At 66.7% G+C, this 56409-nt stretch carries 49 protein-coding genes (2 of these 49 only partly in view); 25 read left to right on the top strand and 24 right to left on the bottom strand.

Annotated elements, in window-relative coordinates; translation table 11 throughout:
- From AC1VV3_RS04475 to AC1VV3_RS04460, 4 genes are all read left to right on the top strand, one after another.
- A protein-coding gene (locus AC1VV3_RS04475; RefSeq protein WP_431566924.1) for a gluconate 2-dehydrogenase subunit 3 family protein crosses the window boundary here: on the top strand, nucleotides 1-564 show its 3' portion. The gene continues 69 nt to the left of window position 1, outside the view; 564 of the gene's 633 nt are visible here — the last part of the coding sequence; its start codon lies off the left edge, out of view; its stop codon occupies nucleotides 562-564.
- Nucleotides 565-566: 2 nt separating this feature from the next.
- A complete protein-coding gene (locus AC1VV3_RS04470) occupies nucleotides 567-2291 on the top strand; it encodes a GMC oxidoreductase (RefSeq protein WP_431566923.1) in 1725 nt (574 codons plus the stop codon).
- The gene (locus tag AC1VV3_RS04465) at nucleotides 2288-3715 is read left to right on the top strand and encodes an MFS transporter (RefSeq protein WP_431566922.1); all 1428 of its coding nucleotides are present in this window, start codon (nucleotides 2288-2290) and stop codon (nucleotides 3713-3715) included. The genes AC1VV3_RS04470 and AC1VV3_RS04465 overlap by 4 nt, the downstream gene beginning before the upstream one ends.
- A gap of 212 nt (nucleotides 3716-3927) precedes the next feature.
- On the top strand, nucleotides 3928-4959 hold the full coding sequence (locus AC1VV3_RS04460; protein ID WP_431566921.1) for a Rieske 2Fe-2S domain-containing protein: 1032 nt from the start codon (nucleotides 3928-3930) through the stop codon (nucleotides 4957-4959).
- A gap of 48 nt (nucleotides 4960-5007) precedes the next feature.
- Here the strand turns inward: AC1VV3_RS04460 and AC1VV3_RS04455 are convergent, their stop codons facing one another.
- The 7 genes from AC1VV3_RS04455 to modA form a co-directional block, all read right to left on the bottom strand.
- Nucleotides 5008-6015, bottom strand: coding sequence for a nucleoside hydrolase (locus tag AC1VV3_RS04455; protein WP_465128117.1), 1008 nt, complete (start codon nucleotides 6013-6015; stop codon nucleotides 5008-5010).
- A gap of 3 nt (nucleotides 6016-6018) precedes the next feature.
- A complete protein-coding gene (locus AC1VV3_RS04450; protein ID WP_431566919.1) occupies nucleotides 6019-7680 on the bottom strand; it encodes a family 43 glycosylhydrolase in 1662 nt (553 codons plus the stop codon).
- Entirely contained in the window at nucleotides 7677-8069 is a 393-nt protein-coding gene (locus AC1VV3_RS04445; protein ID WP_134093134.1) for a C-glycoside deglycosidase beta subunit domain-containing protein, read from the bottom strand. Before AC1VV3_RS04445 ends, AC1VV3_RS04450 begins: the two co-directional genes overlap by 4 nt.
- The gene (locus AC1VV3_RS04440; protein ID WP_431566918.1) at nucleotides 8069-9073 is read right to left on the bottom strand and encodes a sugar phosphate isomerase/epimerase family protein; all 1005 of its coding nucleotides are present in this window, start codon (nucleotides 9071-9073) and stop codon (nucleotides 8069-8071) included. Before AC1VV3_RS04440 ends, AC1VV3_RS04445 begins: the two co-directional genes overlap by 1 nt.
- A gap of 181 nt (nucleotides 9074-9254) precedes the next feature.
- Entirely contained in the window at nucleotides 9255-9890 is a 636-nt protein-coding gene (locus tag AC1VV3_RS04435; protein WP_431566917.1) for a molybdenum ABC transporter ATP-binding protein, read from the bottom strand.
- On the bottom strand, nucleotides 9880-10596 hold the full coding sequence (gene modB / locus AC1VV3_RS04430) for a molybdate ABC transporter permease subunit (protein ID WP_134093131.1): 717 nt from the start codon (nucleotides 10594-10596) through the stop codon (nucleotides 9880-9882). Before modB ends, AC1VV3_RS04435 begins: the two co-directional genes overlap by 11 nt.
- Nucleotides 10597-10615: 19 nt before the next feature.
- Nucleotides 10616-11386 carry a molybdate ABC transporter substrate-binding protein gene (gene modA / locus AC1VV3_RS04425; protein ID WP_431566916.1) on the bottom strand — a complete coding sequence of 257 codons (771 nt, stop codon included), beginning with the start codon at nucleotides 11384-11386 and terminating at the stop codon, nucleotides 10616-10618.
- 254 nt (nucleotides 11387-11640) lie between these two features.
- On the opposite strand from modA, the gene AC1VV3_RS04420 reads away from it, so the two are divergent.
- Nucleotides 11641-11847 (top strand): hypothetical protein, encoded by a 207-nt coding sequence (locus AC1VV3_RS04420; protein WP_132263366.1) that lies wholly within the window; start codon nucleotides 11641-11643, stop codon nucleotides 11845-11847.
- 28 nt (nucleotides 11848-11875) lie between these two features.
- On the opposite strand, the gene AC1VV3_RS04415 is transcribed toward AC1VV3_RS04420, so the two are convergent.
- Entirely contained in the window at nucleotides 11876-12754 is an 879-nt protein-coding gene (locus AC1VV3_RS04415) for an alpha/beta fold hydrolase (RefSeq protein ID WP_134093129.1), read from the bottom strand.
- Nucleotides 12755-12948: 194 nt separating this feature from the next.
- Between AC1VV3_RS04415 and trxB the strand changes: the two genes are divergently transcribed.
- Nucleotides 12949-13917 carry a thioredoxin-disulfide reductase gene (trxB, locus tag AC1VV3_RS04410; protein ID WP_132263362.1) on the top strand — a complete coding sequence of 323 codons (969 nt, stop codon included), beginning with the start codon at nucleotides 12949-12951 and terminating at the stop codon, nucleotides 13915-13917.
- A gap of 44 nt (nucleotides 13918-13961) precedes the next feature.
- Here the strand turns inward: trxB and AC1VV3_RS04405 are convergent, their stop codons facing one another.
- The 4 genes from AC1VV3_RS04405 to AC1VV3_RS04390 are packed head-to-tail and all read right to left on the bottom strand — an operon-like array spanning nucleotide 13962 to nucleotide 16763.
- The gene (locus tag AC1VV3_RS04405; protein ID WP_431566915.1) at nucleotides 13962-14741 is read right to left on the bottom strand and encodes a hydrolase 1, exosortase A system-associated; all 780 of its coding nucleotides are present in this window, start codon (nucleotides 14739-14741) and stop codon (nucleotides 13962-13964) included.
- On the bottom strand, nucleotides 14738-15409 hold the full coding sequence (locus tag AC1VV3_RS04400; RefSeq protein ID WP_431566914.1) for a hypothetical protein: 672 nt from the start codon (nucleotides 15407-15409) through the stop codon (nucleotides 14738-14740). The genes AC1VV3_RS04405 and AC1VV3_RS04400 overlap by 4 nt, the downstream gene beginning before the upstream one ends.
- Nucleotides 15410-15431: 22 nt before the next feature.
- Nucleotides 15432-15695, bottom strand: coding sequence for a phosphopantetheine-binding protein (locus AC1VV3_RS04395; protein WP_132263357.1), 264 nt, complete (start codon nucleotides 15693-15695; stop codon nucleotides 15432-15434).
- Nucleotides 15696-15734: 39 nt separating this feature from the next.
- On the bottom strand, nucleotides 15735-16763 hold the full coding sequence (locus tag AC1VV3_RS04390; protein WP_431566913.1) for a GNAT family N-acetyltransferase: 1029 nt from the start codon (nucleotides 16761-16763) through the stop codon (nucleotides 15735-15737).
- Nucleotides 16764-16798: 35 nt separating this feature from the next.
- Here AC1VV3_RS04390 and AC1VV3_RS04385 point away from each other — a divergent pair, with 35 nt between their 5' ends.
- The 13 genes from AC1VV3_RS04385 to AC1VV3_RS04325 all read left to right on the top strand — a co-directional run bounded on the left by AC1VV3_RS04385 (nucleotide 16799) and on the right by AC1VV3_RS04325 (nucleotide 35286).
- Complete coding sequence (locus tag AC1VV3_RS04385; protein WP_465128116.1) at nucleotides 16799-18337, top strand: acyl-CoA ligase (AMP-forming), exosortase A system-associated; 1539 nt, start codon at nucleotides 16799-16801, stop codon at nucleotides 18335-18337.
- On the top strand, nucleotides 18334-19560 hold the full coding sequence (locus AC1VV3_RS04380) for a pyridoxal-dependent decarboxylase, exosortase A system-associated (protein ID WP_431566911.1): 1227 nt from the start codon (nucleotides 18334-18336) through the stop codon (nucleotides 19558-19560). Before AC1VV3_RS04385 ends, AC1VV3_RS04380 begins: the two co-directional genes overlap by 4 nt.
- Nucleotides 19561-19729: 169 nt before the next feature.
- Nucleotides 19730-20389, top strand: a complete 660-nt coding sequence (locus AC1VV3_RS04375; RefSeq protein ID WP_132263350.1) for an XrtA/PEP-CTERM system exopolysaccharide export protein — start codon at nucleotides 19730-19732, stop codon at nucleotides 20387-20389.
- Between the two features lie 31 nt (nucleotides 20390-20420).
- Nucleotides 20421-21941: an XrtA system polysaccharide chain length determinant gene (locus AC1VV3_RS04370; protein WP_132263349.1), complete on the top strand. Its 1521-nt coding sequence runs from the start codon at nucleotides 20421-20423 to the stop codon at nucleotides 21939-21941.
- Between the two features lie 9 nt (nucleotides 21942-21950).
- Nucleotides 21951-23060, top strand: a complete 1110-nt coding sequence (locus AC1VV3_RS04365; RefSeq protein WP_431566910.1) for a P-loop NTPase family protein — start codon at nucleotides 21951-21953, stop codon at nucleotides 23058-23060.
- The gene (locus AC1VV3_RS04360; protein WP_431566909.1) at nucleotides 23057-24775 is read left to right on the top strand and encodes a preprotein translocase subunit YajC; all 1719 of its coding nucleotides are present in this window, start codon (nucleotides 23057-23059) and stop codon (nucleotides 24773-24775) included. Before AC1VV3_RS04365 ends, AC1VV3_RS04360 begins: the two co-directional genes overlap by 4 nt.
- Nucleotides 24776-24793: 18 nt before the next feature.
- Nucleotides 24794-26008 carry an XrtA/PEP-CTERM system-associated ATPase gene (locus AC1VV3_RS04355; protein WP_431566908.1) on the top strand — a complete coding sequence of 405 codons (1215 nt, stop codon included), beginning with the start codon at nucleotides 24794-24796 and terminating at the stop codon, nucleotides 26006-26008.
- Between the two features lie 31 nt (nucleotides 26009-26039).
- Nucleotides 26040-26963 (top strand): XrtA system polysaccharide deacetylase, encoded by a 924-nt coding sequence (locus AC1VV3_RS04350; RefSeq protein WP_431566907.1) that lies wholly within the window; start codon nucleotides 26040-26042, stop codon nucleotides 26961-26963.
- The gene (locus tag AC1VV3_RS04345) at nucleotides 26960-28036 is read left to right on the top strand and encodes a FemAB family XrtA/PEP-CTERM system-associated protein (protein ID WP_482961968.1); all 1077 of its coding nucleotides are present in this window, start codon (nucleotides 26960-26962) and stop codon (nucleotides 28034-28036) included. Before AC1VV3_RS04350 ends, AC1VV3_RS04345 begins: the two co-directional genes overlap by 4 nt.
- Entirely contained in the window at nucleotides 28036-29286 is a 1251-nt protein-coding gene (locus AC1VV3_RS04340; RefSeq protein ID WP_431566905.1) for a TIGR03087 family PEP-CTERM/XrtA system glycosyltransferase, read from the top strand. Before AC1VV3_RS04345 ends, AC1VV3_RS04340 begins: the two co-directional genes overlap by 1 nt.
- Complete coding sequence (xrtA, locus tag AC1VV3_RS04335; protein ID WP_482961967.1) at nucleotides 29276-30838, top strand: exosortase A; 1563 nt, start codon at nucleotides 29276-29278, stop codon at nucleotides 30836-30838. The genes AC1VV3_RS04340 and xrtA overlap by 11 nt, the downstream gene beginning before the upstream one ends.
- An 11-nt stretch (nucleotides 30839-30849) precedes the next feature.
- Nucleotides 30850-32745 (top strand): XrtA/PEP-CTERM system amidotransferase, encoded by a 1896-nt coding sequence (locus tag AC1VV3_RS04330; RefSeq protein WP_482961966.1) that lies wholly within the window; start codon nucleotides 30850-30852, stop codon nucleotides 32743-32745.
- Between the two features lie 240 nt (nucleotides 32746-32985).
- On the top strand, nucleotides 32986-35286 hold the full coding sequence (locus tag AC1VV3_RS04325; RefSeq protein ID WP_431566902.1) for an EAL domain-containing protein: 2301 nt from the start codon (nucleotides 32986-32988) through the stop codon (nucleotides 35284-35286).
- Between the two features lie 381 nt (nucleotides 35287-35667).
- Here the strand turns inward: AC1VV3_RS04325 and zapE are convergent, their stop codons facing one another.
- Genes zapE through AC1VV3_RS04310 form a run of 3 tightly spaced genes read right to left on the bottom strand, consistent with a single transcriptional unit; the run spans nucleotide 35668 to nucleotide 38051 of the window.
- Complete coding sequence (gene zapE / locus AC1VV3_RS04320; protein ID WP_431566901.1) at nucleotides 35668-36783, bottom strand: cell division protein ZapE; 1116 nt, start codon at nucleotides 36781-36783, stop codon at nucleotides 35668-35670.
- Nucleotides 36780-37238 carry a PaaI family thioesterase gene (locus tag AC1VV3_RS04315; protein WP_134093116.1) on the bottom strand — a complete coding sequence of 153 codons (459 nt, stop codon included), beginning with the start codon at nucleotides 37236-37238 and terminating at the stop codon, nucleotides 36780-36782. The genes zapE and AC1VV3_RS04315 overlap by 4 nt, the downstream gene beginning before the upstream one ends.
- A 30-nt stretch (nucleotides 37239-37268) precedes the next feature.
- Entirely contained in the window at nucleotides 37269-38051 is a 783-nt protein-coding gene (locus AC1VV3_RS04310) for a succinate dehydrogenase iron-sulfur subunit (protein WP_132263331.1), read from the bottom strand.
- Between the two features lie 307 nt (nucleotides 38052-38358).
- Between AC1VV3_RS04310 and AC1VV3_RS04305 the strand changes: the two genes are divergently transcribed.
- Nucleotides 38359-38643, top strand: coding sequence for a DUF4242 domain-containing protein (locus AC1VV3_RS04305; RefSeq protein ID WP_431566900.1), 285 nt, complete (start codon nucleotides 38359-38361; stop codon nucleotides 38641-38643).
- Between the two features lie 99 nt (nucleotides 38644-38742).
- On the opposite strand, the gene AC1VV3_RS04300 is transcribed toward AC1VV3_RS04305, so the two are convergent.
- Nucleotides 38743-41592: an Rne/Rng family ribonuclease gene (locus AC1VV3_RS04300; protein ID WP_431566899.1), complete on the bottom strand. Its 2850-nt coding sequence runs from the start codon at nucleotides 41590-41592 to the stop codon at nucleotides 38743-38745.
- Between the two features lie 646 nt (nucleotides 41593-42238).
- On the opposite strand from AC1VV3_RS04300, the gene AC1VV3_RS04295 reads away from it, so the two are divergent.
- From AC1VV3_RS04295 to AC1VV3_RS04285, 3 genes are all read left to right on the top strand, one after another.
- Nucleotides 42239-43108, top strand: coding sequence for an N-acetylmuramoyl-L-alanine amidase family protein (locus tag AC1VV3_RS04295; RefSeq protein WP_431566898.1), 870 nt, complete (start codon nucleotides 42239-42241; stop codon nucleotides 43106-43108).
- Between the two features lie 208 nt (nucleotides 43109-43316).
- Nucleotides 43317-45863 (top strand): penicillin-binding protein 1A, encoded by a 2547-nt coding sequence (locus tag AC1VV3_RS04290; RefSeq protein WP_431566897.1) that lies wholly within the window; start codon nucleotides 43317-43319, stop codon nucleotides 45861-45863.
- Between the two features lie 145 nt (nucleotides 45864-46008).
- Nucleotides 46009-47055 carry an alpha/beta hydrolase gene (locus AC1VV3_RS04285; protein ID WP_431566896.1) on the top strand — a complete coding sequence of 349 codons (1047 nt, stop codon included), beginning with the start codon at nucleotides 46009-46011 and terminating at the stop codon, nucleotides 47053-47055.
- A 93-nt stretch (nucleotides 47056-47148) separates the two neighbouring features.
- Here AC1VV3_RS04285 and AC1VV3_RS04280 read toward each other — a convergent pair whose 3' ends face one another.
- On the bottom strand, nucleotides 47149-47952 hold the full coding sequence (locus AC1VV3_RS04280; RefSeq protein ID WP_132263324.1) for a helix-turn-helix domain-containing protein: 804 nt from the start codon (nucleotides 47950-47952) through the stop codon (nucleotides 47149-47151).
- Nucleotides 47953-48329: 377 nt separating this feature from the next.
- On the opposite strand from AC1VV3_RS04280, the gene AC1VV3_RS04275 reads away from it, so the two are divergent.
- Nucleotides 48330-49217, top strand: a complete 888-nt coding sequence (locus AC1VV3_RS04275; protein ID WP_431566895.1) for an enoyl-CoA hydratase/isomerase family protein — start codon at nucleotides 48330-48332, stop codon at nucleotides 49215-49217.
- Here AC1VV3_RS04275 and AC1VV3_RS04270 read toward each other — a convergent pair.
- From AC1VV3_RS04270 to AC1VV3_RS04250, 5 genes are read right to left on the bottom strand one after another with little or no spacing between them, the layout of a single operon-like run.
- Nucleotides 49140-50573 (bottom strand): amidohydrolase family protein, encoded by a 1434-nt coding sequence (locus AC1VV3_RS04270; RefSeq protein WP_431566894.1) that lies wholly within the window; start codon nucleotides 50571-50573, stop codon nucleotides 49140-49142. The two genes, AC1VV3_RS04275 and AC1VV3_RS04270, sit on opposite strands and share 78 nt — an antisense overlap.
- Nucleotides 50567-51772 carry a CoA transferase gene (locus AC1VV3_RS04265; protein WP_431566893.1) on the bottom strand — a complete coding sequence of 402 codons (1206 nt, stop codon included), beginning with the start codon at nucleotides 51770-51772 and terminating at the stop codon, nucleotides 50567-50569. The genes AC1VV3_RS04270 and AC1VV3_RS04265 overlap by 7 nt, the downstream gene beginning before the upstream one ends.
- Complete coding sequence (locus AC1VV3_RS04260) at nucleotides 51756-53255, bottom strand: class I adenylate-forming enzyme family protein (RefSeq protein WP_431566892.1); 1500 nt, start codon at nucleotides 53253-53255, stop codon at nucleotides 51756-51758. Before AC1VV3_RS04260 ends, AC1VV3_RS04265 begins: the two co-directional genes overlap by 17 nt.
- A gap of 42 nt (nucleotides 53256-53297) precedes the next feature.
- Complete coding sequence (locus tag AC1VV3_RS04255) at nucleotides 53298-53588, bottom strand: hypothetical protein (protein WP_431566891.1); 291 nt, start codon at nucleotides 53586-53588, stop codon at nucleotides 53298-53300.
- Between the two features lie 38 nt (nucleotides 53589-53626).
- Complete coding sequence (locus AC1VV3_RS04250) at nucleotides 53627-54856, bottom strand: CaiB/BaiF CoA transferase family protein (protein WP_431566890.1); 1230 nt, start codon at nucleotides 54854-54856, stop codon at nucleotides 53627-53629.
- Nucleotides 54857-55230: 374 nt separating this feature from the next.
- Here AC1VV3_RS04250 and AC1VV3_RS04245 point away from each other — a divergent pair, with 374 nt between their 5' ends.
- Nucleotides 55231-55548 carry a hypothetical protein gene (locus AC1VV3_RS04245; protein ID WP_132263310.1) on the top strand — a complete coding sequence of 106 codons (318 nt, stop codon included), beginning with the start codon at nucleotides 55231-55233 and terminating at the stop codon, nucleotides 55546-55548.
- Nucleotides 55549-55643: 95 nt separating this feature from the next.
- Here AC1VV3_RS04245 and AC1VV3_RS04240 read toward each other — a convergent pair whose 3' ends face one another.
- Together AC1VV3_RS04240 and AC1VV3_RS04235 are read right to left on the bottom strand one after the other, a co-directional pair.
- The gene (locus AC1VV3_RS04240) at nucleotides 55644-56132 is read right to left on the bottom strand and encodes a MarR family winged helix-turn-helix transcriptional regulator (protein ID WP_132263308.1); all 489 of its coding nucleotides are present in this window, start codon (nucleotides 56130-56132) and stop codon (nucleotides 55644-55646) included.
- 26 nt (nucleotides 56133-56158) lie between these two features.
- Nucleotides 56159-56409, bottom strand: the final stretch of a protein-coding gene (locus AC1VV3_RS04235; protein WP_482961965.1) for an acetyl-CoA C-acetyltransferase. Its footprint extends 1003 nt past the window's final position; the window shows 251 of its 1254 coding nt (coding positions 1004-1254); the start codon falls outside the window, past its right edge; it ends in the stop codon at nucleotides 56159-56161.

Below are 56409 nucleotides of genomic sequence, written 5' to 3'. Positions count from 1 at the left end.
CTGGGGATCCCGGCGGCGGGCGTGAAGCTGACCGATCTCGACGCGGCGGACCTGCCCAGCGACCGCCAGCGCCGACTGATCGCGGATGTCTCGGACCTCGTGATTCCGCGCACCGATACGCCGGGCGCGCGCGACGTGGGCGTTGGCGACTTCGTGGTTCTGGCCCTCGCGCACGGGCTTGCGGGAACCGGCGCGCCGATGGCGTCGGAAACGATAACGGCCGCTGTGGCCCCGTTCCGCCGCCGCAACGGTTCGCTGCGCCATCTGGCCTGGCTGGAGCATAGGCTCGACCGCGCGGCGGGCGGCGACTTCCTGCGGCACGATCTTGCCGAGCGCACGCGCCTGTTGGCCGCGCTCGATGCCGAGGCTTTCGCGCAAGGCGCCCCGCCTTCGCCGTGGACCGCGCTGAAGGGCCTGATCCTCACCGGCTATTACACCAGCGAAGCGGGCGGATCGCAGGAGCTTCGCTACGAACTCGTGCCCGGCAAATGGGAGTGGGACATCCCCCTCCAGCCCGGGATGCGCGCATTTTCCAGCGACTGGACCGCAGTGGATTTCGGCTGACCATGACAAACAACACGCAATTCGATGCGCCCCAGTCCGACGCGCCCCAGTTCGATGCGATCGTCGTCGGCTCGGGCATTACCGGCGGCTGGGCGGCCAAGGAACTGACCGAGGCGGGCCTCACCGTCCTGATGGTGGAGCGCGGCCGCAATATCGAGCATCAGACCGGCTACGACACCGAACTCAAGGCGCCTTGGGAAATGCCGTTTCGCGGGCAGGGCGATGCCGAGCTTTATGCGCGGGAATACCCGGTGCAGATGCTCAACCGGCACTTCAACGAGTTCACCGAAGGCCACTTCGTCAACGATGCCGATCAGCCCTACCAGAAGGCGCCCGGCAAGGACTTCGACTGGTTCCGTTCCTACCAGCTCGGCGGTCGCTCGCTGACCTGGGGGCGGCAGTGCTATCGCTGGTCGGACTACGACTTCGGCGCCAACAAGCGCGACGGGTTCGGCACCGACTGGCCGATCCGCTATGCCGACCTGGCGCCGTGGTACGACAAAGTGGAGGACTTCGTCGGCGTCTCGGGCGCGGCGGAGGGGCTGCCGCAGCTTCCCGACGGGCGCTTCCTGCCGCCGATGGAACTGAACTGCGTCGAATCCGCAATGCGGGAGCGAATCCGGGCGAAATACCCGGACCGCGTCATGACCATCGGCCGCACCGCGAACCTTACCGAAGCGCGGCCCGAGCAAGGCCGGGGGCATTGCCAGTATCGCAGCATCTGCGCGCGGGGCTGCTCCTACGGTGCCTATTTCTCGACGCAGTCGGCGACGCTGCCCGCGGCGCAGAAGACGGGCCGGCTCAAGGTCGTCACCGATGCACAAGTACACAAGGTGGACTACGATCCGAAGAGCGGCCGCGTCACCGGCGTGCGCTGGATCGACACCAGGACCGGCGAGCACAAGGTGGCATACGCCCGCGTCGTGTTCCTGAATGCGGGCGCGTTCAACTCGGTTCACCTGATGCTGAACTCGGCCAGCGAGGCGATGCCGCAGGGCCTCGCCAATTCCAGCGGCGTGCTGGGCACGCATATCATGGACCATGCCAATACGATGGCGGCCATGGCAGTGGTGCCCGGTTTCGAAGGGCGGACGAGTTTCGGGAACCGGCCGACCGGCATCGTCATCCCGCGCTTCCGCAATCTCGACACGCTGGACGGCGAGGGCTTCACGCGCGGCTATTCGTTCCAGGGCGGCGCGCTGCAAGGCACCTGGACGCGCGGCAAGCGGATGGGCGGCATCGGCAAGGACTACAAGGAAGAGCTGCACCAGATCGGCGCCTGGACGATGGTCCTGGTGGTCTTCGCGGATTCGATGCCGCGCGCCAGCAACCGCCTGACCCTCAGCAGGCGCACCGACCCGCGCGGCGTCCGCCAGCTTGAGATCGCCTTCGCGCACGGCAAGGAGGAAATGGCCGCGCTTGCTGATGCCCACCGCGAGGCGACGGCGATGCTCACCGATGCCGGCGGCCATGTCGTCATGGGCTTCGACAAGCCCGGCCACGGCGGCACTTCCATCCACGAGATGGGCGGCGCGCGCATGGGCTGGGATCCGAAAACCTCGGTGCTCAACCGGCACAGCCAGGCGCACGACATCCCGAATCTCTTCGTCACCGACGGCGCGCAGATGAGTTCGTCGGCCTGCCAGAACCCCTCGCTCACGTACATGGCGCTTACCGCGCGCGCCTGCGCAACGGCGGTTTCGATGCTGAAGGAAGGCGTGATTTGACGGCGCTTGCGGCGCCGGCGCTTGCCGTGAACCTGACCGAGCGGCAGAAGTCGCTCGCCTATCTGACGCTGATGGTGGCGCTGGTCCTCGAGATCGTGGACGTCACCATCGTCAACACCGCGCTGCCGGTGATCGAGCAGGATTTCGGCGCGGCGGCGGCGCAGGCGCAATGGGTGGCGGCGGGCTATTCGCTGGCCTTTGCGCTGCTGCTCATGCTGGGCGGGCGGCTGGGCGATGCCTTCGGCTACAACCGCCTGTTCATCGGCGGCGTGGCTGGGTTCACTTTCGCCTCATTGCTCTGCGGAATGTCGGCCAGCCCGGACCAGCTGATTGCCGCGCGCGTGCTGCAGGGCGCGGCGGGGGCGATGATGGCGCCGCAGGTCATGGCGCTGATCCAGGTGCTGTTCGAGCCGCTGGAGCGTGTGGCGAAGCTGGCCTGGGTGGGCGTGATCGGCGGACTTTCGGCGATCTGCGGACCGATCATCGGCGGCGTGCTGATCCATGCGAACCTGTTCGATCTCGGCTGGCGAAGCGTGTTCCTGATCAATGTGCCGGTGGGCGTAGTCGCGGTCATGGTCGCGCGGCGGCTGCTTCCGGACGCGCGGTCGCCGCTCGCGCGCGGGATCGACGGGGGCGGGACCATGCTGTTCGCCGCGTCGATGGCGGCGCTGCTCTATCCCCTGGTGCGCGGGCATGATCTGGGCTGGCAGCCGTGGCATCTGGCGCTGCTGATCGCCGCGCCGGTGATGATGGCGCTTGTCTGGCGCCGGACGCTGCGCCGCCGGCGAAGGGGCGAGCCGACCTTGTTCGCGCCCGAATTGTTCCATCAACGACAGTTCTCGTTCGGTCTTGCCATCGCTCTCTGCTTCGGGGCGGCGACGGGTGGGTTCCTGTTCGTCTTCGCTTTCGGCGCGCAGAAATTGCTGAGCTTCTCGCCGCTCCAGACCGGCCTGCTGCACATACCGTTCAGTGCCGGGGTGATGCTCGGTATCGCATTCCTCGGCCGCAAGCTGGTGACCAGCCACGGCAGATGGGTGCTGGTCGGCGGGATCTCGCTGATGGCATTGTTCGCGGGTGGGACCTTGCTGTGGATCGAGAGCGGCGTGCCGTTCTGGTGGGCGCTGCCCTGTCTCGCACTGGCCGGGACCGGCATGGGCATGACCAGCGGGCCGCTGACGCCGGTGATCCTCGCCCGCGTCGATCGCAGCCATGCCGGCGCCGCGAGCGGTTTGATCAAGACCGTGCAGGAACTGGGAATGGCGCTGGGCATCGCGGTGGTCGGCACCGCCTTTTTTGCCGGGGGAGCGGCAGGCGCAGTGGGCGCCGTCCTGCCCGCGGTGGCGGCGATCGAGGGCCTCATGCTGATCTGCTTCGTGCTGGCGCTCCAGCTTCCGGCGCCGCTCTTTCCCGAGCAGGATGCTTGACTGGAATTCGCGTTCTATTTAAAACCAAGCCCAGCCTGGTAGCGGAGTCTCTCCGCTTGGGAAGTCGGCGCCGCTGCTAGAGCCGCGCCTTCATGCTGCGGGCCGCTTTGTCCTTCGGGACGACCCTTTCGGGGGTGGCGGCGCAGCATGTGAGCAGCACGATATCTGCGCACATCGTCCCGGCACTCCCCGAAAATCACTGGGAGAAGACGATGTCCGATTACGTGCGCAATCTCTGGTATCTGGGCGCCTGGGACCACGAAGTGCCCGAGGGCGGCATGCTGTCTCGCACATTGCTGGACGAGAAGTGGTTGATCGCCAGCCTGTCCGACGGGACATATGCAATGCTGACAGACCGCTGCCCGCACCGCTTCGTGCCGCTGAGCAAAGGGCGGTTGGAGCAGGATGTGATCCATTGCCCCTACCACGGGCTCGGCTTCGATCGCACCGGGGCCTGCGTGCACAATCCCTTTCCGGCGCCGCCGCCCGCGCATGCCCGCGCGCGGACGATGCCGGTGGTCCATCGCCATCGCGGACTGTGGTTCTGGCCCGGCGATCCCGAGCAGGCCGATCCCGCGTCGATCCCGGACTTCGCGTTCGTCGACCGGGAGGACATGCAGCGCAGCCGCCTCGTCATCCAGGGGCATTACGAGCTGGTGACGGACAACCTGATGGACCTGACGCATGCGGAGTTTCTCCACGTCGCCAGTTTCGGCGTGAACGGCTCGATCTTCTCGGGCCGGCAATCGGTCCTCACCGATGAGAGCGGAGCGATCTGGAACAACTGGGACATGGAGGCGGTCACCCCGCCGATGTGGGCCGCGCCGATGCTGGGCGAAGGGGACCGGGTGGACCAGTGGCTGCACATGCGCTGGCACGCGCCTGCGGCGATGGCGCTGGCGGTCGGACTGGCCCGCGCGGGGACGGGGCGCAAGGACATGGTCGTGCCGCAGATGCTCAACCCGCACATCATCACGCCGGAGACGCGTACCAGCAGCCACTACTTCTACGATCACGAGGCAACGCCCGAGGCCGAGGCCCTGGCGCGCCAGGTCTTCGTGGAGGAGGACGAACCGATGATCGAGGCGGCGCAGCAGGCGCTGGGCGAGCAGGACTTCTGGACGGCGCGTCCGGCGATCCTGGAAACCGATGCCGCCGCGATCCGCGCGCGGCGCCGGCTGATGCAGCTGCGGCGGGCAGAGGCGGGGGCGGAAGAGAAAGCCATCCTTGCCGAAGCAGGGTGAGGATCGGGGGCGGCGGCGCAGTGCGCTGCCGCTCCGTCGATCTGCGTCCTACCTGGCGTGATGCTCCTGGGCGTTCAGCATCATCAGCGCCAGGAAATCGTCGAAAGCGAGGCGGGCGTCGATCCTCGTGCAGACTCTCAGGCTGCGTCCGGCGATTTCGGCTCCGTAAGTGCCGTCGTCGTTGACGGCACGCGCCGTGACCGTCTCCAACCGGCTGCTCTCCGGCGTGAGCGTGCCCAGGACGACCGTGGGTGTATCGCCCATGGGCCAGGCGCCGCCGATATCGACGAAGTCGGGCGGCGAGGTGAAGCGATCGTAGAGCCACTGCGTGAAAGGCGAGATCGGCCGCAGCCGCGCCTCCATGTCCGCGATCGACATCTGCATCTGGCGATAGGTCGATTGCGGCACCTGGATCAGTTCCAGCGCCGGATCGCCGAGAACCCGGCGCGCGGCGGGAAGGTCGGCCATGAGATTGTATTCCCAGCCGCCCGCCGGTCCGCTGGCTGCTGCCCCAGTGCCTGACGAATAGTCTCCGCCGCCGATCCAGATCGCTTTCATGCGCCCGGCGATGCGCGGCTCCAGTTGCAGCGCGGCGGCAAGGTTGGTGAGCGGGCCGCCGCACGTGAAGACGAGCGGCAGCTTGTCCTCGCGCATGGCCTCGGCCACGATGGCCCTGGCGGCGGCGGAGGGCGTCAGCTCGCCCAGGTTCTCGGTGCCGGCGACTGTCGGAACCGCCGCGATCCCCAGGCGCTCCGCCAGTTCTATCGCGACCGCGGCGCCAAGCCGGGCCGTCCGGTCGGCAGGGCCTTGCGAGGGGAACTTGCGATCCAGCGCCGAGGATGTGACGAGCACGGTGCGCGCCTTGGGGCTGAGCAACTGATGGGCCAGCGCGACCAGCGAGTCCGGGTCGCCGGCATAGTCGTTGTCGGCAATCACGCGAACCGAGGCGCGCTGGGGGATCCGCTTGAAGTCGGCTGCGGCCAGGGGACCGTGCAGGGCAAGCGCGCTGCCCGCGCCGATCATGCCTGCCACGGCGCTGCGACGGTCCGTCATCATGGTTCAGCCTCCCTCGAAAGCACGGTAGCGATAGTCGCGGAAGCGAGCCAGGCCATTGCCGCTGGCGAAGAGGGCCGGGCGAAGGCTGGCGAGATCGTCCATCGTATTGGCATGGTAGCCGGAGACTTCGCTGCGCACGGCATGGCGGATCCAGTCGCCGCCGGGCACGCGGTGGTACATGGTCACGATCTGCCGTGCATTGACGATCCGCAGGTCGATCCGGCTGCCTTTCGCCACGGGCTCCTGCCAATAGCTTGGTTTGCCGCCGCGGTAGCTGACCATCCGGGTGCCGTCATAGCCCATGCCCAGGAACAGGCGATCGTTGAAGAACAGCAGCAGCCCCGCTTCGGCCCCGCCTTCCAGTTCCAGCGAGACGGTGCATTCGTAGGCATGGTCGCCGACAAGATGGGTAAGCGGGGAGCAGTCCTGCGGCCCGGCTCCCTTGGCGGCGAGCGCCAGCGCGCCGCCGCTGACCACGGCGCGCGTGCTTTCGCTGGGGGCCTGGTTGTAGAACCGCCAGCGCGTGCCCAGCGCGGCGCGCGAGAAATCGTCGGACCAGGCCATTCCCTGCCGAAGATCCCGCGGGGCCGAGACGCTGCCGGTCTGGCCGCGAACGGCGGGCTTGGGCAGGGGGCGGGAGAGATCGGCGCCCATGGCGCGGGGCCAGCCGTCCTTGTCCCACTGGATCGGTTCGAGCAGCGTCTGGCGGCCCAGCGTGTAGAAGCCGTTTTCATAGCCGTGATAGACGGCCCACCAGTCTCCGCCCGGCCCTTCCACCAGACTGGCATGCCCGCGCGAGAGCCACTTGTCCGCCGGGTTCCAGGTGCGGATGATCGGATTGTGCGGGCAGTCCTGCCAGGGGCCGTTGATCGAGCGGGCGCGGGCCACCGTCACCATGTGACCCGTGGGCGGACCGGCCGTGCCGCCCACCGCGGTCACCAGGTAGAACCAGTCGCCGCGGCGGAACAGCTTGGGGCCTTCCAGCGAATAGGCCTCGGTCACCCAGTCGTCGGGGTACTTCCAGCCATCGTAGACTTTCTCCACCGGCCCGTCGGTGGCGAGGCCGTCGTCCGTGAGGCGCACGCGGTTGACGCCCGAGAGGAACAGGTAGCGCTTGCCGTCTTCGCCCACGACATGGCCGGGGTCGATCAAGCCGCCGATGCCAAGGTCGATCGGGTCGCTCCAGGGGCCGCGAATGTCGTCGGCGTGGATGACGAAGATATTGGCAAAGCTCTTGAGGCCCTGCGACCAGGGCGCCTGCATGAACGGGATGTAGATGTAGTAGCGCCCCTCGTGCTTCACGAGATCGACCGCGAAGACGGTGCCGAGAGGCTTGTCGAGCGCGGGGCCGATGGGCGTCCAGTTCACCAGATCGCGCGAGTGCCAGATCAGCAGGCCCGGCGCCGCCTCGAAGGAGGAATGGGTGAGGTAATAGTCCTCACCGTCCTTGAGGATCGTCGGGTCCGGGAAATCGCCGGCCAGCGCGGGATTGAGATAAGTCCCGTCGCCGCGATCCGCCCGCCGCTGGCCCTCGGTGCCGGGCAGGGCAGGGGCCTTGGCCGGCGCGGCGCGGCCCGCGCTCCAGGCCGCACCCGAGCCCGCTGCGAGGCCCGCACCCAGGCCCGTGAGGGAACCCAGGCGCAAGGCGTCACGCCGGTCGATCATCGGGCGAGCGAAACGCGCTTGGCGTCGCTGTTGACCGAGGGGAAGGGCAGGTAGGAGACGCGCAGCTGCTGGAGCAGCGAAAGCTCGTGCTCGCCCTCGGGGAAGCCACCGGCATGGTCCACCAGGATGGTCGCCGGCGCGCCGAAGGGCCAGCGGCGATCGTAAGCCACTTCCATTTCGTCCAGGCTGAGCGGGCCTTTGCCTTCGTCGAAACGGACGGCTTCGCGAGGCAGGGCGGCGCCGTCGATCGAGACGTCCAACTTCTCGACCATCGAGAGGCCGAGGCCGCGATAATAGCCCAGCCGGGCCTCGAAGGCGAAGCCGGTCGGTGCATCGGCCGGGCCGGTGTTGCGCAGGGTGGCGGCGTCGATCAGGTACTTGTCGAACATCAGGCGATCTCCCTTTCCGCGTCGGCTTTGGCAATGAGGCGTTCGAACATGACGTGCTGGCGGCGGACCTGTTCGCGGCTGTCGACCGGCGAGACGTCCTGGATCCAGCGGTTGCCCTCGTATTCGCTGGAGAGCGTGCCTTCCCAGCCGCACTTCACCAGTTCGGGGATCACTTCGTCATAAGCGATCGTGGGATCGGTGCAGTCCTCGCTCATGCCGTAGAACTTGGCCTGGATATGCCGGAAATAGGGGGCATAGTCGCCGATCCGCCGGGGGTTGGCATAAGGCGCGTGGCGCAGGGTCTCGGCCATGGCGATTTCCGCCTTGTTGCCGCCCATCTTCACGGCGACTTCGTAGATCGTGTATTCGCACATGATCTTCTGTTCGTGCTGGTCGACGATGAACTGCGTCACTTCCGGCCGGGCGCCCTGCCGTTCGAAGCGGGCGCGGAATTCGGGCGGGTAATGCTTCATGAAGATGCCCATGTCGGGCAGGATGCCGAGGTGCTTCGTGCCCAGCCGATCCGCTTCCTCGATGGTGCGCAGGATCCAGGCATGTTCGAGATGCCAGGGCGCGTGGACTTCGACGCCCATGTGGACGTCCAGTTCCTCGGCATAAGGCACGCACTGCGCCAGGATGTCGGGCCGCACGAAGACCAGCACGCGCATGTTGCGGATGCCCAGGCGGTTGCAGAGCACCAGATCGCGCCGGATGCTCTCCACCTGTTCGGCATCGGAGATCAGTTCGCCCTTGCGCAGCTTGGTGTCGAGAAACATGTCGTAGCAGGTGAAATGCGCGCCGTGGCGGGCGAGCATCTCGTGCCAGCGGGCCACTTCGGCATCGTCGATATGCGGGAAGGCCGGCATGTTCTGCTCGGGCAGGATTTCGATGCCCGTCGCGCCGATCGACGCGCCGAAGGCGATGCAGTCCTCGACCGACATCTGCCCCAGGAACATCTCTTCCTGGAAGCTGTAGAGGCTGACGCCCCGCTGGATTTTCGACATGTACCCCATCTCCCGGGCCTGCCTGTGCAGTGCCTTAGTGTATTAGAATTACAATTCATGTTTGGGCGATGCGCGCGAGGCTGTCAATCGGGGGAGAGCGCAATTATTCGGTGTCGGCTCGGCTTAAGAGGTCAGCCGCGATCTTTGGCTAGATCGTCGGCCCGATCTTCGGGCAAGCGCTTCAGCTCCGGGCCGGGATGTCGATCACGCGGTCGGCCAGCCGGTCCACTTCCGCGCGGTCGTGGCTGACATAGAGGATCGGCAGGGCGAGTTCGTCGCGGATGCGTTCGATCACGGTGAGGATTTCCTCGCGTCTTTCGGCATCGACCGAGGCCAGCGGCTCGTCCATCAACAGGAAGCGGGGGCCGGAGAGCAAGGCGCGGCCGATCGCCACGCGCTGGGCTTCGCCGCCGGACAGCGTGGCCGGGCTCCGGTCGAGCAAGTGGCCGATGCCCAGGAAGCCGAGCGCGGTGTCGAGATCCATCCAGCGCTGCGCCGGCGGCGCCAGACGCCAGCCGTAGAGCAGGTTGTCCCGCACGGAGCGGTGCGGAAACAGGCGAAGGTCCTGGAATACGTAGCCGCAGCGGCGCTGCTCGGGCCGCAGGTCGATGCGCCGGGCCTTGTCGAACAGTATCGTGTCCTCGACGAGGATGTGGCCGGCGCTGGGCCGCGCGAGTCCGGCGATGGCGTCGAGCAGGGAGGTCTTGCCCGCGCCCGAAGGCCCGAACAGCGCGGTCAGGCCGCCTTTTTCGGTCCGGAAGACATATTCCAGCCGCAGCTTGCCGCGCTTCAGGGAGATCGCCAGGTCAAAGGGCATGATGTGCCGCCCCCGCCTGGCCGTATCGGGAGCCGCTGCGCCGCGCGAGCCATTCGGACGCCACCAGGGCGACGAGCGAGACGAGGATCGACAGCACGGCCAGGCGCGTCACCTGCCACTCCGAACCGGGCATCTGCAAGGCGCTGTAGATGGCGAGCGGCAGGGTCTGCGTTTCGCCCGGAATGTTGGAGGCGAATGTGATGGTCGCGCCGAATTCGCCGATCGAGCGGGCGAGGCCGAGCACGAGTCCGGCCAGGACGCCGGGCATGGCAAGCGGCAGGGTGATCGTCGCGAAAGTGCGCCAGCGCCCGGCGCCGAGCGTGCGGGCGGCGCTTTCGAGGCGGCGATCGACCGCCTCGATCGAGAGGCGCATGGCGCGGACCATGAGCGGCAGTGCCATGACTGCGGCGGCCAGCGCGGCGCCGGTCCAGCGGAAGATGAACGTCAGCCCGAAGCCTTCCGCGAAGAAACGGCCCAGCGGACCGGCCGGGCCGAAGGCGATCAGCAGGAGCCAGCCGGTGACGACAGGCGGCAGGACCAGCGGCAGGTGCACCAGCGCATCGAGCAGGACCTTGCCGGGAAAGCGCCAGCGGGCGAGCACCCAGGCGAGCGCAAAGGCGACCGGCAGGATCGCGGCCATGGCGACGCCGCTGACCTTCAGCGACAGGAGCAGGACCTGCCATTCTTCCGGGGAGAGGGCCGTCACGCCAGCGGGTCGTGCAGGATCAGCGCGCGCCGAAGCCGAAACGGCGGAACACGGCCTTGCCCTCGGTGGAGATCAGGTAGCGGCGGAAGCCTTCCGCGTCCTTGTGGCGCGAGGATGCCAGCACCGCCACCGGGTAGCTGATGGGGTCGTGCGAACTGGCGGGGAAAGTGCCTACCACCTGCACGCCGGGTTCGGCGCGGGCGTCGGTGCCGTAGACCACGCCCAGCGGCGCGGCGCCCCGGCTGACGAGCGCCAGCGCGGCGCGCACGTTTTCGGCGGGCGCCAGCTTGCCCTGCACCGAAGGCCAGACCTTGAGCCGGGTCAGCGCCTGCTTGGCATAGATTCCGGCAGGCACGGCGTTCGGGTCTGCCACGGCCAGTCGGTTCGGGCCAAGCGCGGCCGCCAGCGGGAAACCGGGGCGAATCGTCAGGCGCTTCGCCTTGCCCGCGGGGCCGACCAGCACCAGGGTATTGGTCAGGAACGACACGCGGGTCTTGGGGCGCAGCAGGCCCTTGGACTGCACTTCGTCCATCCAGGGTTCGTCGGCGGAGACGAAGACGTCTGCCGGGGCGCCCGATTCGATCTGGCGCGCGAGGGCGGACGATCCGGCAAAGGAGATCTTCGGGCGCGGATGCCCCTTGGCCGCCCAGGCGTCGGCCGCGGCATTCATCGATTCCTGCAGGCTGGCCGCCGCCAGCACCAGGGGTCCCGACTGCTGGGCAACGGCAGGTGCGACCGCCAGGGCGAAGACCGCGAACAGCGATGTCAGGAAGGCGAGCAGCCGGCGCATGGTGGAAGGTCTCCGAAAGGACTGGGCTATATTCCGTCGTATATGGCTGGATGCATGCATTGCAAGGCGTTGATGCGGCGCGACGCGGAGTGGCCTGGATGGTGTGGGCCCGATGGTTTGGGCCTGATGGTATGGGCAAGCCCGGAGGAAGATGTTAGCATCCCGATTCTGCGGGAAGGTTCGGGACGTCACGCCAAAAGGCGGACGGCATCGGACCGGCGGGCAAAACCGCCACGCATTAGGGGATGTTGTGAATGAACGTCGTGAACGAAGGTATCTTTCAGTTCGAACGCCGTCCGGAAGGTTTCGCCGGACTCCATCACGGGATCAGTTCAAGCCTGGTCTATGCCGCCCAGAGCGGCAAGTTGGGCAATCCGGAACATGACGCGCGCGGGTTGATGATCGCCGTCGCGCTCTGTGCCTGCTGCTGGCTGGGCCTCGGTTACTTCCTGCTCACCTGACGCGGCGGCCCCGGCCGGGGCCGGCCCCTCAGTCTGCCAGGAATGCCTTCACATCGCCCATGAAGCGATCGAACTGGTCATGGTGCAGCCAATGGCCGGCGTTTTCGTATTCGATCAGGCGGGCGTTCGGGAAGTGGTCGATCCGGCCGTCTTCGGCAGGGCTCTGGGCGAAGCTGTTCTGGCCCCAGAGCATGAGCATCGGGCAGGTGATCGCCTGCCACAGCGCGACGATGTCCGAAGTCGGCAGGTCCGATACCGACCAGACGTTGACGTAGTTGTCGAACTTCCAACTCCAGGTGCCGTCCTCGTTGCGGCTGGCGCCATGGATGGTGAGGTGGCGGGCCTGCTCCTCGGTGAGGAAGGTGTTTTCCTCCTTCATGCGCTGGTAGGCATCCTTGCGGGTGGCGTATTTGCGCGGCAGGCGGCCGGCGGCGCGGCGCTTGTCCTCGATCCACTGCTTCAGCCGCTCTCCCGGGCCGCGTTCCTCCATCTGTCGGCGGATCTGAGGCGGCGGGCCAAGCCCTTCGATGTTGACGAACTTCGCCACTTTCTCGGGGAACAGCCCGGTGAAGCGGGTGGCGATATTGCCGCCGAGCGAATGGGCGACGATCGTCACTTTCTCGTGCCCGAGCGTATGCACCAGTTGTGCGAAATCGTAGACGAAGGCGTCCATCCCGTAGTGCCCTTCGGGCGACCATTCGGAATCGCCGTGGCCGCGAAGGTCCGGGCAGATGACGTTCCAATCGTGCCGCAGTTCCTCCGCCACCCAGTCCCAACTGCGGCAATGGTCCCGCCCGCCGTGCTGGAGAATCAGCGGCGGCGCGTCCGGGTTGCCCCAATCGACGTAGTTGAGGCGCAGGCGCTGCGAGATGAAGCGGTTCGAAGTGGGACCAAGCTGGCTTTTCATGACGAAACCGTGATCCCGGCCCGCGCCGAGGTCAATGGGGAGAGGCTCGTTCTGCCCGCTGGACAGGGGGCATCAAGTGCCGATTTGCGGGGATCAAGTATTTCCTTACAGCGTGCGGCGCTTGGCAAACCGGGGTGCTTGGCCCTATCTCGCGCCCCAACGATATTCGACACATTCACGCCGGAGACTTTCACATGGCGACGACGCACAAGACCCGCATGCTCATCATCGGTTCCGGCCCGGCCGGACTCTCGGCCGCGATCTACGGCGCGCGCGCCGGGATGGAACCGATCGTGGTGCAGGGTCTGCAGCCCGGCGGCCAGCTTACCATCACCACCGATGTCGAGAACTACCCCGGCTTCCGCGAAGTGATCCAGGGCCCCTGGCTGATGCAGGAAATGGAGGCCCAGGCCGTCCACGTCGGCACCCGCATGATGTACGACATCATCACCTCGGTGGATCTGAACGGCCCGATCTTCACCGCGATCGGCGATTCGGGCGACATCTACGAGGGCGACACCCTGGTGATCGCCACCGGCGCGCAGGCGCAGTGGCTGGGCGTTCCGGGCGAGCAGGAACTCTCGGGCAAGGGCGTTTCGGCCTGCGCCACCTGCGACGGCTTCTTCTATCGCGGCAAGAAGGTCGTCGTGATCGGCGGCGGCAACACCGCCGTCGAGGAAGCGCTCTACCTGACCAACCATTCCGACGAAGTGACCCTGATCCACCGCCGCGACAGCTTGCGCGCCGAGAAGATCCTGCAGGACCGCCTCTTCGCCAACCCCAAGATCAATGTCGTCTGGGACAAGCGCGTAGAGCGCTTCATGGAAGGCGAGAACGGCGAACTTCGCGCCCTCGCGCTGATCGACACCAAGACCGGCGAGCAGAGCGAAATCCTGACCGACGGTGCCTTCGTGGCCATCGGTCACGCACCCGCGACCGAACTGTTCAAGGGCAAGCTGGCCATGGACGAGACCGGCTATCTGCTGGTCCAGCCGGGCACGCCGAAGACCGACATCGCCGGCGTCTTCGCTTGCGGCGACGTGATGGACCATGTCTATCGCCAGGCGATCACCGCTGCGGGAACCGGCTGCATGGCCGCGCTCGACGCCGAGCGCTATCTCGCCGCGCGGGACTTTGCCGAAGCGGCGAAAGTCGAGGCCTGAGGGTTTGCGTAAGGGGTTCGGGGATTTCCTCGAACCCCTTACGCCTAATCTGCGGCCAGCACGTCCAGCACTTGCGCAAGCAGCCAGTCCTGCGCGTCCGGCTCGACGTAGCTATGAGTCGCGCCGGCACAGCGCCGCACCCGGGGGTCCGCCTTCTGCCAGTGCGCCATGAAGGCAAGGCCGGTGCGATCCCGCTCGGCCACGAGCAGGCGAACGGGGCCTGAAAAGCCGGCGATGCCTGCCGCGATTTCCTGCGCGAGGCCGACGGGCTGGGCACGGGCCGGAAGTACGGCCGCCACCAGGCTGCGGACCAGCTTGCCTACCGCCACCTGGCCGGTCAGCAGACGCTTGATGGCAGCCGGATCGGCCAGCCGGCGCCGATAGTGGTCGCGCACGACTTCGGCCGGGGCCTCCGCGGCGGTGTCCTCGATGGTCCAGGGATTGGAAAGCACCAGCCCGTCCAGCCCCGCCCCTTTCGCGAGCATCAGCGCGCTGGCGGCGTCGCAGTTTCCGAAGCCGATCACGCGGCGAAGCCCCGGGCATTCCGCGCGGAAGGCTTCCAGGGCGGCGCGGATATCGGGGGCGCTTGACCGGAATTCGCCGTTCTCACCCTCGCTGTCGCCCACGCCGCGGCGATCGAAACGCAGCACGGGGTATCCTTCCGCCGCGATGCGCGCCGCGAAGCGGGCCTGGCCGTTCCAGGCACCGGCGCGCACTTCGTTGCCGCCGGAGACCAGCAGGAGACCGGTCTCGCCCGGTACCCCGTCGAGCGTGGCGACGAGGCGGGCGCCTTCGCAGGAAAACGTGAAATGCCGCCGCGTCATGGTTGCATGGCCTCCACCAGAAGCGCGGCGAGGGCATCGGCCTGCGCCGCGTCCTCGTCCGGCTCGGCGCGGAGCCAAAGGCCGCTGCCGCCGATCCGGTCCTGGGCGATGACGCTTGCCCCGATCGCAGGTTCCAGGCGCTCCAGGTCGCGAAAAAGCGCGCTGCCGAGTGGATATCCCGCCAGCACGAGACCATCCTCGCGGGCGGCGACCGTCAGGGCCTCGCGGTTTTCCTCCAGCCCGGCCTCGCGACTGGCCAGCATGCGCGCGCGAAGCATGCCGCGCAGGATCTGCGCGCCCTTCACCGGGGCATAGTGGAACGCGGGGAGGGGCGGCGTGAACAGGCAGCCGCCGCGCAGGCCCAGCGCATGGGTCGCGCGGAAGTGCTGCGCCGCGGCACCCATGGCGTCCTGCCAGTGCCGGGCATCTTGCCCTGGCAGGCCGGAGAGGCTCTCGTTCGTGCCGGGAAGATCGGGCAGCACACTGTCCATACCCGCACGGTCGAGCCGCCGCATGACTTCCACGGTGAAGCGGCGCAGGCGATTGCCCTCGTCGAACAGCGCGGGCACGATCAGCAGGCGGCAGGCGCGTCCGCTGCCGAAAGCGAGCGCCTGTTCCTCCTGGGAGCCTCCGTCGGGAAGCGGGCAGAGCCAGGTCGCGGGGGTCATCGGGCGATACCCCCCGCGCGGGTCATGCCGCGGTGCGCTTGGCTTTCGCGAAGTCCAGCAGGCCGCCGAAAGTCTCCAGCATCTCGCCGTCGATCTCGTCGTCCTCGATGATGATGTCCAGCCGGTCTTCCAGCTCGGTCAGCAGGCCGGCCACGGCCATCGAATCCAGCTCGGGCAAATGCCCGAACAGGCCGGTGTCGGCATCGAACGTTTCTGCCTGCCCCTGCTTGAGGCCCAGTACGTCCGTCAGGATGCGGCGCAGCAGCAGGTCGGTATCGTCTTGCATGGCCCCTCTCTTCGGGCATTGTCTTTAGTCTCCGCGCCTCTAGCCGCGCTTCGCGGTTGCGGCAAGGTACTGTGCACCTGCCCCCAGAATGCCGCGGGCGAATTCGCGGCCGAAATGCGGCCAGTTCAGCGGCGACCAGGGGCGGAACATGTCCAGCCGATATCGCGGCCGCACAATTTCCATCCAGTCGCGCTTGTAGGGATCGTCGCCGGTGCCGAAATCCACGAGATTCACCCGGTCCATGTCGATGACGTGGCGGAACAGCGCAGCGCTGAGCACCGAACCCGGCGAAAGCGGCTTCGCGGCCTCGCGGTGTGCCAGCTTGTGAATCCAGGCGGTGCCGTGCTCGACGGTCCACATCTGCGCGGCGACGGGCTCGCCGTCCGCCAGCGCCAGGCCAAGCCGCAGCCGCCCGGCCCGGCCTTCGGCCTCGGCAAATGCGCGCAGGAAGGCGGGACTGCCTTCGTGGGGCTTCCAGCTTTCGGCATAGATCGATTCGTAGGCACGCCAGACGTCCGCATCGAAGCGGTCGAGCACCCGGGTTTCCACTTTGCCGGACTTGCGCTTGAGCGTGGTGCGCAGCTTGCCGGGACGGGAAACGAGGTATTCCGCGTAATTGCGGCCATCCACCGGCAGGACGTGGTTGGTGTCGCAGGCTTCGCGGCGGACGCGCCAGCCGGCATTTCGAAATGCCGTTTCGAGGCGCGTGGCGCTGCGATCCTCGTCAGGTAAGCCGCTCAGCGTGATGCGCCGCGCCTTGCCCGCAAGGTCTGCCGCCAGCGCCTGGAGCAGCCCGTCACTGCGCGAGGCGAGGGGGCGATAGCGGAACGTGTACCAGTTCGACAGCGCCTGGAGGTGGCCTCCGGTGCCCTGCAGCGGCAGCACCGCCAGGTCGTCCTCCTCGCGCGCAACGGCGATCAGCGGAGCAAGACTGCAATGCTCGGCCAGTCCCTGGAACCAGGCGAACCGGTCGAACGGCGCGCGCTGGTTGCTCTCGGAAAGCCAGGCAGCTAACTGGCCATCCGATTGCACTTGCTTAAGATCGCGGTGATAATCGACCTCTATCACGTCCCGTTCGAACCCCTGCGGAGCCTATCCCCGTCATGACCGGCAGTACCGAAAATCCGATCCTGCCGCTCGACCATCTCGCCCTGCGCGGGAAGGATTCGGCCGAGGCGCTCGTGCTGCGCGGGGAGGTACTGGACTACAAGGCATTAAGAACGCGTGTCTCCCGCCTTGCGGCTTGGCTGGCGCGCGTGGTGCCGGAAAAGGGCGCGCGCGTGGCCTCGTGGGCGGCGAAGGGCGAACTGACCTGCCTGCTGCCGCTGGCCGCGGCCCGCGCCGATCTGGTCCATGTTCCGGTGAACCCGCTGCTCAAGCATGCGCAGGTCGCCCATATCCTGGCTGACAGCGGCGCGCTGGTGCTGATCGGCACGCCCTCGCGCCTGGCATCGCTGGGCGAGGGCGATGTCCCGCCGGCCTGCCGCATCATCGAGGAAGGCGCTGCGCTGGCTGAAGCCGCGGAGCAGGGCGGAGAACTGCCGCCCTCCGCGGCCGATCCCGACGAGCTGGCCGCGATCCTCTATACCAGTGGCTCCACCGGCCGCCCGAAAGGCGTCATGCTCAGCCATGCCAACATGTGGCTGGGGGCAGAGAGCGTGGCCGAATACCTGGGCCTCGCGGCCGACGATCGCACTCTCGCCGTGCTGCCGCTGTCCTTCGATTACGGGCAGAACCAGCTGCTTTCAACCTGGTATGCCGGGGGCTGCGTGGTGCCGCTGGACTACCTCATGCCGCGCGACGTGGTGAAGGCCGTGGACCGCCATGCCATCACCACCTTGGCCGCCGTGCCGCCGCTCTGGGTGCAGGTTTGCGAGCTGGACTGGCCTGCCGACGTGGCAGCGAACCTGCGCCGTCTCACCAATAGCGGGGGCGCGTTGACGGTCGATCTCGTGCGCCGCATGCGCGCCCTGTTCCCGCAGGCGCGGCTCTTCGCGATGTATGGCCTGACCGAAGCCTTCCGCTCCACGTACCTCGACCCCGCGCTGATCGACACGCATCCCAGCTCGATGGGCAAGGCGATTCCCCATGCCGAAGTGCTGGTCGTGACGGAAACCGGCAGGATTGCCGCGGACGGGGAGGAAGGGGAACTGGTCCATTGCGGCCCGCTGGTCGCCCAGGGCTACTGGCAGGACCGGGAGCGCACGGCGGAACGCTACAAGCCCGCACCCGCCGGATCGCGCTACGGCGGCATGGCGGTATGGTCGGGAGACCGCGTGAGGCGCGATGCGGAGGGCCTGCTCTATTTCGTCGGCCGCCGCGACGCCATGATCAAGAGCGCCGGCAACCGCATCAGCCCGCAGGAAGTGGAAGAGGCGGCGCTGGCGACCGGGCTCGTCGCCGAGGCGGTGGCCCTGGGGTTGGCGGATGCGCGGCTGGGGCAGGCGGTTCATCTCGTGGTCCGCGCGGCGCCCGGTGCTTCAGGCGCAGAGGAAGAATTGCCCCGTAAACTCATGCAGGAACTGCCGAATTTCATGCAGCCCAAAGTGATCCACTGGCGCGCGGCGCTGCCGATCGGGCCGAACGGCAAGATCGACCGTACCGGCCTTGCCGCCGCGCTCGCCGTGGAGATCCTGGCATGAAGGCGCTCGGTCCGATCCCCGCCGGGTTCGCGGCGATCGACGGCGTTCTGGCGGTCGGCGGCAAGCCGGTGACGCAGTGGGCGGCGCAAGCGGGCGACACGCCGCTGTTCCTCTACGAAGCGGACCGCGTGCGCCGCCGCGTGGCTGAACTGCGCGCGGCCATGCCCGAGCGCCTGGCACTGCACTATGCCGTTAAGGCCAATCCGTTCCCGCCGCTGCTGGCCTTGATGGACGGACTGGTGGACGGGTTCGACATCGCCTCGGGCGGGGAACTCGAGATCGTGCGGGGCGCGGGGATCGACCTTGCCGCCGTCAGCTTTGCCGGCCCCGGCAAGCGCGACCGCGAGTTGGAAGCGGCGATTCGCGCGGGCGTGACGCTCAATGTCGAATCGGAAGCCGAGGCCCGGCGCGCCATTCGCATCGGCGAATCGCTGTGCCTGACGCCGCGCCTTGCCATTCGCGTGAATCCGGATTTCGACCTCAAGGGATCTGGGATGAAGATGGGCGGCGGTGCCAAGCCCTTCGGCGTGGATGCCGCGCGGGTCCCGGAACTCGTGCGCGAGATCCTGGCCAGCGGCGCGGACTGGCAGGGCTTCCACATCTTCGCCGGAAGCCAGGCGCTCGATGCCGAGGCCATTGCCGAAACGCAGGGCCAGACGCTCGACCTGGCCGCGCGGCTGGCGCTGCAGAGCGGTGCGGTGCCGCCCCGCTGCAATCTCGGCGGCGGCCTTGGCATTCCCTATTTCCCGGGCGACACGCCGGTCGATCTGGCACTGGTGGGCGCGCGGCTGGCGGAGCGCTTCGAACGGCTGCCCGAGGTCTTGCAGGGAACGGCTTTCTGCATCGAACTCGGCCGCTATCTCGTTGGCGAATCGGGCATTTACATCGCGCGCGTGATCGACCGGAAGGAGAGCCACGGCGAAGTGTTCCTCGTTACCGACGGGGGCTTGCATCACCAGCTTGCCGCCTCGGGCAACTTCGGCACGGTGGTTCGACGCAACTACCCCTCCGCCATCGCCACCCGCTTCGGCGCCGATGTGGAGGAGGAGGCCTCGATCGTCGGCTGTCTGTGCACGCCGCTTGACAAGCTGGCCGACAAGGGCGGGTTTCCAAGGGCCGATGTGGGCGATCTGATCGCGGTGTTCTGCGCCGGGGCCTACGGCGCTTCGGCCAGCCCGGCGAACTTCCTCGGCCAGGGTCCGGCGCTGGAAATGCTGGTCTGACCCGGCGTTAGCGATTGGCGCCATGTTGTCCCATAGCGGGACCGCATGGGAATCGCGCTGTCAGGGCTAACGCAATGTTCACCCTTTTAAGCGATAGGCGAGACTGGAAATTTGCCCGGTCCGCCAGTCCCGTACTTGCGGAGAAGCGGGCGCCTTGAGGGATTAGCCTATGCCGCATCGTCGCCCCATCGGACTTCTGGCCGGCCCTGCGCTCGCCGGGATGTCGCTTGCCGGCATGTTGCTTTCGGGCTGTGCCAATGCCGCGCCGAAGCCTGAGCTTCCGCCCGCTCAGTTCGTGGCGATGCAGGAAGGGCCGAGCGAGGAATACGTGATCGGTCCGCTGGACCAGCTTACCGTGTTCGTCTGGCGCAATCCCGAGCTTGGCGCCAAAGTGCAGGTGCGGCCCGACGGGCGGATCACCACGCCGCTGATCTCCGACATGCCCGCCGTCGGCAAGACCCCTGCCATGTTGGCCGAGGACATCCGCCTCCAGCTTTCGCAATATATCCAGGACCCGCTGGTGTCGGTGATCGTCGACGGCTTTTCCGGCACGTACAGCCAGCAGATCCGCGTCGTGGGCGCGACCGAGAAGCCGGCTTCGATCCCCTATCGCGCCAACATGACCGTGCTCGATGCGATGATCGCGGTGGGCGGTCTCTCGGAATATGCCGCCGGCAACCGTGCGCGGCTGATCCGCTTCGACAAGGCGAGCGGCAAGCAGACCGAATATGCGCTGCGGCTGAGCGACTTGCTGAAGAAGGGCAAGAGCAAGGCCAACGTCATGCTGAAGCCGGGCGACGTGATCATCATCCCGGAAAGCATGTTCTGAGGATCGGACCTGACGGGAACGGATTGGCGCAATGAACGGCCTCTACGAAGAACTGCTCGCAGCCCTGCATAGCGTCTGGCACCGGCGCTGGATCGCGCTGGCGGCTGCCTGGGCGATCTGCCTGTTGGGCTGGCTGGTCGTGGCGCTGATCCCGAACACCTACGAATCGCGCGCGCGCATTTTCATCCAGCTCGACGATGCCCTGGCCGAACAGGTCGGCATCGGCGTGGCCGACAAGAAGCGCGATATCGAGCGTATCCGCCAGACGCTGACGAGCGCCGTGAACCTGGAGAAGGTCGTGCGCGGCACGCGGCTTGGCGACACGATCCAGTCGCCCAAGCAGATGGAATCCGCCGTCCTGGGCCTGGGCAAGAACGTCTCGGTCGTGGCGCAACAGGACAACCTGTTCGAAATCACCGCGACCGCCAACTACGCCTCGTTCTCGGATGCCGAGAATGCGCAACTGGCCCGCGAAGTGGCGCAGAAGCTGATCGACATCTTCCGCGAGGAAAACCTTTCGGGCGACCGTGGCGACATGGTCGAGACGCTGGAATTCGTGAACCAGCAGCTTCGCAGCCGCGAGAAGGAACTGGAAAGCGCCGAGCAGCGTCGCACCGCTTTCGAGGCCGAGCATCCCGAAATGGTGCTGGGCGGCGCCGCCGTGGCGCAGCGGCTGGAAAGCTCGCGCACTCAGTTGCGTGATCTTGAGGCGGACCTCTCCGCCGCGCAGAGTTCGCTGGCGGCCATCGACGGCCAGCTCGCCGGAACGCCGCGCACCGTCGCCGGCGGCGGCGCTGGCGGGGCCGCGGGTGCGCTTGCCGCCGCCCAGGCCGAGCTTTCGGCCATGCGCGCGCGGGGTCTGACCGACAACCATCCCGACGTGATCGTGGCGCGCAACCAGGTTGCCGCATTGCGCGGCCCGGCTGCGCAGGAAGCGGCCAATGGCGGCGGCACACCCAACCCGGCCTACAGTTCGCTCCAGTCGATCCGTGCCGAGCGTCTCGCCAATGTCCAGGCGCTGACCTCGCGCAAGGCGGCCCTGCAGTCCGACGTGGCCTCGCTCACGGCATCCGCGATCCAGGACCCCGAACTCGCCACCGAGGCTCAGCGCATCAACCGCGACTATGACGTGCTTCGCCAGCAGTACGACAAGCTCCTGCAGGACCGCGAGGAACTGCGCCTGCGCGGCGAAGTGAAGACCGAGCGCGAGGCCGTGAAGTTCCAGGTGGTCGACCCGCCGACGACGCCGCGCAAGCCCGTCGCGCCGAATCGTCCGCTCCTGCTCGTGGGCGTGCTCATGGCCGGGATCGTCGGCGGCTGTGCCGGTGCCTTCGCCCTCGGCAAGGTCCGGTCGGTCTTCGCGACCACGGCCGGGCTGGAGCGGGCCATCGGCCTGCCGGTGCTCGGTGCGATCTCGCAGAACGTCACGGACCATGTGCGCCAGCTTCGCCGCCGCCGGCTCAAGTATTTCTTTGGTGCGGGCGCGGCGCTTTGCGCGCTCTGCGTGGTGCTGCTCGCGGTCGAGTTCATCCAGCGCGGCATGGTGGCCTGAGGAACGGCGATGACGGAACACAGCAAGATCCCGCTTTCCGGGCATGACGACGCGGCGCACGAAGCCGAAAACCAGCCTCAAAAGCAGGCGCCGACCGGGCGCACCCGCGGCCCCGGCGAATCGCTGATCGAGCGCGCCGCCGGTCGCTTCGATTTCAACGCGATCATCGCGCGTCCCGGCCCGCTGCCGGTCGAACCGGCGCGCAAGGCGCCGGCTCCGGCCGCCCCGCCTGCCGCCGTGCCTGCCGCCCCGACCGCCTCTGGCGCGCCTGCCTCTGTGCCGCCGCCATTCGCCGCGCCCTTGGCTGCCGAACAAGAACCCGCGCCGCCCCTGGCCGCGCCGCCCTTGGCTGAGCCGCCCTTTGCCGCGCCGATCGCCTTCAGCGACGACCATCATCCGATCGACCGCGAGCACTTGCGCGAGCAAGGCCTGATCGTGCCCGAAGGCACCGTCACCGCGCTGCTCGAAGAGTTTCGCATCGTGAAGCGCCAGCTTCTGGTCCAGGCCGCCGACTTGCGCCGCCAGGGCGCGGGCGCCGCCTCGCAGCGCATCCTGATCAGTTCGCCCCATCCCGGCGAAGGCAAGACTTACTGCGCGCTCAACCTCGCCCTGTCGATCGCGGCCGAGAAGGAGAGCGAAGTCCTGCTGGTCGATGCCGACTTCGCCAAGCCCTCGATCCTCTCCGCACTCGGCCTGCCGGGCGGTCCCGGGCTGATGGATGCGCTGATGGACGAGACCATCGATCCCGCCGCCTGCGTGCTCGGCACCGATATTCCGGGGCTCTGGATCATGCCGGCGGGCGATGCGACGATCAACGACAGCGAATACCTCGCCTCCTCGCGCACGGCCGAGGTGCTGGAGCGGCTGACCGAGAACGCGCCGCGCCGCATGGTGATCTTCGATTCGCCGCCCGCGCTGGCAGCGTCGCCCGCCGCGGAACTCGCCAAGTACGTCGGCCAGACGGTGGTGATCGTGCGCGCCGACCGCACCGGGCAGGGCGCGCTGGAGGATGCCATCTCGCTGCTGGGCGCCTGCCCCAACGTCCAGCTCCTGCTCAATGACGCGCAGTTCAGCCCGAGCGGTCGCCGCTTCGGCTCCTATTACGGATACAAGGGATGAAGTCGGCTTCCTGGACCTCGCTGGGGCTGGCCGCCTTGACCGCCGTGGCCGCGCTGCCCGTGCAGGCGCAGACCATGGGCTACGACCAGGTCGGCGCCGGCTCCGACGAGGCAGCTTCGCCAGCCGACAGCCCGTCCGGCGGCGGCAAGCCAGGCCGCGGCGAACGCGGCAAGGGCACGCGCCGGCTGGAAGTGACGCCTTATATCGAGATCGACCAGATCGTCGACGCGCAGCTCTCGCCGGGCAATGACGTGCTCACATATACCCAGCTGGCGGCGGGCGTGGACCTGGGCATCTCCGGGCGAAACAATGCCGCCTCGGCCTCGGTGCGCTACGAGCGCTACATCGGCTGGGGCCGGAAGGCACAGGACGGCGACGCCATCAGCGGCATCGTGCGCGGCTATACCACCATCACCCCCGGGTTGACGCTGGAAGCGGGCGCACTCGCCACCCAGGCGCGCGTCCAGAATGGCGGATCGGCGCTTTCCGCCGGCCTCACCAACGACGGGACGCGGACGAACATCTATTCGGTCTACGGCGGCCCGTCCTTCAAGACGCGCGCCGGCGATGTGGACTTCTCCGCAAACTACCGCGCCGGTTTCACCAAAGTGGAGCAGCCCGATGCCTATGTCGCCGTACCCGGCGGCGCGGCGGGCGATCTGTTCGACAAGAGCGTGACGCAAGTGGCCGATGTCGAGGCCGGGGTCGCGCCGTATGTCGTCGCGCCGGTCGGCCTGGGCGTGGCGGGCAGCATCTATCAGGAGGACGTCTCCAACCTCGACCAGCGCGTGCGCGACATGCAGGCGCGGGCATTGGTGACCGTTCCCGTCAGCCGCACCGTGCAGGTGGTGGGCGCGCTCGGCTACGAGGATGTGGAAGTCTCCAGCCGCGACGCGGTGCGCGATGCTGACGGCAATCCCGTGGTCGGCCGCGACGGACGCTATGTGACGGACAAGAGCGCCCCGCGCGAACTGGCCTACGATGTCAGCGGACTGCTCTGGGACGTGGCCGTGATGTGGCGCCCCAGCCGCCGCACCTCGCTTTCGGCCCATATCGGCCGCCGCTACGGCTCCACCAGCTTCGGCGGCACCCTGGCCTACGCGCCGGACGACCGCAGCCAGTTGAGCGTGGGCGTATACGACAGTGTCAGCGGTTTCGGCGGACAGCTTGGCCGCGCGCTCGATCAACTGCCCGACGATTTCGTGGCCGTGCGCGATCCGGTGACGGGCGAGCTGCGCGGCTGCGTCATTTCGCTCGATGGTAACAACTGCGTTTCCGGCGCGCTGGGTTCGGTGCGTTCGGCGGTCTACCGGGGCCGCGGCATCGCCGCGAGCTATTCGCGCGAGATCGGGCGTCTCAATGCCGGGATCGGCGCTGGCTACGACCGCCGCGACTTCATCGCCGGACGGAACACCGTCCTGGCCGCCGCGGACGGCGTGATCGACGAGAACTGGTGGATCGCGGCCTATGTCAGCGGCCAGCTCGGCCGCGATGCAGGCTGGTCGGCCAATGTCTACGCCAACTGGCTGACCAGCACCGATGCCCTGACCGGCAATGTCGAGGGCTACGGCGCCACGCTCGGCTATTACCGCATGCTGGCCCGCCGCCTCCGCGCGACGATGGCCCTCGGGATCGACGGGGTAACCCGGAACGATCCGCTATATGACGACTACTGGACCGCGTCCGCCCTTGCCGGCGTGCGCTACAGCTTCTGATTGCGAAGGAGAGCAGGGATGTTCGAACAATTCTACGGGTTCGAGGGCCGGCCTTTCCAGCTCACGCCCGATCCGGCCTTCTATTTCGAGAGCGCGACGCACCGCAAGGCGCTCTCCTACCTCGGCTACGGCCTGGCGCAGGGCGAGGGCTTCGTGGTGATCACGGGCGAAGTGGGCGCGGGCAAGTCCACGCTCGTCTCGCACCTCATGGCCACGATCGACCCGGCGCGCCTGACGGCCGCCTGCGTCGTCACCAGCGCGCTGGACGGGGAAGAGATCGTCCATGTCGTGGCGCAGGCCTTCGGGCTGCAGGTGTCCGGGCATGACAAGGCCTCGGCGCTCGGCGCGATCGAGACATTCCTCCATTCGGAAGCCCGCGCGGGCCGCCGCTGCCTGCTGATCGTGGACGAGGCACAGAACCTCTCGGTCGATGCGATCGAGGAGCTGCGCATGCTCTCGAACTTCCAGCTCGGCTCGCATCCGCTGCTCCAGACCCTGCTGCTGGGCCAGCCCGAGTTCCGCACGACCCTGCTGGAGAGCAACCAGCTCGAACAGCTGCGCCAGCGGGTGATCGCGACTCATCATCTTACGGCGATGGAGCCGCGCGAAGTGCAGGCTTACGTCGAGCACCGCCTGAACTGCGTCGGCTGGAAGGGCAATCCGGGCTTTGACAACCGCGTCTTCGCCGAAGTGCACGAGGCCACCGGCGGCATTCCGCGCCGGATCAACCAGATCGTCAACCGCCTGCTGCTGCTGGGCGCGGTCGAGCAGCGCGCATTGGTCGATCTCGAGATGCTGGCGGATGTCCTGGCCGAACTGGACGAGGACGGCACCCGCGCGCTGGTCAGCCAGCAGGCGCCTGTCGCCGAGGCGGACGGACCGGTGGCGGCCGCAAGCCAGCCGGCACCCGCGTCGGTGCTTCACCCCGACGCGCTGGATGCGGCGGCAGCCATCGCGCTGATCGAATCGGCACTGGCGGGTCGCGATTCGCAGATCGACGAGCTTCAGCATGCGGTGCTGGAACTCGCGGCCAATGTGGAACGCCAGAAGGAGGCACCCGCTTCCGGCGGCGAAGCCCAGATCGCCGCGCTTCAGGAGCAGCTGGCCCAGGCCGCGGCGCATAGCGCGCGTCTGGAAGCCCGCCTGGAAGAGCAGGAGCGCACCCTTCGCCACACGCTCACCATGCTGATCGAGTGGTTCGAAGGCGGCGAAGGCCAGCGGCAGGCAGCCTGAATTTCGAGCCGGTTCCGTAAGGATAGACGCCATGGATGAAGCCAGAGCCTCCAGCGGCCCCGTCAACGGGCTATCGGTCGATGTCGAGGACTGGTTCCAGGTCGGCGCTTTCGAAACCGTGATCGACCGCAGCGACTGGCCCGCCATTCGCACCCGGGTCGAGCGCAATTGCGACGAGATTCTGGCGCTGTTCGATGCGGCCGGGGTGAAGGGCACGTTCTTCACGCTCGGCTGGGTGGCGGTGCGCCATCCACGGCTGCTGCGCCGCATTGCCGAAGCGGGGCACGAAATGGCCAGCCACGGCTGGGATCACGAGCGGGTGTTCCGCATGGACGCCGCCACTTTCGGACGCGACCTCGACATGAGCCGCAAGGCCATCGAGGATGCTGCCGGGGTCAAAGTGAGCGGCTACCGCGCGCCCAGCTTCTCCATCGATGCGCGTACGCCCTGGGCCTTCGACGTGCTGGCCGAGCAGGGCTATGCCTATAGCTCCAGCGTCGCGCCGATCGCGCACGACCACTATGGCTGGCGCGAAGCGCCGCGTTTCGCCTTCCATCCGCTTGCCGACAGTCCCCTGGTGGAGATCCCGGTGACCACCGCGACATTCGCCGGCCGCCGTCTGGCCGCGGGCGGCGGCGGGTTCTTCCGCGTGCTGCCTTACGGGTTCTCCCGTTGGGCGATCCGCCAGGTCAATGCCGAAGGGCGACCGGCGGTGTTCTACTTCCACCCCTGGGAGATCGACCCCGACCAGCCGCGCGTGCCCAATGCGCCGCTGCGCTCGCGTCTGCGGCACTACACCAATCTCGGCCTGATGGCTGGAAAGCTGCGGCAGTTGATCGGCGACTTCCCGTGGGGGCGTATGGACGAACTCGCTGTGCGCGAAGCGGAACGCGCGCCCACGCTGGTCATGGGGCCGGGTGGAACCCTGGCGCCGGCCGGGGCGCTGGCTGCATGAACGCGCCGTTCGCTCCCGTCACGGGCGCGGTGAGGCTGGTCGATCTCGCCGATCCCGGCGAAGTCGCGCGGCTGGAGCTGTTCACCGCCCGCCACCCGCAGGCGACGCCGTTCCACCGCCCGGCCTGGTTCGTCTCCGTGGCCCGGGCGACGGGCAATCACGCCCTGGCGCTGGTCGAAGAGAGACAGGGCGAAATCGTGGCTTTCCTGCCGCTCGACGCCATTCATTCGCCGGTGTTCGGCCGGCTGCTGGCCTCGTCCGGCTTCGCGGTGGGCGGCGGTCTGCTGACGCGCGAGGGTGCGGATGGCGGAGCGATCTTCGCGGCGCTGGAGGAACTCGCGCTGCGCCGGTCCTGCCCGGCCATCGAACTGCGCGGCGGCGTATTGCCCGAGGCGGGGCGGGGCTGGACGCTCAAGACCGAGAGCCACTGCAATTTCGCCCGCCCGCTCGCGGCCGATGACGAGGCGCAGCTTCTGGACGTGCCGCGCAAGCAGCGCGCCGAAGTGCGCAAGGCGCTGGCGAACGATCTTGACGTGGAGGTCGGTACGAGCGAGCGAGACCGCGCTGCCCATTACGCCGTCTTTGCGGAAAGCTACCGCAATCTCGGTACGCCGGTGTTTCCGCAAAGGCTCCTCGGCAGCGTGCTCGATGCGTTCGGCGAGGATGCCGACGTGCTGACCGTGCGCCACCAGGGCCGGGCGGTGGCCAGCGTCATCACCCTTTACCACCGCGGCGCGGCCATGCCCTATTGGGGCGGGGGCACTCAGGAAGCGCGCCGGCTTCGCGCCAATGACCGGATGTATTTCGAACTGATGCTCCATGCGCGCCGGCGAGGCTGCACGGTGTTCGACTTCGGTCGCTCCAAGACCGGCAGCGGGGCCTATCACTTCAAGCGCAACTGGGGCTTCGAGCCGGAGCCGCTGACGTATGCCGCCTGGACCGCGCCGGGCGCGGCGCGGCGCGAAGCCGATCCCACCAGCAGCAAGCTCTCGCTCCAGATCAGGCTGTGGCAGCGCCTGCCTCTGGCCGTGGCCAATCGGCTCGGACCGCTGATCGCGCGCGGCATCGGCTGATGGGCGAGATCCTTTTCCTGGCCCACCGCATTCCTTTCCCGCCTGACCGGGGGGACAAGATCCGCTCGCACAATCTGTTCAAAGCTCTGGCGCGGCTGGCAGCGGTCCACCTCGGCTGCTTCGCGGACGATGCCGCCGATCATGCCTGCGAACAGGAGATGGCCGCACTGGCGGCCAGCCATATCCTGCTCGATCGCGGGAAATCCCTGCCGATCGCCGGGTTGCAGGCGCTGGCGAAAGGGCAGCCGCTCAGCCTCACGGCATTCCACGACCGGCGCATGGCGGGTTGGGTGAACAAAGTGCTGCGCAGCCGCCCGATCGAGACGATCTTCGTCTTTTCCGGCCAGATGGCGCAATATGTCCCTGAGGATTTTCGTGGTCGGCTGATCGTCGATCTGGTCGACGTCGATTCGGCGAAGTTCGAGGCTTACGGCGCCAGGGGAAGCGGTTTTCGCAGCTGGATGGAGCGCCGGGAAGGGCGCCTCCTGCGCGCCGAGGAAGCGCGGATCGCCTGGCGTGCAGACCGCACCCTGCTGGTGAGCAAGGCCGAGGCGGCGCTCTTCGCCGCGCGGCTGGACGAGGCCATGCCCGGCCGCTCGACCTGCCGGGTCGAGGCCGTGGGCAACGGCATCGACAGCGTACTTTTCGATCCCGCCCGGACCCTGCCGGAGCCGCGCCTGGCCGTGAAGGAGGGCGCTGCGGGGCCGCGCATCGTGTTTACCGGGCAGATGGACTACGCGCCGAACATCGCGGCGGTGGAGCGGGCGATCACGCGCATCCTGCCGCGGATTCGCGCCCGCCTGCCGAGGGCCAGCCTGCACGTCGTCGGCCGGAACCCGCCGCCTTCGCTGCTGTCCCGTCATGGACGAGATGGCGTTCACGTATGGGGCCGGGTCGAGGATATTCGCCCTTGGCTTGCCGCCGCGGACATGGCTCTCGTGCCTCTGGAGATCGCGCGCGGGGTGCAGAACAAGGTGCTGGAGGCGATGGCCATGGAACTGCCCGTGGTGCTCTCGCCCGGCGCGGCCACGGGTATCGAAGCCGAACATGGCCGCCATTTCTTCGTGGCCGAAAGCGACGAGGCGCTGGCGAATGCCGTCGTCCTCCTGGCCGAAGACCCCCAAAGCGCTCGCGCCATGGGACTGGCCGCACGCGAATGGATCCTCGCTCATGCAAGCTGGCAGGCGGCGCTTGCCAGCCTGCCGCGCATGATCGGCCTGCAGACGGAAAACCTGATCGATGCCGCCTGAGACCCTGGCCGTGAATTCTTCCCTGCAGGGGCGCTGGCAGGACGTTCCGGCGCGTTGGCGCCCGGCGCTCGTTCGCTGCGGCGCCGCCATGCTGGCGCTGCTCCTCCTGTTCGGCGGAGACTGGGCGGCGATGGCGCGGCAGTGGTGGGATATCTCCACTTACAACCACATCGTCCTGATCCCGCCGATTCTGGGCTGGCTGGTCTGGCAGCGCCGGGCGGAACTGGCGAAGCTCGAACCGCTCTGCTGGTGGCCCGGCCTTATCCTCATGGCGGGAGCTGCCTTCCTCTGGCTGCTCGGCGCGCTCTCCGGTCTCGACCTTGCGCGGCAGGCCGGGGCGGTGGCGATGCTCGGCTCTGCCGTCCCCTTGCTGCTCGGTCCGCGGGTGACGGCGGGCGTGCTGTTCCCGCTCTGCTACATGGCGTTCCTGGTGCCGGTGGGCGAGGAACTGGTCGAAGTGCTTCAGACGATCACGGCGAAGATCACCGTGGCGCTCACGCATTTCAGCGGCATTCCCGCCACGGTCGACGGCGTCTTCATCGACACGCCGGCCGGGCTGTTCGAGGTGGCGGAAGCCTGCTCGGGCGTGAAGTTCCTGATCGCGATGATCGCCTTCGGCCTGCTGGCCGCCAATGTCTGCTTCATCAGTTGGCGCCGCCGGGCGGCTATGATGCTCGCGTGCCTCGTGGTGCCGATCCTGGCCAACGGCGTGCGCGCCTGGGGGACGATCTTCGCCGCGCAGTTCGTGGGCGTCGAGAAGGCGGCCGGATTCGACCACATCGTCTACGGCTGGATCTTCTTCGCCGTGGTGCTGGCGGTCGTCATCGCGGGTGCCTGGCGCTTCTTCGATCGTCCGCTCGACGCGCCGATGATCGATGTCCCCGCGATCGTGCGCTCGCCTCTCCTGTCGCGGCTGGAAGCGGGCAGGGCTTCTGCCGTTGTGACGCTTGCCGGCATCGCGTTGCTGGTCGTGGCCGCCAAGGGCTGGGCGCTGGGCGCCGAGAGCCTCTCCGCGCCCCTGCCGGACCGGATCGAGCTTCCGCAAGTCGCCGGCTGGAGCCGGGCCGACTATGCCCCGGCAATCTGGTGGGAGCCGCGCGCCGAGGGCGCCGATCACCGCCTGCTGGGCCGCTATACCGACGGACAGGGGCACAGCGTCGATGTCTTCCTGGCGCTCTATGCCGGACAAGGCGAAGGCCGCGAGGCGGGCGGCTTCGGGCAGGGCGCGCTGACGCCGGGCAGCGCCTGGTCGTGGCAGTCGCCGGGGCCGGCCTTCGCGCAAGGCCGCAGTGAACGCTTCCTAGGCAATGGCAGGATCGAGCGGCTGGCCGTCACCTGGTATCGTACCGGCGACATGCTCACGGGGAGCAATGCCCACCTCAAGCTGGCGGTCATCGGTGACAACCTCCTGCTGCGCGCCCGTCCCACCACGACGCTGATTCTCTCGTCCGAGGACAGCCCGGGCGCTGCTGCGGCCGATTCCATTGCCCGTTTCCTGACGGCGTCCGGCCCCCCGGATGCGTGGATGGACCGCGTGACCAAGCTCCGCTAGGCCCTTCGCATATGTGTGGCATCGCCGGTATCTACCATCTCGAGACGCCCAAGCCGGTAGACCCGCTGCGCGTGGAAGCCATGTGCGACGCGCTGGCGCATCGCGGGCCGGACGGGAGCGGGGTCTGGACCGCGCCCGGCGTCGCGCTGGGCCACCGCCGCCTCTCGATCATCGACGTCGCCGGCTCCCCGCAGCCCATGGCATCGCCGGACGGGCGGGCGATGCTGGTGTTCAATGGCGAGATCTACAACTACCGCGAACTGCGCCGCGAACTGCGTGAGACCGGCGCCGAATTCCGTACCGATGGCGACAGCGAGGTCATCCTCGCCGCCTGGCAGCGCTGGGGACCGGACTGCGTTTCGCGCCTCCACGGCATGTTCGCCTTCGCGATATATGACCTGGAAGCGCGCAGCCTCTTCCTCGCGCGCGACCGGCTGGGCGTGAAGCCGCTGTTCCTGGCACCGCTCAGCGACGGCAGCCTGGCCTTCGGGTCCGAACTGAAAGCCTTGCTCGCGCATCCGCTGCTGCGCCGCGAGATCGATCCGCTCGCGGTCGAGGACTATCTTGCCTGGGGTTATGTTCCCGATAGCCGCGCGATCCTGAAGGGTGTGACCAAGCTGCCCGCGGGGCATTCACTGCTGCTGCGCCATGGCGCGCCGCTGCCGCGCCCGGTGCAATGGTGGGACATTTCCTTTGCCGAGCGCCGCCGGGGCCGAGTCGCCGATCTGGAGGCGGAACTGCTGCACCTCCTGCGCGAGGCGGTGTCGTCGCGCATGGTCGCGGACGTGCCGCTCGGCGCCTTCCTGTCGGGCGGCGTGGACAGCTCCAGCGTGGTCGCGCTCATGGCGGAGAACAGCGGGCAGCCGGTCAAGACATGTTCGATCGGTTTCGACATCGCTGCGCTCGACGAGAGCGACTATGCCGCGGAAATCGCCCGCCGTTTCGGCACCGACCATCGCGCCCGGCAGGTCTCGCCCGACGATTTCGAGGCGATCGACGGCCTCGCCGCGATGTTCGACGAGCCTTTCGCCGATGCGTCTGCCCTGCCGACCTGGCGCGTCTGCCAGCTGGCGCGCGAATCGGTGACAGTCGCCTTGTCCGGCGACGGCGCGGACGAGGCATTCGCGGGCTATCGCCGCCATCTGTTCCAGCGCAACGAGGACCGCGTCCGGGGGTTCATCCCGCAGGCGATTCGCGGACCGCTGTTCGGCACGCTGGGCGGGCTCTATCCGAAAGCCGACTGGGCGCCGCGTCCGCTGCGCGCCAAATCGACCCTGCTCTCGCTCGCGGCGGACAGTGCCGAAGGCTATGCCCGGTCCATCGGTTTCACCCCTCCGGAACTGCGCGACAGGCTCTATTCCGACGATTTTCGCCGCCTTCGCGGTGATTACCGCGCGGAACGGTCCGTTCAGGACCTGATGCGCGCTGCGCCGGCGCGATCCGGCCTCGATCGCGCCCAGTATGCGGATCTCAAGCACTGGCTGCCGGGCGACATCCTGACGAAAGTGGACCGCGCAAGCATGGCGGTCAGCCTGGAAGCGCGCGAGCCGCTGCTCGACCATCGCCTGATCGAATTCGCCGCGAGTCTTCCCGAACACATGCGGGTGCGCGGCGGGCAGGGGAAGTGGCTGATGAAGCGCACCATGCGGCGTTTTCTGCCGGACCAGATCCTCTATCGGCCCAAGCAGGGCTTCGTCACGCCCATCGCCCAGTGGTTCCGTGGCCCCCTGGCGCAGTCGGCCCGGCAGATCGCCTCCAGCGCCGCACTCGCCCGCACCGGTTGGTTCGATGCCCCGCGCCTCGGCGCCCTGGTGGAAGACCATATTGCGGGACGAAGCGACCACTCGCGCCTACTCTGGCAACTGCTCATGCTCGACCGCTCCCTAACCCATTTGGGGATCTCCTGAATTTTCCCCCTTTCGCCGGGGAATTGCCGGGTTAACAACGGCCTGCGAAATTTATCGTGAAGGCGAGTTAACCTAACTTCTTCTTAGGACCTTTGCTCTAACCCCGGCAGCGACAACGTCATCGCAGGGTGTGCATGAAGTTAGCAGCGCATCAGTACACGATTGAATTGCGGACGCTTTCCGACGAGGAAAGCCATGTCCTGCGTGAGGGCGTAGAGGGGAATGATTTGCGAGGCCATCATGTCTGACCTCGGCGCAAGGGCCGCGAAGATCTGGAAGAGCGCCAGATTCCGGATCGTCTTCTGGGCCGCACTCACGGGCGTCATCCTGGGCGTGACCGGAGCCGCGCTGCCGCTGGAGGACGTGCTCGTGAACGGGCGTACGCTTCTTCGCAGCCGTCCTTCCGATGGCCAGATCGTACTCGTGTTTCAGGACGACAAGACGCTCCAGCAACTTCGGGTCTATGAACTGTCACGAGGCGACGACGCTACCGTTACGCAGCAGCTGTTCAAGGCCGGGGCAAGGCGCGTATTCTTCGATCGTTCGATGGGCTACTTCAGCGAAGACAAGGGCAACGAAGAGTTCATCAACACGTTGAAAGCCCATCGGGGAAAGATATTCCTCGGAGGAATGCCGAGTACGGATGGAGGGGCCGGAAATTACGCCGGTACAATCCCGGCGGCTGCGTTTCGTGCCAACGTCGACGTCGTGTCACTCATGGCGCTGCATCACCCGTTCAATCTCAGTATCAGCCTGCCGTTCGCCTCGAACAGCCCGATTGGTGTGCTTCCTACCCTGGCGGCAACCATCGCAGGGGTTTCCGGTCCGACTGACCGGATATTCCGACCGGACTATTCCATCGATCACAAGACCATTCCGACAGCAAGCTACGTCGATGTTCTCAGGGGCCGGATCGATCCCAGGATCGTCAGCGGCAAGGATGTCATCATCGCACCTAGCGCTGACATCTATCACGACATCCATCCCCTGCCGACCCAAGGCTACGCGCCGGGCGCTTACATCCACGCCATTGCAGCGGAGACCTTGAAGCAGGGCGTTCCGACCGAGCTTGGTTGGCTGCCGCCTTTCATGCTGGTGCTGGTTGTTGTCGTATCGGGCGTCGGGCGCGGGCGTGTTCTGGATGTCTATCGCTTTTCCGGTCTGGTCGCCGTGTTGATCGCTGCCCCTCTGGCGCTCGATCATTTTCGTATCCAGGTCGACATCGTGCCTGCCATTGCCATGGCTGCCGTAGCGGTATTCCGCATGCGAAACCTCGACCGCGTCGAAGTAGCAGGAGAAACCAATTCGGGGTCCGGCCTGCCCAGCGTCCAGGTTCTGCGCAAGTACGAGGCGGTTTCGAGCCGAATCCTGGTCGCGCTTCAGATCCGGAACTATGGCGCGATCATCGGCAGCTTCGCCGAACATGTCGAGGCGCAAGTCGCCAACGAGATCGTCCGCCGCATCCGGATCAGCGACAGCGAAGTGGTGGTCTACCACGAAGGCGGCATGTTCATGTGGCTCTCGACCATCCGCAGCACGTTCGACTTGTTCGAGAACCTCGAAGGACTGCACCGGATCGTCCAGAATGGCATCCAGGTCGGCGGTCTGGACATCGACCTTTCTTTCAACTGCGGGATCGATTCGGAGTTCGACCGGCCGGTATCCAGCCGCGTCGCCAGCGCCATGCAGTCGGCCGAGGAGGCAGTGCGCAACGACGAACTCGTCTACAAGTTCGACAGCCGCAAGCACGAGGCGCAGTGGGAAATCTCGCTGCTGACCCAGCTCGACCGTGCCATTGACAATGGCGAGGTCTGGGTGGCCTATCAGCCCAAGCTCGATGTCGCGAGCAATCGGGTTACAGGCGCTGAAGCTCTCGTACGCTGGACGCATCCGGAGCGCGGTCCGATCAGCCCGGACAAGTTCATCCGCATCGCGGAAGAATTTCACCGGATCGAGCGCATTACGCGCTTCGTGATCGACGATGCCGTTCGCTCTGCCGTGGAACTGCGCCGCCAGGGCCTCGACATGACGGTGTCGGTGAACATTTCCGCGCAGCTTCTGCGCAACCCCGGCCTGCCGGTGATGATTGCCGAGATCCTCGATACCTACGGTCTGCCCGCAGACCAGCTGATTCTCGAGATCACCGAGACCGACCGACTCGATCGCAGTTCGCGGACCTTCCAGATGCTGCAGAAGCTGGTGCAGTCGGGCATCCGGCTGTCGATCGACGATTTCGGGACGGGCAACGCGACGATCGACTACTTGCGCTATCTTCCCGCCACCGAGGTCAAGATCGACAAGGTCTTCGTCCAGGCGATGGAAGGCAACAAGGAAGACCTCCTGCTCGTCCAGTCGATCATCGAAATGGCCCATTCGCAGGATCGCACAGTTGTGGCCGAAGGCGTCGAGACGCAGGCGGCTCTGGAGATCCTGCGCGCCATGCAGTGTGACGCCATTCAGGGCTACTATGTCAGCCGCCCAGTCCCATTCCGGGATCTCCTGACGCAGATCGTGGGAAGAGAGACTCGAAGAACTGGTTAAAAAAGTCTTGATGACTTCTTAACCCATTGTTATCCATGTCCTCAGCCGCAAAATAGCGGCGGATCACATGGGGTAATGTTATGTACAGCTGGTACTGGGGCGGCCTCGGCCGTTAATCGCCATTTAGGCGGCGGCGTTTCGTTGATTATCTCATCGAAACGCCGCACTCACCAGAAAACCCTGGATATCAGCCATTTAACGCTGTCTTGGGTCGGTTGAGAAAGTTAATTACGCGGCTCACGCCTCTTCCAATTAGGAACGAGGCGTTTTTATTGGCCCTAACAAGGCCTTGCCAGCGTCGTTATTCGGACAAGTATCTCCGCTCGCGAAAGCCTCCCGGGGGCTTCGCGTTAACGACCGATTCGCAAATCGTTAACGATTTCAGTCTTCGCCGTGACCCATGGCGAGATAGCCGGCGCTCTGCATCTCGTTGAGACGGCTTACCGTGCGCTCGAATTCGAAGCGTCCATCGCCGGCCTGATAGAGGTCTTCCGGCGAGGCATCGGCCGCGGCGATGAGCTTTACCTTGTTCTCGTAGAGCGCGTCGATCAGCGTCACGAAACGCGCCGCCTCGTTACGGCGGTCGGGACCCATCCTGGGAATCCCCACGAGAATGACGGTGTGATAGGCGCGGGAAATCGCCAGGTAGTCGGCCGCCCCACGGGCTTCGCCGCAGAGCCGCTTGAAACTGAACACGCCCACGCCCTTGAGGCTCTTGGGGACGTGAAGCATGCGCCCGCCGCCGACGTCGAGGTCCGCTGAAGGGACATGGTCGCTGTCCTCGGGCGGATAGTCGGTAAGGCGGTAGAAGGCCTCGCGGGCCTGCTCGGTGGCTTCCTCGCCCAGCGGGTAGTGCCAGGTGGCCATGCCGCCCAGGCGATGGAGCCGGTAATCCGTCGGCCCGTTCAGCGTCAGCACGTCCAGTTCCTTCTCGATCAGGTCGATGAAGGGCAGGAAATGCTCGCGATTCAGGCCGTTCTTGTAGAGATCCTTCGGCGCACGGTTCGATGTGGTGACGATGGTCACGCCTTCATCGAGGATCAGATGCGTGAAGAGCCGGCTCATGATCATGGCATCGGCGGAATTGTTCACCACCATCTCGTCGAAGGCGAGAACGCGCACGTTGCGCGCGATCGTGGCGGCGACGGGCGGAATGGGATCGCCGCTTTCCTTGCGGCGTTCCTCGCGCAGCAGCGCGTGGACTTCCAGCATGAAGGCGTGAAAATGGATCCGGCGCTTTTCCTCGATGTCGAGCGTCTGATGGAACAGGTCCATCAGCATCGACTTGCCGCGCCCGACACCGCCCCACATGTAGAGACCGCGGGGGGAGGGGGCTTTCTTGCCCAGCAATTTGCCGAAGAGGCCGGTCGAAGTCCGCGCCTTGTAGATCTCGCGCTGGAGCTGGTTGAGCCGCTCGGCCGCGGCGGCCTGCTCCGGGTCGGATCGCAGTTCGCCGGTGGCCACCAAGGCCTCGTAGCGTTCGAGCATCGCGGTCATCGCACGCTCGGCTTGCGAAGAGTGCCGAGGAAGCTGGACACGAGACGGTCTCCCTGCTCGACGGAGCCGCGAAGGAACACGAGACGGCCCGTTTCGCGCATCACTTCGCACAATACGTCCAGCGGTTCGCCGATTTGCCCCGCGCCTATGAACTGGTTGTGCAGGTCCAGCGTCACCGAGCCGGACACCTGGGCGCCGAGCACGCTGAACATTGTCGCGAACATGGCCACGTCCACGAAGGCGAGAGTGACACCGCCGTGGACATTGCCGTGCATGTTGCTGTGGCGGCGTTCCAGATCGAGCAGGCGGACGCGGGCACTGCGCTCGCCTTCCCGCCTGATGATCATCGGTCCCAGCCCGACCGCGTTGAAGCGGGTATCGTCGTCGAGCGTCCAGGTGAACCAGCCCGGATGACCCGGGGCCGGTTCGTGGATGAATTCCGCGTCAGGCTGCACGACGAAGGGTCCGCGATCCGATCCTGCGGATCAGACCTGGCGCTCTGCCTGCATTTTCTTGATCTCTGCGATGGCGCGTGCCGGCGAGAGGCCCTTGGGGCAGACGTTGGCGCAGTTCATGATGGTGTGGCAGCGATAGAGGCGGAAGGGATCTTCCAGCTCGTCCAGGCGCTCACCGGTCATTTCGTCGCGGCTGTCGGCCAGCCAGCGGTAGGCCTGGAGCAGGATCGCCGGGCCCAGGAACTTGTCGGAATTCCACCAGTAGCTGGGGCACGAGGTCGAGCAGCAGGCGCACAGGATGCACTCGTAGAGGCCGTCCAGCTTCTCGCGCTGTTCCGGGCTCTGGAGGCGTTCCTTGCCCGAAGGCGTGGTCGAAACGGTCTGCAGCCAGGGACGGATCGAGGCGTACTGCGCGTAGAAGTGCGTGAAATCGGGGACGAGGTCCTTGATCACTTCCATGTGCGGCAGCGGCGTGATGCGAATGTCGCCCTTGAGGTCTTCGATCGCCGTGGTGCAAGCGAGACCGTTCGAGCCGTTCATGTTCATCGCGCAGGAACCGCAGATGCCTTCGCGGCAGGAGCGGCGGAAGGTCAGCGTCGAATCCAGCTCGTTCTTGATCTTGATGATCGCGTCGAGGACCATCGGACCGCAATTGTCGAGGTCGATCTCGAAGGTGTCGTAGCGCGGGTTCTCGCCCGAATCCGGGTCGTAGCGATAGACGGTGAACTTCTTGACGCGCGCGGCGCCCTCGGCCTTGTGAACCTTGCCCTGCTTCTTGATCTTGCTGTTGGCCGGGAGGGTGAAGCTCGCCATGAAGAAATCCCCGTGATCTTGCACTGCGGCACGAACCGCGACTGAATGTCCCCTTAGCGATTCAGCCGCGCGGGGCAAGGGCCAGAGTGCGGCTGAGAGCGGTTTCGTGGCCTCATGGTGTTGCAAATCGGTCCCGCGGGATTGCGGCAGGCGAACGAATCCGGTCGATTCGGAAGGCGTCGATCGTGGAATGGCCCGGCGTTCGGGGCTATGGTCGGTCGGTGGCGGCGGCGTGCGAGGGCATTCCGGACGAAGGCACAGATCGGATTGCCAATCGGGCGCTCGCCCTGTTTTCAGGAGAGCGAGCATGATGAAGCGCTATGTGATCGAACGCGACCTGCCGGGGGTAGGCGCGATGAGCGACGCGGAGCTGGGCGGAGCCACGCGCACCTCGAATGCCGCTCTGGCCAGGATAGCAGGCATCCAGTGGGAGCATTCCTACGTGGCGGGCGACAAGACCTTCTGCATCTATCTGGCGGAGAACGAGGATCTGATCCGCAAGCATGCCGAGCTTTCGGGCTTTCCGGCCAATCGCATCACCGAAGTCACCACTATCATCGATCCCACCACCGAGCGCACTTGCGCTGTGTGAGGCGGCTGCGTGCCAAAGAAAAAGGCCCCGCACGATCCCGTGCGAGGCCCTTTGTCCTGGAGTGTGTGAAGGGCCGCGCAGGCCGCCCTTCACATATCCTCAGTTGCCGAAAGTACGCTGCCACCAGCCGCGACGCGGCGAGGACGGGTCTTCGGCCGAGTCGTTCGCGCTGTCGCCATCAGCGGGCGCTGCGGCTGCAGGCTCTTCCACCTTGGCGGCTTCGACGGCGGGCGTCTCGGCAGCAGGTTCGGCTGCCGCTTCGACGGTTTCCACCTTCTTGCGGCGCGTACGCTTCGGCTTGGCCGGAGCCTCTTCGGCCGCCGGTGCTTCCACGGGTGCAGGTGCCTCCGCTACGGCGTCCACGGCATCCGCCTTCTTGCGGCGGGTGCGCTTCGGCTTGGCAGGAGCTTCCTCTGCCACCGGAGCTTCGACCGGCGCTTCCGTCACGGCTTCGACCGGTGCTTCCACGACATCCGCCTTCTTGCGACGGGTGCGCTTCGGCTTGGCAGGGGCTTCTTCGGCCGCCGGCGCTTCGACGGGGGCTTCCGCTACGGCTTCCACGGCATCCGCCTTCTTGCGACGGGTGCGCTTCGGCTTGGCAGGAGCTTCCTCCACCGCGACGACCGGCTCCGCGGCGACCACGACTTCGGCAACCACTTCCACCGGTTCCTCGGCTTCGGTGCCAGCGTCGTCGGCGGCATATTCGCCGGCTTCGTCGCCAGCGTGCTCGCCGTTTTCACCGTTTTCGCCGTTCTCACCGTTGCGACGACCGCGACGGCGACGACCGCCACGGCGGCGACGCTTGCGGGGGGCATCCGAATCGTCGCCTTCACCGGCGGGCGCGAAGTCTTCTTCGCCAGCCTCGGCATCGCCTTCGGTTTCGCCTGCTTCGTCACCGGACTCTTCGCCTTCGGCTTCGAACTCGCCCTCGGCGCCCTGGTCGTCACGCTGGTCGCGGTTGCGGCCACGGCGGCGCTTGCGGCGCTTGCGGCGCGAACCGCCTTCGCCGTCCTCGTCACGGCCTTCACCGCGGCCGCGCGATTCCTCGCGGGCTTCTTCTTCGAACTCGTCCTCTTCGTCGATGAAGTCATCCTCGACGTCTTCGGCGATCGGTTCGAAGCGCGGCACGAAGTCGTTGCGCGGGCCGGAAGAGACGACGCGCATCTTCGCGCCTTCGTTCTCGCCCTCGGGGATCACTTCGACGTTGACGCCGTAACGATCCTCGATGTCGGCCAGGTCGGTGCGCTTGGCGTTGAGCAGGTAGATCGCCGCTTCGGTCGATGCGAAGAGCGAAACCACGACGCCCTTGCCCTTGGCGGCTTCGTCTTCGATGAGACGCAGCGCCGAGAGGCCCGCCGAACTGGCGGTGCGGACGAGGCCGGTGCCGTCGCAGTGCGGGCAGGAGCGGGTGGTCGCTTCCAGGACGCCGGTGCGCAGGCGCTGGCGGCTCATTTCCATCAGGCCGAAGCTGGAAATGCGGCCGACCTGGATGCGGGCGCGATCGTTCTTGAGCGCTTCCTTGACGGCCTTCTCGACCTTGCGGACGTTCGAGCCGTACTCCATGTCGATGAAGTCGATCACGACGAGGCCGGCCATGTCGCGCAGGCGAAGCTGGCGGGCGATTTCCTGCGCGGCTTCGAGGTTGGTGGCGACCGCCGTCTGCTCGATGCCGTGCTCCTTGGTGGCGCGGCCCGAGTTGATGTCGATCGAGACGAGCGCCTCGGTCGGGTTGATGACGATGTAGCCGCCCGAACGCAGCTGCACGACGGGGTCGTACATCGCGGTCAGCTGGTCTTCGGCGCCGAAGCGCTGGAACAGCGGCACCGGATCGGCGTAAGGCTTAACCTTGCGGCCGTGGCTGGGCATCAGGAGCTTCATGAAGTCCTTCGCCGCGCGGTAGCCTTCCTCGCCCTCGACGATCACTTCCTCGATGTCGCGATTGTAGATGTCGCGGATGGCGCGCTTGATCAGGTCGCTGTCCGAATGGATCAGCGCCGGAGCGGCCGAACGCATCGTCATCTCGCGCAGTTCGTCCCAGAGGCGGGCGAGGTAGTCGAAATCGCGCTTGATCTCGGTCTTGGTGCGCTGGAGGCCGGCGGTGCGCACGATGCAGCCCATCGAACGCGGCAGGTCCATTTCGGCGATGATCGACTTCAGGCGCTTGCGGTCCGACGCCGAGCTGATCTTGCGGCTGATGCCGCCGCCGTGGCTGGAATTCGGCATGAGCACGCAGTAGCGGCCCGCCAGGCTGAGGTAGGTGGTGAGGGCGGCGCCCTTGTTGCCGCGTTCTTCCTTGACGACCTGCACCAACAGCACCTGGCGGCGGTGGATCACGTCCTGGATCTTGTAGCGGCGGCGCAGCGCCATGCGCTTGGCGCGCAGTTCGTCGGCTTCCTTCGAGCGGCCACCGTTACGGCCACCCTGGCGGCGACCGCGTCCGCGGCGTCCACGACCCGAGGATTCTTCTTCCGAAGCGTCTTCGTCCGAAGTCTCGAAGCCGTTCTCGACGTTGCCGTCCTCGATCGTGGCGACATGGTCCTTTTCGGACGTGTCGACTTCGGTCAGGCCGCCGTCCTGGAAGTCTTCGCCTTCGTAGCCTTCGCCGCCTTCTTCGTCCTCGTCATCGCCTTCCGAAGCGCGCAGGGCGGCTTCTTCCTCGGCATGCGCGGCTTCTTCCGCCAGCAGGGCCTCGCGGTCCTCCTTGGGGATCTGGTAGTAGTCGGGGTGGATTTCGCTGAAGGCAAGGAAGCCGTGGCGATTGCCGCCGAAGTCGACGAACGCCGCCTGGAGCGAAGGTTCCACGCGGGTGACCTTCGCCAGGTAGATGTTGCCCTTTATCTGCTTCTTGTCGGCCGATTCGAAATCGAACTCTTCAATGCGATTTCCCTTGAGTACCGCCACCCGCGTTTCTTCCGGGTGGCGCGCATCGATGAGCATGCGCGTTGCCATTGTATATTCTCCGTACGCGCTCTGCCCCGGCCGGATCAGCCAGGGCGGCGCGTGTCTGTTCGATGGTGCCCGCCGCGAGAAGGTCGGGCCTGCCGGATGCGGCAAGGCCAGCCTCGAAACGGGCGGAGGTAAAGTTGGAAACGGGGCAATCCAGCGCCCCGAGTGCGACTGTTTTCTTGTCTGTCGCGGCAGAGGCCGCGATGGTGCCCGCTGTCTTCCGGCGGATTGCCAGGAGACGGGCGGGCGTGTCTGCGAGCGGAAGTGCGCGTGGCGAGTTCGGACACGCGAAGAATTGCGCCCACACCGCCACCGCCCTCTCGGGCGTCGGCTGGCAAGGCGGCAATTGGCTTCTCATCTCTCGCGTCAACCTGTTCGATCCGGAACGAATTTTCCGGTTTTTGACGGCCGGGATTTGGCTTGGTCGGCCCTGTCCGGCACCATCCTAGTGGTGTCTGTCCGGATTTCGAAGGCCGAAGCTTCTTGGGCCCGGGTCGAAACGGCCTAGCATTCAAGACACTGCACGGCAAGTTCATTGCCGAACAGTGAGCGTTATCGCCGTGCGGATTGCCGCCAGGCGCGTGAAATCGGGGGAAAAGCGCTGTTCGGCGGGATTGCGGCGAGCGTTGGGCGATCCTAGTCAAACGGGATGTCGCGCAGCACGCAGCTCGTCATGATCCTTTCCGCGCCCCTGGCGCTGGCGATCGCATTGTGGGTGCTCTGGCCGCGTTTCTTCCCCTCGCAGCGTGATCTCGACTATGTCGTGCGCTTCGACCTGCCCGAGGTGGGCATGCCGGTGGACCTGCCGCGGATCGACGGGCCCGGCGATGCCAGCCGGCCGCTGGTGGTGATCGACGCGGGTCACGGCGGTTTCGATCCCGGCGCCGGGCAGGGCGATGCCAAGGAAAAGACGGTCGCACTCAGGATCGCCCTGGCGCTGCGCAACCGGCTGCTGGAGGACGGCGGCATTCGCGTGGCGCTGACCCGCGATGCCGATCGCTTCATCGCATTGCCGGACCGGCCGGACATGGCGCGGCGGCTTGGCGCCGACCTTTTCGTGTCGATCCATGCCGATAGCGCGGACAGCGACGCCGCGCGCGGGGCCAGCGTCTATGTCCTGTCCGAAAAGGGCTCCAGCGAGGCTGCCGAGCGCTTCGCCGCGCGGGAAAACGCGGCGGGGCGGGTCAATGGCGTCGCCCTGGCGCAGACCAGCCAGACGGTGGGCGCGATCCTGCTCGATCTGTCGCAGCGGGGCACCCAGGCCGGCTCCACGCAAGTCGGCGAACTCGTGCTGCGCGAGATGCGCGGCGCCAACCTCGGCCTCCACCGGGACCAGGTGCAGACCGCGGCGCTGGCCGTGCTCAAGGCGCCGGATATCCCCTCGATCCTGTTCGAGACCGGCTATATCAACAATGAGGCGGACGCTCAGCTGCTGACATCCCGCGCGGGGCAGCAGGCTCTGGCGGATGCCGCGGCCAAGGCCATCCGCGCCTATTTCGCCCGGAAAGTCGGCGTCTGACCGTCTCTTCTGCGCGCAGGAGCGGTTCGAGCAGAACGGTCGCTGCGACGAAAAGAGCACGCCGCATCTGGCCTTGCGCAAAAAGCCCGTGCTAGAGCCCGAGCCGCTGAACCGGGGCGTAGCAGTTTCCGATCCATCTTTGTTGCGGCATTTTTCCGGGTCCTCAGGTGTTTCCACCTGACCTGAAAATGCTCTAGAGGCAGTCGAAATGACCGACGAGATCATCGACAACGGCTCCGAGCAGCCGCCCGAGGACGCCCACTATCGCATCAGCCGTGGTGCCGGCCGTCGTTTCGGCCGACCCTTCGCTGCATTTGGGGGCGCCTGGCGCGAACGCAAGTGGCTGCGCCGCTTCACTTATGCCGCGGGAACCGGCCTCGTCGCGCTCGGCGGGCTCTGGATCGCCTTCACCCACGATCTTCCCGACGCCAGCAAGCTGCTGGAATATCAGCCGCCTTTGCCCACCATGGTGCGCGGCGTCGATGGCCAGATCGTCTACAGTTATGCTCGCGAGCGCCGCGTCCAGCTGCGCTACGTCGATTTCCCGAGGCCGCTGGTCGACGCTTTCCTCTCGGCCGAGGACAAGACGTTCTGGACCCACGGCGGCGTCGATGTCACCGGGCTTGCCGGCGCGGTCGTGGACTATGCCTCCAAGCTCGGCACCGGGGGCCGCGCGCGCGGCGGTTCGACGATCACCCAGCAGGTGGCCAAGAACATCCTGATCGGCGACGAATACTCGGTCACGCGCAAGCTCAAGGAAATGGTGGTCGCCCGCCGTATCGAGAGCGTGCTGAACAAGCCGCAGATTCTGGAACTCTACCTCAACGAGATTCCGCTGGGCCGCCAGAGCTTCGGCGTCCAGGCTGCTGCCCGGGCCTATTTCGGCAAGGATGTCGACCAGCTCCAGCTCCACGAAGCCGCGTTCCTGGCGATCCTGCCCAAGGCGCCGGAGCGTTACGGCCGCAAGCAGTACGAGGACATGGCGGTCGAGCGCCGCAACTGGGTGCTCGATCAGATGGTGACCAACGGCTGGGCGACGCGCGCCGATGCCGACGCCGCCAAGGCCCAGCCGCTCGGCCTGATCGCCCGCCGCGTCGAGACTTATCCCTCCGGCAACGGCTACTTCATCGAGGAAGTGCGCCGCCGCCTGATCGACCAGTACGGCGAAAAGGCCGAGGACGGGCCGAACAGCGTCTATGCCGGCGGCCTCTGGGTGCGCACTTCGCTCGATGCGCAGATGCAGGGCGCCGTGCGCGATGCCCTGCGCGCGGGTCTGCTACGCTATCAGGGCGGGCGGGCCTGGGCCCATCCGATCGCGCATATCGACGACATGAGCACCTGGCAGTCCCAGCTGATCGTTTCCAACAAGACGATCGATTACAAGGACTGGCGTGTCGGGGTGATCGTCGATCGCAGCGGCTCGACCGGCCGGATCGGGTTCTCCGACGGCAATATATCGACGCTCACCAATATCTCGGACCTCGCCAAAGTGGGTGACCTCGTCGCCGCGGCGCCGGTTTCCTCGGATACGTACGCAGTTCGCACCATTCCCGAGGTTTCGGGCGGCATGGTGATCGAGCAGCCGGGCACCGGCCGCATCATGGCGATGCAGGGCGGATTCGATTCCGGGCTCGATTCCTTCAACCGCGCCGTGCAGGCCGAACGTCAGCCTGGCTCCACCATCAAGCCTTTCGTCTACGCCACCGGCCTGCAATACGGCATGACGCCGGCGACCCAGGTGCTCGACGGCACGTTCTGCGTCTACCAGGGCGGGGCGCTGGGCAACAAATGCTTCCGCAACTTCGGCGGCGAAGGCGGTTCCGGCAGCCACACCATGCGTTGGGGCCTGGAACAGTCCCGCAACCTGATGACCATCCGCATCGCCAACGACACCGGCATGAAGCGCGTGGTGAAGACCTTCAAGACCGTCGGCATCGGGGACTACAAGCCCTACTTATCCTTCGCGCTCGGCGCGGGCGAAACCACGGTTTCGCGCATGGTCAACGCCTACTCCGCCCTGGCGAACAACGGCGTGCAGTTCGCGTCCTCGCCGATCGATTACGTGCAGGACCGCAATGGCAAGGTGATCTGGAAGCCGGACAACCGCCGGTGCGATACCTGCAACATGCCCGAATGGGACGGCAAGCCGATGCCGCGCGTCGTGCGCCGGGGCAAGCAGGTGATCGATTCCGGCACTGCCTATCAGGTGGTCCACATGCTCGAAGGCGTGGTGACCCGCGGCACAGCCGTGGTCCTGCGCGACCTTGGCATGCCGATGTTCGGCAAGACCGGCACCACCAACGGCCCGACCGACGTCTGGTTCGTCGGCGGCACGCAGGACTATGTCGGCGGCGTCTACCTCGGGTACGATACGCCGCGCTCGCTCGGTGGCTATGCGCAAGGCGGCCGTATTTCCGCGCCGATCTTCAAGCAGGTGGTCCAGGCCACGCGCGAGCGCTGGGGCACGCAGCCGTTCGTCGCGCCTGCGGGGATTCGCATGGTCCGCATCGATCGCGTCAGCGGCAAGCAGGTCATGGGCGTCGAGCCTGGCAACGACCCGAAGGCGGCCGTGATCTGGGAAGCCTTCAAGCCCGATACCGAGCCGCGCCAGTATTCGCCTGAAGACGAATTCGCGCGCCGCCGCGATGCGCTTGTCGCCGAGATTCGCGGCGTGCGCGAAGCCCGCCAGGCCGCGATCACCGCCAGTTCCGGCGAGCAGCAGGACTTCGCCGAACAACAGGGTGGCGTTTATTGAGCCTGCGAGGCGGGCGGGAGGTCTCTCTCGCTCGCCAAGCGTGAATTGCAGCCATACAACGGGCCTCTCTAACAGGGAGGATTGGATGCAATTCGTGATCGGTACGAAGAAAAGAACTTCGACTCTCGCACATTTCGGGCTGGGAATGACGGCGCTGGCCGTCGCTTTCGCGCCCTTTGGCCTTGCCGCGAAGGAAGCGGCTGCGGTCTCGGCGCCCGCACCGGCGTCAGGAGCCACGGGTTCGCCCTATGTGCGGCCGGACGTGGCGGCCTATCTCAAGGCGTCGAACGCGCATCCGATGCCGCCGCTGACGGCCGAAGTGATCGCGCAGATCCGCAAGCTGCCGCCGTCGGCCATGCCGTCCCGCGACCTTCCCGTCGGCGATCTCGCGGTGATGAAGGACCTGACCATGCCGGGGCCGGGCGGATCGATCCCCCTGCGCCTGTTCGATACGCGGGCAGAGCGCGGACCGGGACCGATGGTGGTGTTCTATCACGGCGGTGGCTACGTGCTCGGCAGCATCGATACCCATGCTGCGCTGGCCGCCGAAATCTCGCGCCAGCTCGACTTGCCGGTGGTCTCGGTCGAATATCGCCTGGCGCCGGAGCATCCCTGGCCCGCCGCTCCCGATGACGGAGAGGCTGCCGCACGCTGGGTGGCCGCGAACGGCAAGGCACTGGGCCGCGATGTCACGGGACTGGTTCTCAGCGGCGATAGCGCCGGCGGCAATCTCACCCTGATCGCCGCGGCGGCCCTGCGCGACAAGCCGGCGGCCGTGCCGGTGATCCTGCAAGTGCCGATCTATCCTGCCGCCGATTTTACCCGCAGCTATCCTTCGGCACAACAGTTCGCCAAGGGCTACGGCCTGGACGACAGCATGACCGCGCTGTTCCAGAAGCACTATGCCGCCGATCCCAAGAGCCCGCGCAGTTCACCGATCCTGGGCAGCCTGGCCGGCCTGCCGCCCACGGTTCTGGTCACCGCGGGGCTCGATCCGCTGCGCGATCAGGGCCGCGCTTATGCCGCGAAGCTCGTCGAGGCGGGCGTGCCGACGGCTTTCTATGAAGGCCGCGGGCTGGTCCACGGTTTCGCGACCTTCCGGCAGGCGATCCCGTCTGCTCAGACGGATACGGCGAACTTCCTCAAGATCGCCCGCACCATGCTGGACGAGATCCAGGCCGGCCAGAAGTAAACGCTCCAAAGGAAAAGGCCTCGCGGTCATGCCGCGAGGCCTTTTTTCCGTTGCCGGTTCCGGCGGCGGTTTTCGCCCCCGGTCAGGCGGTCTTCAAGCCGCGTGCGAGAGCAGTTCCGGCTCGGGCATCGGCGTGGGATCGGGCAGGCACTTGCGCATCGCGTCACCCAGCGAGTGCAGCAGCGCCTCGGGATTGACCTTGTCGTCCTTGCCGTAGATCAGGCTGATGACCAGCGGGTGACCCTCGGGCTGGCGCGGGACGAGACCGGAAAGGGCCTCTGCGCCGCTGCCGAAACCGGCCGGGCCGAACACATGGCGCGGGTCGCGGCAGGTATCGATGCGGTTCATCATGTCGGCGAACTGGAACTTGCCCTGCTCGTCGGCTTCGGCATTGAGACGGCGGACCATGCCCTCGCAGCGCTGGCGTGCGATGGTGGACAGCATGAGCCAGCCGGCTCCGTTCTGGGCAAGGGGTTCCTTGATCCCGCCGGCCAGTTCGCGCGTTGCGGCAAGGGCACGCGGACCATGGCGCCAGTTCACGATCTGCACGTCCAGCCCGACCATCGAGGTGAGCGCGACCGAAAGGCCGGTCTGGGCGACCAGGCGGTCCATCAGGCGGACGATCCGGCCGTCGCGGACCAGTTCGGGCTGGCCCGAAGTGCCGATCAACGCGGCGCGGGGCGTGAGGCTATAGGCGCGGGAATAGGGATCCTTGTGAAGCAGACCGAGTTCCACGAGGCTCGAAAGCAGTTCCGACGTGCTCGACTGTGGCCGATTGTAGCGGCGCACGATGTCCATGACGGTCGCTTCGCGGTGGGAATCGTCGAAATATTCGAGCACTTCGATGACGCGGCGAGCAATCTTCGCCTTGTTCGATGAGGTCGTCTTTCCAGGCATGAGGTCTCTCCTCCCTCCGGGTGGTGATGGAAACTCACTTCTCTCCTCGAGTCGGTCTCTATAAAAACTGAGCCTGACTCGTTTTTTGCTAAACCGGGTTAGCATCATGGCGATGCTGCTTCAATAGGCTTCGCGCATGCGATGATGTCGAAATGGAGGTAGTGCCAAGGAACTGGCGGATTTCTGCCATTTTATGGCCGAAACAATGCGTTGGAGCGCAAGTTTGCTGCGGCGGGCTGGCCTTGGCGAAGAGGGATGGGCATGTTTCAAGCGGCACAGGCAATTGACCGGAAAGGTAATGCACTGCGGTGACTCCAGACGATGTGACTCTCTCCCTGCAGGATCTGGCCGCCCCCGGTAGCTACCCGGATTGGCCGATGGCCTTCGTCGATCTGGGAAAAGAGGCCCGGGACGCCCCCGGATTTCGGCTGCGGCCTTATCCGGTGATCGGCCTTGGTCCTTGCGATCATCCGCTGGCAGCGCGACTCGACGCCTGCCTCGAACCGCGCTTCACGCCCGAGGCCTTGTTGGCGGCGGTGCGTGACCAGCCAAGCGCGGCGGCGGTTGTGACGCAGTTGCTGCGCATTCTGGATCATTTACCCGATGAGGAAGCACTCGTCGCCGAGTCGCTGGCCTATGCGGTGCTGCAGGGCAGCGACGCGCATCGGCGCTGGATCGCCGCGCGGCGCCCGGAGCACGCCGCGCTTCGCGAAGGGCGGGTAACGCTTGCGCGCGAAAGGGACATCCTGACCGTCACGCTGGATCGGCCGGAAGCGGGCAACGCCATCGATCGGACCATGCGCGACGCGCTTCATGAGGCCTTCGCGCTGGCCAATGCCGACCGGACCATCGAGCGGGTCCGCCTGCGGGCGGAGGGTCGCAGCTTCGGCCTGGGCGCGGACCTTTCGGAGTTCGGCACCACGACCGATCCGGCCACGGCCCATGCGATCCGCTGTGTCACGCTCCCCGCACGCGAGGCGCTGATGTGCGCGGACCGCATGGAAGTGCACATCGACGGGGCCTGCATCGGCGCCGGGCTCGAACTGGCGGCTTGCGCGGCGCGGATCACGGCGAGCCGCCGCGCGTGGTTCCAGTTGCCCGAACTGGCGATGGGCATATTGCCCGGGGCCGGGGGCTGCCTGTCGCTCAGCCGGCGGATCGGCCGGCAGCGCACGTTGTTGATGGTGTTAAGCGGCCGCCGGCTCGGCGCTCGCGAGGCGTTGGCCTGGGGTCTGGTCGATGCGCTGGTGGACGACCCGACCTGACGCGATCGTCATGCGTACATCCCCGCTGTCCAGACGGCCGCGCGCTTCCTGCCAGGTTCGGTCGAGCAGGCACAAGTCGGCTTGTTCGCCCACGGCGATGCGGCGCTGGCGTGAGAGGTCGAGCGGATCGGAAAGATAGAGTGCCAGCGCCTGCTCGGGCGTCAGGGCCTCTTCCGGCGTAAACGGGACGCCCGCGGCGGTGCGGCGCTGGACCGCAGCGCGCATGCCGGCCCAGGGGTCCGTGCTGCCATAAGGCGCGTCGCTTCCTCCGGCGAGGCAGATCCCGGCGTCCTGCAGACTGCGCAGACGGTACAGGTCGGGATGATGCCGGGTTTCGACTTCGGCAAGATAGCGGTCGCCATGCCCAGCAACGAACTGCGGTTGCACGCAGGCCTTGAGGTTCAGGTTGGCGAGGCGCGCCGCCAGTTCGGGCGAAACGACCGAGGCATGTTCGATCCGGTCACCGTCCAGGCTTCCCGCGGCCTCCAGCAGGGCGAGGGTGAAGACCAGCTCCACTTCGGTGACGCAGTGGACCGCCACGCCGCGGCCCTGGTCGTGCGCCTGGGTGATCCAGGCGCTCGCCTCCTCGAAATCCGGCAAGGCGCTTTCGTGCAAGTGGAGTTTGGCGGGGCCGAGGCGCCAGCCGTCCTGCTGCTGCGCGGACGCGAGCGACAGGGCGCCGCCCAGAACCACCGACTGTTTCAAAGCGCCGACCGCGCGCTGCGCAGCAAAATGGCGGGCCATTGCCGGATCGTTGCGCGGTGACAGATCGGTGATGCCGGTTATGCCCGAGGCCGCCAGGCGGCTGCTGGTCGCGGCAAAGTCCGGTGGTGTGCTGCCCAGGGTTTGCTGCAGCCAGCGGTCCTCGTCGAACAGCCTGCCGGTGAAGTGCCCGTTCTCGCGCTCCAGGCCGGGCGGGGCGGGGCCCCGGTCGAGGAGTTCGGCAAGCGCCAAGCTGTTGAGAAACCACATGCGGCCCGTCCTGTGCTGCATGCGCAGCGGCCGCGAGGGGACGATCGTGTCGAGCATGCGGGCATCGGGCAGCGTGCCGCCCAGAATGCTTTCGCAGAAACCTGTGGCGCGCAGCCAACCCTCGCCAGGCTGGGATAGCGCGCCGATCAGCGCGTCGCGGTGGGACACTTGCGGCGGCCCGCAAAAGACCGAGGCCTCGCGCACCGCCAGCGCGGCAAGATGGAGATGATGGTCGTGAAGGCCCGGTAGCAAGGCGCCACCGCGAGCCAGGATGACTGGCTCTCCCGCGCGGGGCTGGAGCGTGCCGATGGCTGTGACGAGCCGTCCTTCCAGGCGCAAGTCGGCCGTGCCCTGGCCGTGGATCTCGGCATCGCGGATCAGCATGCGAGCGTCGCGGCAAGGTAACGTTCGGTATCGGCGCCGAGCGGACGGATGGGCGCGCTCGGAACCCGCGGGGCAAGAGCGGGAAAGGGATGGCCGACTGCCTGGCCCCAACTGCGAAGTTCGCAGTCGAGCGCGGCGCGGTCGAAGGCGCGTTCCTCGGCCAGCGCCATGGCGACGATCGCGCTCATCGACAGGCCGATCCGCCTGGCACACCCTTGCTGCAACGCGCGAAGCACTTCGCGCGCGCCGACGATGCCGGTCAGCGGATCGGCGATGGCATCGCCCACATATCCGATTTCGCCGGTGACTTCGGCAAGGGCGCGGGACATGCCCCCGGCCACGCCGCAATCGTTGCCGATCCCGACCCAGTTGGCCGGCTCCCCGCGCGCGCCGTGGCCGGTCACGGTCAGCCAGACCAGCCCCGGAACCTCGCGCACAAGCGCGTCGGCATCGATGCCGAGATGGCGCAGCGCCCTGGGGCGCGAGCTTTCGATGACCACGTCGGCGCTGCGAATAAGGCCGATCAGACGCGCTTTCTGTTCGGCGCTGGCGAAATCGACGAGCAGGCTCGCCTTGCCCTGGTTGATGCGGTCAAACGTGGCGGGATCGTCGCGTCGGATCAGGTCCGGACGCGTAAGGCTTTCCACTTTTACGACTTCCATGCCGGCTTGCCATAGCAAGTGACCCGCCAGCGGGCCGGCCCAGATGGCCGAGAGATCCACCACCAGCGGACGATGTCCAGCGGTGCGCCTGCGCTTGTCTCCGCGTTCCAGGATTTCGACCGGAGCGGATACCGGTTCCTCGTCGGCGCTCGCCACGGGCAATCCCAGCATGCGCCCGCGCTCCAGCAGATCGGCGCAGTCATGCCGGAGGGCGGCTGCGGCGATGGCGGCATGATCGAAGACCGCCAACGCCTCGTCCTGGAACAGGGCGGGCAGGAGTTCGCGGTCGACATCGCGGATCAAGGTGAGTGCGAACCAGCGGCCGTCGCGGGTCGGCAGGAGGCGGCTGCCACCAAGCCCCGCGGAAATGCGGCCGCCGATGCGATAGCCGCCATGGGCGCCGCGTTCGCCAAGCAGGGCGGCGCCGTGGAGGCGGGGCAGGCCATGGTCGCGCGCGAGCGCCGCCAGTTGCCGGTCGGCCCAGCGCGCCAGCGGGATTGCGGGCCCCTTGGCCTGTGCGTCAGCCGGCAAGGACATCCTTGACCTTGCGGCGCAGGAGCTTGCCCATTTCGTTGTATGGAAGCTCCGACAAGAACACGATTTTCTCGGGCACGCGCGAGGAGCGCAGCCGTGCGCGAACAAGGTCCTTGAGATCCGGCTCGGCAGGCATGTCGTGTCCGTCACGCAGCACGATGGCGACGCCCACGGCTTCGCCCCATTCCACCGAGGGAATCGCGCAGGCGCAGGCATCGGCCACGGCAGGATGGGTCAGCAGCACGTCCTCGATCTCGCCGGGGGACATGTTCTCGCCGCCGCGCACGATCACGTCGTCGGCGCGGCCGGACAGGAAGAGGTAGCCGTGTTCGTCCATGTAGCCGGCATCGCGGGTGGGGAACCAGCCTTGCGCGTCGAGCGCGCTCTTTTCCTTGTATTCTCCCGAGACCTGTTCGCCGCGGACATAGATTTCGCCGGGCTGGCCGGGGCCGAGGGTCTCGCCGTCTTCGCCGCGAATCTCGATCTCCACCGTGGGGATCGGCTTGCCGAGCGAGGTCAGGCGCGCGCGGATCGCGGGGTCCTGGGAGGCGAGCGCCTCGCGGTGATCGTCCGGGCCGAGCAGGGCGACGGTGGAACTGGTTTCGGTGAGGCCGTAGGCATTGGTGAAGCCCGCTTCGGGGAACAGCTCCAGGGCCTTGCGGATCACTTCGAGTGGCATCTTGCCGCCACCATAGGCGATCGCGCGGAGGCTGGATATGCCTGCCGCGCCGGCCTGCTCCATCGCTTCGATGATGCGCGCGAGCATGGTCGGGACGACGAAGGCGTTGGACACCTGTTCGTCCGCGACGAGCGAGAGCCAGCCTTCGGGCGAGAAGGCGGGAAGCATGACGATCCGGCGCAGCGAATAGATCGAGGAGAGCAGGGCTGAAATGCCGGCGATGTGATAAGGCGGCACGACCACGAGCGCGGCATCGCCGGCATCGGCGGTGCCGAATTCCACGGTGCCGAAGATGTACCCCAGCAAGTTGGAATGGCGCAGGATCGCCGCTTTCGGCGCTGCGGTGGTGCCGCTGGTGAAGAGCTGGATCGCCACCCCTTCGCCGGGATCGTATTCGCGCGCATCCTCGGCTGGGACGGTTTCCTGAGCCTTCAGTGAGAACTCTTCTCTGGAAAGCACCGTATGGCCCTGGTCCGCGGCAAGGCGGGTGATGCGCTCCTCGTCCCCGATCACCAGCGCCGGGGCTATGCGGCCGAGCAGGGCGGCAAGATCGGCATCGGGCAGGCGGTAGTTGAGCGGGCAATAGGGCACGCCCGCCAGCGCGGCGCCGAACACGGCGATCACCGCCGCCTCGCTGCTTTCATCGAGCAGCGCGACATATTGAGCATCGCTTTGCCGGATCAGTTCGAAGGCGCCCCGTGCTGCGGCCAGCAGGTCGCCGTAAGTCCACCGCTTGCCCTCGCAGACGAGGCCGACGCGGTCGGGCGCGGCTTCTGCCGCCATTTCGAGGAGGAGGGCGATGTTCATCGGTGAGCGGGGCCTTGCAGCGCTTGCGGGAGAATGCCGGGATCAGTCGGAGGCGGGAAGCGGCTTGGCGTCCTTGACCACCAGCGCCACGCCGTCGACCGAGAGCGAACCCTTTCCGGGCTTCACGCAAAGCAGTTCGTACTTGCCGTCCGCATCGACGTAGCGTTTCCCCATGAGCGTGCCGGCCGAGAAGTCGGCCGCCAGCGGGGCGGCATCGGCGGACTTGGCTTCGTCCATCGGTGCGCCGCCGCATTCGATCGTGCCGTCGGCAGCGCGGATCACCATGACTTCGGTGTCGCAGGCAGCGCTCTTGAGACGGGTTCCAGGCTTCATCTTCTAGGTTCCTTGCAGTCGAATTGTCGGGAGCGGGATCAGGCGATCGCGCCCTTGGACTTGAGATCCTCGATCCGGTCCCAGTCCACGCCCATTTCCATGAGCACGATTTCGGTATGTTCCGAGGCCTGGGGCGAGCGCGTGGTTTCCAGCGCCTCGCCATTGAACTGGACCGGGCCGCGCACCAGTTTCAGCGGCTCTCCGCCGTCGGCGCCCTCGACCTCGATCAGCATGTCGTTGGCGAGCGCCTGCTCGTCGCTGGCCAGTTCGAGCAAGTTGAGGATCGGCGCCCACTGGCCCTTCAGCGTCTTCAGATGCTCCCGCCAATAGGCGAAGGGCTTCTCGGCGAAAGCGGCGACCAGGATGTCGCTGGCGGCCTTGGAGTGCTCGATCAGGCTGAGCACATCCTGGAAGCGCGGATCGTCCGCGGATTCGGGCCGGCCGACATGTTCGAAGGTGTCGCGAATGAGCCCGGTCGGGCTGACCATGCACAAGTTGATGGTGCGATTGTCGGACGTCCAGAAATTGCCCATGAAGGGATTCTTGGCACCGCCGCCCGAGCTGGGCATCGCGTTCTTGGTGATCACGCCGGTCTCGACGGCCTGCGCGATGTTCGCGCCCGAGGCCCAGGCCGCGGTGCTCATCAGCGAGACGTCGAGTTCCGCGGCCTCGCCGGTCTTCTCGCGGTGGAAGAGTGCGGCGGAGATGCCGCCGGCAATGAACATGCCGCCGATCGAATCGCCGAAGGCGGGCATCCCCTGGGAGAGCGGACCGGGCAGTTCGGGCGGGGTCATGCAATCGGCAATGCCGCTGCGCGACCAGAAGGCGGTGCCGTCGAAGCCGCCTTTTTCGCGCTCGGGTCCCTTGTCGCCCCAGGCACTGCCGCGCGCATAGATGATGTTCGGATTGGCGGCGCGGATGTGCTCGACGTCGAAGCGGTTCTTCTGGCGTACCTGCGGAAGGTAGTTGGTGAGAAACACGTCGCAGTGCTTCGCCATTTCGTAGAGCAGTTCCTGGCCTTCCGCGGTCGAGAGGTCGATGCCGACGCTGCGCTTGCCGCGATTGGGATGCTCGAACAGCGTATGGCGCAAGGGATCGAGCTGGACGCCGCCCATGTTGAGGAAGCCGCGCTGGGTATCGCCGCGCACGGGATGCTCGATCTTGATGACGTCCGCGCCCCAGTCGGCCAGGATCGCTCCGGCGGCCGGTGTGAATGTGAACTGCGCCACTTCGAGGACGCGCACCCCCTGCATCACCTTAGTTGCCATCGTCTGCCTGTCCCCGCTCATCGCTGAAAATTCTGTTATCGCTATGAAATCTTCGGCGAAGAGTGCCCGAGAGGCCCGGATTTCCGCCTCCGCCGAGGCTTCATTCGATTTGAGCGCAAAGGTGGGGGCTGGCAACCCGCGCCTCATCGTGCCCACGATCAAGCCTGCCAATTGCTGCGCCCTCCGCCTGTGCGATGCCTTCCTGCGCTGCATTGCAACATGATCCGGCTGGTGGATGGATCGCCGTGTGCAGTTGCAAAAAAGTTTTGATCGGTGCTGAAAATGCAATTGACTATCTGTTCAACAACTCCTAACCTAGGTTAGTAAGTTGAGAGAACCTCGACACCAACCTCGATTTTTTGGAGATGCCTGAGATGAACAAGTTCGTTGCCCTTGCCGCTGCTGCCGCTGTCGCCACCTTCGGCATCGTTCCGGCCGCTTTCGCCGAAACCACCCAGTCGGTTCGTGCCGTCACCGAAGAGGCCGCCGCGCCGCTCGACCTGACTGCCGGCAAGATGCTCTATGGTGCCAATGGCTACCGTCTGGCGCCGATCTACCGCGTTGCCGCAGACGGCAATCCGCAGGTCATCCTGAACGGCCGCCTCGTCACGGTCCCTGCCGCCAGCCTGACGGCCGTCGACGGCAAGCTGACCACCTCGCTGTCGAAGAAGGACATTGCCGCGGCCAAGTAAGCCGGGCGCAATAGCCAAGAAAAAAGGGCGGCTCCTGCGAGCCGCCCTTTTTTTGTGCCTGCCGTATTGATCGGTCCGGCCTGAGGAAATGGCGCTCAGTCGCGGCTGATATTGTCGTAGATGCGGTTCATGTAGCTGCGCAGCTGCTCGATCTCGCTTTCCGAAAAGCCTTGGAACATGCGTTCCTCGCGCTCATTGGCGATCTCTCCCAGCTGGTCGAGCAGGGGCTTTGCCTCGTCGGTCAGGTAGACCGCGCGTGCCCGGCGATCGTCGGCGCGGTCGCGGCGCTCCAGCAGGCCTTCCGCGCAGAGCCGGTCGATCAGCCGTCCGGCGGAGGCTTCCGACATTTCCAGGTATTCCGCGATGATGCGCTGCGTCGAGCCGGGATGGCGCGAAACCACCGCGATCATCGCCCATTGCGAGCGGGTCACGTTGAGAACGGCCACCTTGCGGTCGAAATTGCTGCGCTGAAGCCGGGAAATCACCGTCATGCGCAGGCCGACCTGGCGACGGGGACTGATGTCGGGGTCGTTGAAAGCCTCGCCCAGTCTGCCGGTCAGCTTTTCTTCCGCGTCGGTTGCCACTCAATACTCCTGCTTCGTTCCGGCGTTCAGACGCGCTCTATGACGATCGCCGGCGCCATGCCGCCCGCAGCGCACATGGTGATGAGGCCATAGCGGCCCCCGGTGCGCTCCAGTTCGTCAAGCGCGGTGCCGATAAGGATCGCCCCGGTCCCGGCGATGGGATGGCCCAGCGCGATCGAACCTCCATTCGGATTGACCTTCGCGCGGTCCAGGTCAAGGTCGCGGATGAATTTCTCGACCACCACGGCGAAGGCTTCGTTCACTTCCCAGACGTCGA

This window comes from Novosphingobium sp. BL-S-34, assembly GCF_056857015.1.
Note: the sequence above shows the minus strand (reverse complement) of the source record. Positions and strands in the feature narration are given on the sequence as shown.

Coding starts and splice junctions, on each gene's coding strand:
- AC1VV3_RS04470 (WP_431566923.1), top strand. CDS start 567: ATGACAAACAACACGCAATTCGATGCGCCCCAGTCCGACGCGCCCCAG.
- AC1VV3_RS04460 (WP_431566921.1), top strand. CDS start 3,928: ATGTCCGATTACGTGCGCAATCTCTGGTATCTGGGCGCCTGGGACCAC.
- AC1VV3_RS04455 (WP_465128117.1), bottom strand. CDS start 6,015: ATGATGACGGACCGTCGCAGCGCCGTGGCAGGCATGATCGGCGCGGGC.
- AC1VV3_RS04450 (WP_431566919.1), bottom strand. CDS start 7,680: ATGATCGACCGGCGTGACGCCTTGCGCCTGGGTTCCCTCACGGGCCTG.
- AC1VV3_RS04445 (WP_134093134.1), bottom strand. CDS start 8,069: ATGTTCGACAAGTACCTGATCGACGCCGCCACCCTGCGCAACACCGGC.
- AC1VV3_RS04440 (WP_431566918.1), bottom strand. CDS start 9,073: ATGTCGAAAATCCAGCGGGGCGTCAGCCTCTACAGCTTCCAGGAAGAG.
- AC1VV3_RS04435 (WP_431566917.1), bottom strand. CDS start 9,890: ATGCCCTTTGACCTGGCGATCTCCCTGAAGCGCGGCAAGCTGCGGCTG.
- modA (WP_431566916.1), bottom strand. CDS start 11,386: ATGCGCCGGCTGCTCGCCTTCCTGACATCGCTGTTCGCGGTCTTCGCC.
- AC1VV3_RS04420 (WP_132263366.1), top strand. CDS start 11,641: ATGAACGTCGTGAACGAAGGTATCTTTCAGTTCGAACGCCGTCCGGAA.
- AC1VV3_RS04415 (WP_134093129.1), bottom strand. CDS start 12,754: ATGAAAAGCCAGCTTGGTCCCACTTCGAACCGCTTCATCTCGCAGCGC.
- trxB (WP_132263362.1), top strand. CDS start 12,949: ATGGCGACGACGCACAAGACCCGCATGCTCATCATCGGTTCCGGCCCG.
- AC1VV3_RS04405 (WP_431566915.1), bottom strand. CDS start 14,741: ATGACGCGGCGGCATTTCACGTTTTCCTGCGAAGGCGCCCGCCTCGTC.
- AC1VV3_RS04400 (WP_431566914.1), bottom strand. CDS start 15,409: ATGACCCCCGCGACCTGGCTCTGCCCGCTTCCCGACGGAGGCTCCCAG.
- AC1VV3_RS04395 (WP_132263357.1), bottom strand. CDS start 15,695: ATGCAAGACGATACCGACCTGCTGCTGCGCCGCATCCTGACGGACGTA.
- AC1VV3_RS04385 (WP_465128116.1), top strand. CDS start 16,799: ATGACCGGCAGTACCGAAAATCCGATCCTGCCGCTCGACCATCTCGCC.
- AC1VV3_RS04380 (WP_431566911.1), top strand. CDS start 18,334: ATGAAGGCGCTCGGTCCGATCCCCGCCGGGTTCGCGGCGATCGACGGC.
- AC1VV3_RS04375 (WP_132263350.1), top strand. CDS start 19,730: ATGCCGCATCGTCGCCCCATCGGACTTCTGGCCGGCCCTGCGCTCGCC.
- AC1VV3_RS04370 (WP_132263349.1), top strand. CDS start 20,421: ATGAACGGCCTCTACGAAGAACTGCTCGCAGCCCTGCATAGCGTCTGG.
- AC1VV3_RS04365 (WP_431566910.1), top strand. CDS start 21,951: ATGACGGAACACAGCAAGATCCCGCTTTCCGGGCATGACGACGCGGCG.
- AC1VV3_RS04360 (WP_431566909.1), top strand. CDS start 23,057: ATGAAGTCGGCTTCCTGGACCTCGCTGGGGCTGGCCGCCTTGACCGCC.
- AC1VV3_RS04355 (WP_431566908.1), top strand. CDS start 24,794: ATGTTCGAACAATTCTACGGGTTCGAGGGCCGGCCTTTCCAGCTCACG.
- AC1VV3_RS04350 (WP_431566907.1), top strand. CDS start 26,040: ATGGATGAAGCCAGAGCCTCCAGCGGCCCCGTCAACGGGCTATCGGTC.
- AC1VV3_RS04345 (WP_482961968.1), top strand. CDS start 26,960: ATGAACGCGCCGTTCGCTCCCGTCACGGGCGCGGTGAGGCTGGTCGAT.
- AC1VV3_RS04340 (WP_431566905.1), top strand. CDS start 28,036: ATGGGCGAGATCCTTTTCCTGGCCCACCGCATTCCTTTCCCGCCTGAC.
- xrtA (WP_482961967.1), top strand. CDS start 29,276: ATGCCGCCTGAGACCCTGGCCGTGAATTCTTCCCTGCAGGGGCGCTGG.
- AC1VV3_RS04330 (WP_482961966.1), top strand. CDS start 30,850: ATGTGTGGCATCGCCGGTATCTACCATCTCGAGACGCCCAAGCCGGTA.
- AC1VV3_RS04325 (WP_431566902.1), top strand. CDS start 32,986: ATGTCTGACCTCGGCGCAAGGGCCGCGAAGATCTGGAAGAGCGCCAGA.
- zapE (WP_431566901.1), bottom strand. CDS start 36,783: ATGACCGCGATGCTCGAACGCTACGAGGCCTTGGTGGCCACCGGCGAA.
- AC1VV3_RS04310 (WP_132263331.1), bottom strand. CDS start 38,051: ATGGCGAGCTTCACCCTCCCGGCCAACAGCAAGATCAAGAAGCAGGGC.
- AC1VV3_RS04305 (WP_431566900.1), top strand. CDS start 38,359: ATGATGAAGCGCTATGTGATCGAACGCGACCTGCCGGGGGTAGGCGCG.
- AC1VV3_RS04300 (WP_431566899.1), bottom strand. CDS start 41,592: ATGGCAACGCGCATGCTCATCGATGCGCGCCACCCGGAAGAAACGCGG.
- AC1VV3_RS04295 (WP_431566898.1), top strand. CDS start 42,239: ATGTCGCGCAGCACGCAGCTCGTCATGATCCTTTCCGCGCCCCTGGCG.
- AC1VV3_RS04290 (WP_431566897.1), top strand. CDS start 43,317: ATGACCGACGAGATCATCGACAACGGCTCCGAGCAGCCGCCCGAGGAC.
- AC1VV3_RS04285 (WP_431566896.1), top strand. CDS start 46,009: ATGACGGCGCTGGCCGTCGCTTTCGCGCCCTTTGGCCTTGCCGCGAAG.
- AC1VV3_RS04280 (WP_132263324.1), bottom strand. CDS start 47,952: ATGCCTGGAAAGACGACCTCATCGAACAAGGCGAAGATTGCTCGCCGC.
- AC1VV3_RS04275 (WP_431566895.1), top strand. CDS start 48,330: ATGGCCTTCGTCGATCTGGGAAAAGAGGCCCGGGACGCCCCCGGATTT.
- AC1VV3_RS04270 (WP_431566894.1), bottom strand. CDS start 50,573: ATGCTGATCCGCGATGCCGAGATCCACGGCCAGGGCACGGCCGACTTG.
- AC1VV3_RS04265 (WP_431566893.1), bottom strand. CDS start 51,772: ATGTCCTTGCCGGCTGACGCACAGGCCAAGGGGCCCGCAATCCCGCTG.
- AC1VV3_RS04260 (WP_431566892.1), bottom strand. CDS start 53,255: ATGAACATCGCCCTCCTCCTCGAAATGGCGGCAGAAGCCGCGCCCGAC.
- AC1VV3_RS04255 (WP_431566891.1), bottom strand. CDS start 53,588: ATGAAGCCTGGAACCCGTCTCAAGAGCGCTGCCTGCGACACCGAAGTC.
- AC1VV3_RS04250 (WP_431566890.1), bottom strand. CDS start 54,856: ATGGCAACTAAGGTGATGCAGGGGGTGCGCGTCCTCGAAGTGGCGCAG.
- AC1VV3_RS04245 (WP_132263310.1), top strand. CDS start 55,231: ATGAACAAGTTCGTTGCCCTTGCCGCTGCTGCCGCTGTCGCCACCTTC.